General features: G+C 44.5%; 46 protein-coding genes (1 of these 46 running past the window's edge). 24 read left to right on the forward strand and 22 right to left on the reverse strand.

What is annotated here, in order from left to right:
• Positions 1–993 precede the first annotated feature (993 nt).
• Both rarD and G3R49_RS16980 read right to left on the reverse strand, forming a co-directional pair.
• The gene (rarD, locus tag G3R49_RS16975; protein WP_167870454.1) at positions 994–1,890 is read right to left on the reverse strand and encodes an EamA family transporter RarD; all 897 of its coding nucleotides are present in this window, start codon (positions 1,888–1,890) and stop codon (positions 994–996) included.
• A 339-nt stretch (positions 1,891–2,229) separates the two neighbouring features.
• Complete coding sequence (locus tag G3R49_RS16980; protein WP_130600148.1) at positions 2,230–2,694, reverse strand: thioesterase family protein; 465 nt, start codon at positions 2,692–2,694, stop codon at positions 2,230–2,232.
• A gap of 175 nt (positions 2,695–2,869) precedes the next feature.
• Here G3R49_RS16980 and recQ point away from each other — a divergent pair, with 175 nt between their 5' ends.
• From recQ to leuD, 5 genes are all read left to right on the forward strand, one after another.
• Positions 2,870–4,669 carry a DNA helicase RecQ gene (gene recQ, locus G3R49_RS16985; protein WP_348633940.1) on the forward strand — a complete coding sequence of 600 codons (1,800 nt, stop codon included), beginning with the start codon at positions 2,870–2,872 and terminating at the stop codon, positions 4,667–4,669.
• Positions 4,670–5,573: 904 nt separating this feature from the next.
• Positions 5,574–7,142, forward strand: a complete 1,569-nt coding sequence (gene leuA, locus G3R49_RS16990) for a 2-isopropylmalate synthase (RefSeq protein ID WP_167870455.1) — start codon at positions 5,574–5,576, stop codon at positions 7,140–7,142.
• Positions 7,139–8,233: a 3-isopropylmalate dehydrogenase gene (leuB, locus tag G3R49_RS16995; protein ID WP_167870456.1), complete on the forward strand. Its 1,095-nt coding sequence runs from the start codon at positions 7,139–7,141 to the stop codon at positions 8,231–8,233. The genes leuA and leuB overlap by 4 nt, the downstream gene beginning before the upstream one ends.
• Positions 8,233–9,636 carry a 3-isopropylmalate dehydratase large subunit gene (gene leuC / locus G3R49_RS17000; protein ID WP_167870457.1) on the forward strand — a complete coding sequence of 468 codons (1,404 nt, stop codon included), beginning with the start codon at positions 8,233–8,235 and terminating at the stop codon, positions 9,634–9,636. Before leuB ends, leuC begins: the two co-directional genes overlap by 1 nt.
• Before the next feature lie 32 nt (positions 9,637–9,668).
• Positions 9,669–10,274 carry a 3-isopropylmalate dehydratase small subunit gene (gene leuD, locus G3R49_RS17005; protein WP_167870458.1) on the forward strand — a complete coding sequence of 202 codons (606 nt, stop codon included), beginning with the start codon at positions 9,669–9,671 and terminating at the stop codon, positions 10,272–10,274.
• Between the two features lie 634 nt (positions 10,275–10,908).
• Here leuD and mutT read toward each other — a convergent pair.
• From mutT to nadC, 10 genes are all read right to left on the reverse strand, one after another.
• Positions 10,909–11,316, reverse strand: coding sequence for an 8-oxo-dGTP diphosphatase MutT (mutT, locus tag G3R49_RS17010; protein WP_167870459.1), 408 nt, complete (start codon positions 11,314–11,316; stop codon positions 10,909–10,911).
• Between the two features lie 6 nt (positions 11,317–11,322).
• On the reverse strand, positions 11,323–11,550 hold the full coding sequence (gene yacG / locus G3R49_RS17015) for a DNA gyrase inhibitor YacG (RefSeq protein WP_167870460.1): 228 nt from the start codon (positions 11,548–11,550) through the stop codon (positions 11,323–11,325).
• Positions 11,551–11,591: 41 nt separating this feature from the next.
• Positions 11,592–12,326: a cell division protein ZapD gene (zapD, locus tag G3R49_RS17020; RefSeq protein ID WP_167870461.1), complete on the reverse strand. Its 735-nt coding sequence runs from the start codon at positions 12,324–12,326 to the stop codon at positions 11,592–11,594.
• A gap of 42 nt (positions 12,327–12,368) precedes the next feature.
• The gene (gene coaE, locus G3R49_RS17025) at positions 12,369–12,980 is read right to left on the reverse strand and encodes a dephospho-CoA kinase (RefSeq protein ID WP_167870462.1); all 612 of its coding nucleotides are present in this window, start codon (positions 12,978–12,980) and stop codon (positions 12,369–12,371) included.
• A gap of 19 nt (positions 12,981–12,999) precedes the next feature.
• The gene (locus tag G3R49_RS17030; protein WP_167870463.1) at positions 13,000–13,941 is read right to left on the reverse strand and encodes an A24 family peptidase; all 942 of its coding nucleotides are present in this window, start codon (positions 13,939–13,941) and stop codon (positions 13,000–13,002) included.
• A 46-nt stretch (positions 13,942–13,987) separates the two neighbouring features.
• The gene (locus G3R49_RS17035) at positions 13,988–15,241 is read right to left on the reverse strand and encodes a type II secretion system F family protein (protein WP_130600170.1); all 1,254 of its coding nucleotides are present in this window, start codon (positions 15,239–15,241) and stop codon (positions 13,988–13,990) included.
• A gap of 67 nt (positions 15,242–15,308) precedes the next feature.
• On the reverse strand, positions 15,309–17,018 hold the full coding sequence (pilB, locus tag G3R49_RS17040; protein ID WP_130600172.1) for a type IV-A pilus assembly ATPase PilB: 1,710 nt from the start codon (positions 17,016–17,018) through the stop codon (positions 15,309–15,311).
• A 109-nt stretch (positions 17,019–17,127) separates the two neighbouring features.
• Positions 17,128–19,095, reverse strand: a complete 1,968-nt coding sequence (locus G3R49_RS17045) for a sulfatase-like hydrolase/transferase (protein WP_167870464.1) — start codon at positions 19,093–19,095, stop codon at positions 17,128–17,130.
• Between the two features lie 69 nt (positions 19,096–19,164).
• Complete coding sequence (locus G3R49_RS17050) at positions 19,165–19,602, reverse strand: pilin (protein WP_130600176.1); 438 nt, start codon at positions 19,600–19,602, stop codon at positions 19,165–19,167.
• A 1,049-nt stretch (positions 19,603–20,651) separates the two neighbouring features.
• Positions 20,652–21,530: a carboxylating nicotinate-nucleotide diphosphorylase gene (gene nadC, locus G3R49_RS17055; protein ID WP_167870465.1), complete on the reverse strand. Its 879-nt coding sequence runs from the start codon at positions 21,528–21,530 to the stop codon at positions 20,652–20,654.
• A 285-nt stretch (positions 21,531–21,815) separates the two neighbouring features.
• Between nadC and ampD the strand changes: the two genes are divergently transcribed.
• The 8 genes from ampD to G3R49_RS17095 all read left to right on the forward strand — a co-directional run bounded on the left by ampD (position 21,816) and on the right by G3R49_RS17095 (position 38,161).
• On the forward strand, positions 21,816–22,382 hold the full coding sequence (gene ampD, locus G3R49_RS17060; protein WP_167870466.1) for a 1,6-anhydro-N-acetylmuramyl-L-alanine amidase AmpD: 567 nt from the start codon (positions 21,816–21,818) through the stop codon (positions 22,380–22,382).
• A 153-nt stretch (positions 22,383–22,535) separates the two neighbouring features.
• Entirely contained in the window at positions 22,536–23,387 is an 852-nt protein-coding gene (gene ampE, locus G3R49_RS17065) for a beta-lactamase regulator AmpE (RefSeq protein WP_130600182.1), read from the forward strand.
• A gap of 309 nt (positions 23,388–23,696) precedes the next feature.
• On the forward strand, positions 23,697–24,449 hold the full coding sequence (pdhR, locus tag G3R49_RS17070; RefSeq protein WP_130600184.1) for a pyruvate dehydrogenase complex transcriptional repressor PdhR: 753 nt from the start codon (positions 23,697–23,699) through the stop codon (positions 24,447–24,449).
• 242 nt (positions 24,450–24,691) lie between these two features.
• Positions 24,692–27,358: a pyruvate dehydrogenase (acetyl-transferring), homodimeric type gene (gene aceE, locus G3R49_RS17075; protein ID WP_130600186.1), complete on the forward strand. Its 2,667-nt coding sequence runs from the start codon at positions 24,692–24,694 to the stop codon at positions 27,356–27,358.
• Between the two features lie 12 nt (positions 27,359–27,370).
• Complete coding sequence (gene aceF, locus G3R49_RS17080) at positions 27,371–29,332, forward strand: dihydrolipoyllysine-residue acetyltransferase (protein ID WP_167870467.1); 1,962 nt, start codon at positions 27,371–27,373, stop codon at positions 29,330–29,332.
• Positions 29,333–29,547: 215 nt separating this feature from the next.
• Positions 29,548–30,978: a dihydrolipoyl dehydrogenase gene (gene lpdA / locus G3R49_RS17085; RefSeq protein WP_130600190.1), complete on the forward strand. Its 1,431-nt coding sequence runs from the start codon at positions 29,548–29,550 to the stop codon at positions 30,976–30,978.
• A 388-nt stretch (positions 30,979–31,366) separates the two neighbouring features.
• Positions 31,367–35,755 (forward strand): EAL domain-containing protein, encoded by a 4,389-nt coding sequence (locus G3R49_RS17090; RefSeq protein ID WP_167870468.1) that lies wholly within the window; start codon positions 31,367–31,369, stop codon positions 35,753–35,755.
• A gap of 108 nt (positions 35,756–35,863) precedes the next feature.
• The gene (locus G3R49_RS17095) at positions 35,864–38,161 is read left to right on the forward strand and encodes a patatin-like phospholipase family protein (protein WP_167870469.1); all 2,298 of its coding nucleotides are present in this window, start codon (positions 35,864–35,866) and stop codon (positions 38,159–38,161) included.
• Positions 38,162–38,261: 100 nt separating this feature from the next.
• Here the strand turns inward: G3R49_RS17095 and hxpB are convergent, their stop codons facing one another.
• Positions 38,262–38,927 (reverse strand): hexitol phosphatase HxpB, encoded by a 666-nt coding sequence (hxpB, locus tag G3R49_RS17100; protein WP_167870470.1) that lies wholly within the window; start codon positions 38,925–38,927, stop codon positions 38,262–38,264.
• Positions 38,928–39,601: 674 nt separating this feature from the next.
• On the opposite strand from hxpB, the gene acnB reads away from it, so the two are divergent.
• The 3 genes from acnB (at position 39,602) to G3R49_RS17115 (ending at position 44,125) form a co-directional block, all read left to right on the forward strand.
• A complete protein-coding gene (gene acnB, locus G3R49_RS17105; protein WP_167870471.1) occupies positions 39,602–42,199 on the forward strand; it encodes a bifunctional aconitate hydratase 2/2-methylisocitrate dehydratase in 2,598 nt (865 codons plus the stop codon).
• 141 nt (positions 42,200–42,340) lie between these two features.
• Positions 42,341–43,219 (forward strand): LysR family transcriptional regulator, encoded by an 879-nt coding sequence (locus tag G3R49_RS17110; protein ID WP_167870472.1) that lies wholly within the window; start codon positions 42,341–42,343, stop codon positions 43,217–43,219.
• Positions 43,220–43,450: 231 nt separating this feature from the next.
• Complete coding sequence (locus tag G3R49_RS17115) at positions 43,451–44,125, forward strand: cation transporter (RefSeq protein ID WP_167870473.1); 675 nt, start codon at positions 43,451–43,453, stop codon at positions 44,123–44,125.
• Between the two features lie 249 nt (positions 44,126–44,374).
• On the opposite strand, the gene G3R49_RS17120 is transcribed toward G3R49_RS17115, so the two are convergent.
• Positions 44,375–44,956, reverse strand: a complete 582-nt coding sequence (locus G3R49_RS17120; protein ID WP_167870474.1) for a hypothetical protein — start codon at positions 44,954–44,956, stop codon at positions 44,375–44,377.
• Between the two features lie 67 nt (positions 44,957–45,023).
• Positions 45,024–45,530 (reverse strand): murein L,D-transpeptidase family protein, encoded by a 507-nt coding sequence (locus tag G3R49_RS17125; RefSeq protein WP_167870475.1) that lies wholly within the window; start codon positions 45,528–45,530, stop codon positions 45,024–45,026.
• Positions 45,531–45,878: 348 nt separating this feature from the next.
• Here G3R49_RS17125 and G3R49_RS17130 point away from each other — a divergent pair, with 348 nt between their 5' ends.
• The 5 genes from G3R49_RS17130 to G3R49_RS17150 all read left to right on the forward strand — a co-directional run bounded on the left by G3R49_RS17130 (position 45,879) and on the right by G3R49_RS17150 (position 48,802).
• Positions 45,879–46,205, forward strand: a complete 327-nt coding sequence (locus G3R49_RS17130; RefSeq protein WP_130600206.1) for a metalloregulator ArsR/SmtB family transcription factor — start codon at positions 45,879–45,881, stop codon at positions 46,203–46,205.
• Between the two features lie 41 nt (positions 46,206–46,246).
• Positions 46,247–46,486: a thioredoxin family protein gene (locus tag G3R49_RS17135; RefSeq protein ID WP_130600208.1), complete on the forward strand. Its 240-nt coding sequence runs from the start codon at positions 46,247–46,249 to the stop codon at positions 46,484–46,486.
• A gap of 112 nt (positions 46,487–46,598) precedes the next feature.
• A complete protein-coding gene (locus G3R49_RS17140; RefSeq protein WP_167870476.1) occupies positions 46,599–47,126 on the forward strand; it encodes a nitrophenyl compound nitroreductase subunit ArsF family protein in 528 nt (175 codons plus the stop codon).
• Positions 47,119–47,814: an aromatic aminobenezylarsenical efflux permease ArsG family transporter gene (locus G3R49_RS17145; protein ID WP_167870477.1), complete on the forward strand. Its 696-nt coding sequence runs from the start codon at positions 47,119–47,121 to the stop codon at positions 47,812–47,814. The genes G3R49_RS17140 and G3R49_RS17145 overlap by 8 nt, the downstream gene beginning before the upstream one ends.
• Before the next feature lie 4 nt (positions 47,815–47,818).
• Positions 47,819–48,802, forward strand: a complete 984-nt coding sequence (locus G3R49_RS17150; RefSeq protein WP_167870478.1) for a permease — start codon at positions 47,819–47,821, stop codon at positions 48,800–48,802.
• A gap of 153 nt (positions 48,803–48,955) precedes the next feature.
• On the opposite strand, the gene G3R49_RS17155 is transcribed toward G3R49_RS17150, so the two are convergent.
• The 7 genes from G3R49_RS17155 to G3R49_RS17185 all read right to left on the reverse strand — a co-directional run bounded on the left by G3R49_RS17155 (position 48,956) and on the right by G3R49_RS17185 (position 53,776).
• Positions 48,956–49,348 carry a hypothetical protein gene (locus tag G3R49_RS17155; RefSeq protein WP_167870479.1) on the reverse strand — a complete coding sequence of 131 codons (393 nt, stop codon included), beginning with the start codon at positions 49,346–49,348 and terminating at the stop codon, positions 48,956–48,958.
• Positions 49,349–49,642: 294 nt separating this feature from the next.
• Positions 49,643–51,496, reverse strand: coding sequence for a multiheme c-type cytochrome (locus G3R49_RS17160; RefSeq protein ID WP_167870480.1), 1,854 nt, complete (start codon positions 51,494–51,496; stop codon positions 49,643–49,645).
• Positions 51,497–51,761: 265 nt separating this feature from the next.
• On the reverse strand, positions 51,762–52,058 hold the full coding sequence (locus G3R49_RS17165; RefSeq protein ID WP_130600220.1) for a S24/S26 family peptidase: 297 nt from the start codon (positions 52,056–52,058) through the stop codon (positions 51,762–51,764).
• A gap of 4 nt (positions 52,059–52,062) precedes the next feature.
• The gene (gene sodN / locus G3R49_RS17170; protein WP_167870481.1) at positions 52,063–52,566 is read right to left on the reverse strand and encodes a superoxide dismutase, Ni; all 504 of its coding nucleotides are present in this window, start codon (positions 52,564–52,566) and stop codon (positions 52,063–52,065) included.
• A gap of 13 nt (positions 52,567–52,579) precedes the next feature.
• The gene (locus G3R49_RS17175; protein WP_167870482.1) at positions 52,580–52,768 is read right to left on the reverse strand and encodes a DUF6732 family protein; all 189 of its coding nucleotides are present in this window, start codon (positions 52,766–52,768) and stop codon (positions 52,580–52,582) included.
• Between the two features lie 16 nt (positions 52,769–52,784).
• Complete coding sequence (locus G3R49_RS17180) at positions 52,785–53,258, reverse strand: hypothetical protein (protein ID WP_167870483.1); 474 nt, start codon at positions 53,256–53,258, stop codon at positions 52,785–52,787.
• Positions 53,259–53,332: 74 nt separating this feature from the next.
• Positions 53,333–53,776: a pseudoazurin gene (locus tag G3R49_RS17185; protein WP_167870484.1), complete on the reverse strand. Its 444-nt coding sequence runs from the start codon at positions 53,774–53,776 to the stop codon at positions 53,333–53,335.
• A 347-nt stretch (positions 53,777–54,123) separates the two neighbouring features.
• Here G3R49_RS17185 and G3R49_RS17190 point away from each other — a divergent pair, with 347 nt between their 5' ends.
• From G3R49_RS17190 to G3R49_RS17200, 3 genes are all read left to right on the forward strand, one after another.
• Positions 54,124–56,472, forward strand: coding sequence for a TonB-dependent receptor (locus tag G3R49_RS17190; RefSeq protein WP_167870485.1), 2,349 nt, complete (start codon positions 54,124–54,126; stop codon positions 56,470–56,472).
• Positions 56,473–56,576: 104 nt separating this feature from the next.
• On the forward strand, positions 56,577–57,266 hold the full coding sequence (locus G3R49_RS17195) for a response regulator transcription factor (RefSeq protein WP_167870486.1): 690 nt from the start codon (positions 56,577–56,579) through the stop codon (positions 57,264–57,266).
• Positions 57,263–57,671: the beginning of a sensor histidine kinase gene (locus G3R49_RS17200; protein WP_167870487.1), read on the forward strand. The gene runs 947 nt beyond the window's last position; only the first 409 of its 1,356 coding nucleotides appear in the window; it begins with the start codon at positions 57,263–57,265; its stop codon lies beyond the right edge, outside the window. Before G3R49_RS17195 ends, G3R49_RS17200 begins: the two co-directional genes overlap by 4 nt.

Genomic DNA, 57,671 nt, shown 5'->3' on the forward strand with positions numbered 1-57,671 from the left:
AGCAGTGAAACGCAATCGCGCCGATGGTAGTGTGGGGTTTCCCCATGTGAGAGTAGGTCATTTCCAGACGCTTATTAAAGTGAAGAAGCCACCTATTTTAGGTGGCTTTTTTGCGTTTGGGGCAATGTAAACTCTGCAGTCTTCCTCATATGAATGTCATTGAGGTTAGGTGACTTATTCACTTAATGTAGGCATGAATGCCTACCTCGACGACACCCGAGGCTAAGCCTGGCTCCCAGCTACGAGCAAGCTCTTCGCGTAAAACTTAGCCTAAATACTGCGTATTTAAAGCAGCTAACTTTTACCCCCATGTGTTCCCTTCGGGAATGCGTGTAGGTCATTTCCAGACGCCTAATATGCGAAATAGCCCCAGCACTAAGTGTTGGGGCTTTTTTGTATGTTCAGATTTTGAAAGATTACTCGAACACGGGAAACAAACAGGGCATGCGCAGATGTGATAGGTCGATGATTGTATCCTGCATAATCGACACTTCTGCCATCCTTGGCGGCCGTAGGGCGAAGTGAGTGCGTTTATGAAGCAGTGCTTAATGCGCTTATGTAGCGCGGATAGCTTGTTCGAAGCTGGCCATTTCAAGAACCCTAATACCAATTACTATTAAAGACTTCCCAACTTAGAACAGTCCCTAAGGCGCAACTTTCAGACTTTATTCCGACACACAATGTATGTGTACTTTACACTAGGACATTGCTCAACAATATTTGTTAGCTATCCAAGGCGAGAACAGCTCTATGGCTTCTGCAATGGGGGCTGTAGAGGTAATTGTAGTATCTAAATCAACACAGGGAGTCCTAGCATGTTGTAGCTGACACGCTTGTTACTATAGAGAATAACAGTGAATATCAAGCTTAGAGTCGCTGCGAATCAGGGGGTTAGCTGTCAGCTAGATGCTGTGGTTAAAGCAAAGTAAAACAATCTGGTTTACTTGGCTTTAATGAAAGATGCTCTACTGAGTATTAGAGCTACACTGACACTTATTTGATACGCTTCTTACTGCGTTGATGAAGTAGCATATCGAGCACAAAAATAGCGAGCGCAGACCAGATAAAACCAAAGGTAGTGGCTTTTTCCATATCAAATGGTTCGTTGTACAGGCTTACAGCCATGATGAACATAATACTTGGACCTATGTATTGGAAAAAACCTAGTGTCGAAAGTGGTATGCGTATCGCGGCGCCAGCAAAGCAGAGTAAAGGCACAGTGGTGAAAATGCCTGCAGCTAACAACAGTAAGTTCATGTTAGTTGAGTTAGTGAATACGCTGATCTCACTTGGCTCTACCGCAAACATTAGGTAACCCAAAGCTGCTGGAAGCAAAATTGCGGTTTCTACTAACAAACCCGTTTTGGCATCAATATTTACTTTTTTACGTAACAGTCCGTAGCATCCAAAGGTGCCTGCTAGCGCTAGTGAAATTAACGGAATCGAGCCAAATGAGATGAGCTGGATGACGACACCAGAGCCTGCTAGAGCAACCGCTGCCCATTGTAGTTTACGCAGGCGCTCTGACAGGAACAACATTCCTAATACAACATTCACTAACGGATTGATGAAATACCCCAGGCTGGCGTCGAGCATTTGATCAGTATTCACGGCCCAAATAAATATCAACCAGTTGGTGGCGATAAGCACTGAGGTTATCAGTAGTATCCATAGCTGCTTTGGTTGTTTAAGTACATTTCTGAGATTACCGAACCCACCAATAAAGCTCATTAGCCCGAGCAGAAATACAAATGACCAAAGTACCCTGTGGATTAGGATTTCGGTAGCTGAGATCTCATGTAGTAACTTAAAATAAAGCGGTGTTACTCCCCAAAGGGTGTAAGCACATATGGCAAGGATGACTCCTTTTCGATAATCAAGATGAGGCATGAGAACTACTTAAATTTACTAGGCTAGAAAACAGGCATGGATTGTAGGTCTCACCCAGTCATAGCACAAGTATTACTTAACCTGAACCTGGAAAAATCAACCGATTACTGACGGCTATTTTCGCCTATTTCTGCGTTGAAGCCACTTGCAATAGGCTAGCTATTGACGCGTGGCTTCGCCTTGAATTAGTCAAAACTATCTCGCCAGAAATACTAATTTGGTGATTCATTCGATTATATAGTTATCGACAATTTCTTATTCCACGCTCAGGTTAAATACTAAGTTTCATACATCAGTTGATGTATAAAATTTTGGTCTCGAAATCGAGGCTCACTGACGTTAACCAACCATATAGGTGCCAGTGCCAAATGCGATATGGGTTCCTTGTTCATTATGAAGCTCCATGCGGCATACCGACACGCGATTACCTGCACGAATGACGCTACCCGTACCAGTAAATATCTGACCTCGACCAGGGCGTAAATAGTCTACTCGCAAATCAATCGTACCTAACGTTGTTAGCCGCTGTTGTAGCTCTTCTACCGACCAGTCGTCTCGTGATGCAACCAAGCCTGCAAATGCGGTCAGTCCGCCTACTACATCGAGCACAGTAGCAGTCACGCCGCCGTGGAGTATGCTGTGATGAATATTGCCTATTAGCTCTTGCTTCATGATGATTTCGACTTCAACACCGCTAATATCGTAGTGCTTGATATTAAGTCCAAGGTGATTATGAAAAGGGATATGTTGGTCAAAAATTTCAGCGACTTGTTGTAGGGCGATGTTTTGTACACTGGTTGTCATTCTTCTGTCCTTGATATGAGTCGACACTACAAAGCTAGCGCGAGTTTTGGCAATGTTCAAACACTTGTTTAAATAATTTGCCGAGACAATCGGATTAGTGTGAATTAAAATACGGCTGTTTTTGAGTCATCTTGATTAAGGTTTACCTATCTCTTCTGTAAATTCTGCTACTGCAATAACTGCCGACCCTTTAGCTGAAACACTACAAAATGTGTTTGGTTATCGGGATTTTCGTCGTGGTCAGAGAGATGTGATAGAACAGGCTTTGAGTGGCCATGACACCTTAGTGATCATGCCTACAGGTGGTGGTAAGAGTATGTGTTACCAGCTGCCAGCCTTGTTAATGCCAGGCGTCACCATTGTGGTATCGCCACTTATTTCATTGATGAAAGATCAGGTTGATAGCCTAACTCAGTCAGGCGTCGCAGCTGCTTATATCAATTCATCGCAGTCACGCGAGGAGGCCATGCAGGTATTGCGCGGGTTACATAACGGTGAGATTAAACTGCTTTATATCTCACCTGAGCGCTTGTTGAGTTATGACTTTATGGAGCGTTTGTCTAACCTCAATATATCCATGTTTGCTGTGGATGAAGCCCATTGTATTAGTCAGTGGGGGCATGACTTTAGACCTGAATACGCCGCACTTGGTCAGCTAAAACAGCGCTACCCTCATATTCCTATGATGGCGTTGACCGCTACTGCCGACCAAGCTACCCGTGATAGCATTTGCCAGCGACTGACTATTAACCCTCACGTAGTATTATCTAGCTTTGACAGGCCAAATATTCGCTACACCGTTGCTGAGAAACTCAACGCGGCTAACCAGCTGCGCCAGTTTTTAAAGGCGCAAAATGGTAGCAGTGGCATTGTGTATTGCTCCAGCCGTCGTCGTGTTGATGAGGTCGCTGAGCGCTTGCGTCTGCAAGGGTTTAAAGCTGAGGCATACCATGCTGGTTTAACTCAAGAAGTGCGCGCAGATGTACAAGACAGGTTTATTAAAGATCAGATTGAAATCGTGGTCGCCACAGTGGCCTTTGGTATGGGGATCAATAAGTCGAATGTGCGCTTTGTGGTGCACTATGACATTCCAAAAAGCATTGAAGCTTATTATCAAGAAACGGGGCGCGCCGGACGTGATGGTTTGGATGCCGAAGCTTATATGCTGTTTGACCCAGCCGATATTGGCCGCGTCAGACATCTTATTGAGCAATCTGAGCCAGGGCCACAGCAGCAAGTCGAGTTTCACAAGCTTAATAGCATGGCTGCATTTGCTGAGGCACAAACATGCAGAAGGCAGGTATTGCTGCATTATTTTGACGAGAGTGCTTCAGAGCCTTGTGGTAACTGCGATATTTGTCTGGACCCACCTAAACAATATGATGGCACTCAGGATGCGCAAAAAGTACTGTCTTGTATCTATCGTCTGAATCAGCAGTTTGGCATTCACTATACGATTGACGTGCTGCGCGGCTCTAAAGCGGCTAATGTGCTCGATCGCGGCCATGACAAGCTAACCACCTGGGGAATAGGTAAAGATAAATCTACTGAGCACTGGATTAGCGTGACTCGCCAGCTTATTCATTTAGGTCATGCCAGTCAGGATATTACCCGAAGCTCATCGCTGAAGCTTAATCCATCCGCACGTGCTGTACTCAAAGGTGAGTTAGCGCTAATGCTTGCCGAGCCGCGCATTCAATTAACGCCGGTGGTGGAAAAACGCCGCTCGCGTGCTCCGCAACAATATGACCGTAAGTTGTTTGCTCGCTTGAAATTACTGCGCCGTGAGATTGCAGAAGAAAATGACATCCCACCTTATCTGGTCTTTAATGATGCTACCCTTGCTGAAATGGCTGCTATGGTACCAACTTCTGAGGCTGAAATGCTCGCGGTAAACGGTGTCGGTGCAGTTAAGTTAGAGCGCTTTGGTGGTGACTTCCTTGATGAGATAGGTGACTACTTAGCGCAAGGCTGATTTAATCATCTATTTTGAGATTTCAGATCCTAAATAACTTTAACTAATTGTTTTGTAAAACAAGCCTAACGAATGTGCCCTGTTGCTTAATGGCGACAGTATGAGTCATTGAGCATCATCTATGTGCTAAAGGTAAATGAACTTTGTTGGCGCAAAACGCTGTGAGATCATCCCTGATGGCTCCACTTTTGCGTCCATGCTAAAGAGGCTTGCTTACCCAAAGCTCATTTACCCCTGGCTGTTGCTTGCTGCGTATATATCCAGCAATTCAATATTCGCTACTCCACAATAAGCTTACCTGTTTAATCTCGCTCTGTGGCACTCTGCCAGCGCAGTTCTCCATAAAACCTAATGGATTTGTTTTGAGTAAACTATGGTTTTTATGCGCTATTGAATTGGAGAGCTGAGCCACTCGATTTAGTCAGTTATCGGTACTAAAAGGTGACAAATCCTTACAAGTGCATCTCGCAATAAAATCTCGCCAATTGTCATATTTTGAGATTAAATTGCGATTGCTTGGGGTTGGGGTAACAAAAATTTAATGCGATCAAAATAAAGTCGTCAATTTCCTCAAGTTGACCAATAAGCGGTTGACAGCGACCCCCATTGCGCGATAAATATTAGTCAACAACAAGCAGATTTTAGAATACTTATTTAAGTTTTATGAATAAACAGCCGTTGCGATTAGAACTGATTATGCTCTCTAGCAACCTCATTCTCTTAACTAGAGAGAGTGCGGAGTCCTGTGTGCAACTAGGTAAATAAGTATTGGCACATAGATAAACCCCGCACAGTAGTAGCGGGGTTTTTTATTTGCCCAGTGCGACTAATTTTTGTGACTAGTTTAGAGGTTACAAAACGTAACCGATAGCGTGATAGATGCGATGTTATTTGGAGAATAGGTATGTCTGATAGAGTGATCATTTTTGACACGACACTTCGCGATGGTGAGCAAGCGCTTGCTGCCAGTTTAACGGTGAAAGAAAAACTCCAAATTGCCCTAGCACTTGAGCGTTTAGGAGTTGATGTGATGGAAGTGGGCTTTCCTGTTTCATCGCCTGGCGACTTTGAATCAGTGCAAACCATTGCTAAGACGATTAAAAATAGTCGCGTTTGTGCGTTATCTCGCGCCTTACAAAAAGATATTGATGCTGCGGCGCAGGCGTTGTCGGTCGCAGAGCAGTTTCGTATTCACACCTTTATTTCTACCTCAACCATTCATGTTGAAAGCAAACTAAAGCGTTCATTTGATGATGTGCTAGATATGGCGGTTGGCGCAGTGCAATATGCGCGGCAGTTTACCGATGACGTTGAGTTTTCTTGTGAAGATGCTGGGCGCACGCCTATCGATAATCTATGTCGCATGGTTGAGCATGCAATTAAAGCCGGTGCGAGCACGATTAATATTCCTGACACCGTTGGCTATACAGTGCCAAGTGAGTTCGGTGGCATCATTCAAACCTTGTTTAATCGCGTGCCAAATATCGATCAAGCGGTGATCTCTGTGCATTGCCATGACGATTTAGGTTTGTCTGTTGCTAACTCGATTGCAGCGGTCGAGCAAGGGGCGCGGCAGATTGAATGTACTATCAATGGTATCGGTGAGCGCGCGGGTAACTGCTCATTAGAAGAAATCGCGATGATCTTAGCGACGCGTAAAGGCTTGATGAATATTGAAAGTAACATCAATGCGAAAGAGATCCATCGCACCTCTTCACTAGTTAGTCAGCTTTGTAATATGCCGATTCAGGCTAATAAAGCCATCGTTGGCAGCAATGCGTTTTCTCACTCATCAGGTATTCACCAAGATGGCATGCTAAAAGCGAAAAATACCTATGAGATCATGACGCCAGAAAGTATCGGATTAAACCGCAATAACTTAAATATGACCTCGCGTTCTGGCAGACATGTGATTAAGCATCGCATGGAAGAGATGGGCTACAAAGCGTCGGATTATGATTTGGACTCGCTTTATGAGCAGTTTTTAAAGCTTGCTGATAAGAAAGGTCAGGTATTTGATTATGACCTAGAGGCTTTGGTATTCATTGAGTCACAGTCGCAAGACGATGACCAATATCAGCTGCAGCATCTTATGGTTCACTCTGACTCGACCGAAGGTATAGCTACCGCGACAGCTAAGGTGATGGTTGGTGATCAGGTGCTAACTGAGGCTGCGACAGGAAATGGCCCAGTTGATGCAGCTTACAATGCCATTGAGCGGACGACTAAGCGCGATATCGACATCACTAGCTATCAGTTAGGCGCTAAAGGCGAAGGGCAAAATGCACTGGGTCAGGTAGATATTACTGCAAGTTATAAAGGTCAGCGTTTTCATGGTGTCGGCTTGGCAACTGACGTAGTAGAGGCATCTGCACAAGCACTGATTAATGTCATGAATCTAACCTATCGAGCTGACAAGGTTGCAGACTATAAACAACAGAAATCAAAACAAAAGGAGTTAGGTGGCGTATGAGTTATCAAATAGCTGTTTTAGCCGGTGACGGTATTGGTCCAGAAGTGATGGCCGAGGCCAGAAAAGTACTGACTGAAGTTGAACGCCGCTTTGATTTAAATATTGAGTATAGCGAGTATGACGTTGGCGGTATCGCTATTGATAATCATGGTAGCCCTTTACCTGAGGCGACATTAAAAGGTTGTGAGGCTGCTGATGCAATTTTATTTGGTAGCGTCGGTGGCCCAAAGTGGGAGCATTTGCCGCCAAATGAGCAACCAGAACGTGGCGCGCTATTACCGCTTCGTGGTCACTTTGATTTGTTCTGCAATTTGCGCCCAGCAAAGTTGCACACTGGACTTGAGCACATGTCACCACTTCGCAGTGATATCTCTTCCCGTGGTTTTGATGTGCTTTGTGTGCGTGAGCTAACAGGCGGTATTTACTTTGGCAAACCGAAAGGTCGTCAGGGTGAGGGCGAAAACGAAGAAGCGTTCGATACTATGCGTTATAGCCGCCGCGAGATTGAGCGTATCGCTAGAATCGCATTTACCGCAGCCCAAGGGAGAAACAAAAAAGTTACCTCGGTTGATAAGGCGAATGTGCTGGCTTGCTCGGTATTATGGCGTGAAGTGGTTGAGCTAGTCGCTAAAGACTTCCCCGATGTTGAGCTAGAGCATATCTATATCGATAACGCCACTATGCAGCTACTGCGCCGCCCAAATGAGTTCGATGTGATGCTGTGTTCGAACCTGTTTGGTGACATCATTTCTGATGAAATAGCTATGTTAACTGGCTCGATGGGGCTGTTGTCATCAGCAAGTTTAAATAGCTCAGGCTTTGGCATGTACGAGCCAGCAGGCGGCAGTGCACCAGATATTGCAGGTAAGGGCATTGCTAACCCAGTGGCGCAGATATTGTCGGCAGCTTTGCTACTGCGCCATAGTTTGAAGTTAGATCAAGCGGCTGATGCCATTGAGCGCGCGGTAAGTAAAGCCTTAGCCAATGGTTACTTAACTGGCGAGTTGTTAGATGAGTCAGAGCGCGGCAATGCTAAAACAACTGCGCAAATGGGTGACTATATTGCTCAGGCTGTTAGGGAGGGCGCGTAATGGCCGCAAGAACTTTATATGAAAAAGTGTGGGACGCTCATGTGGTAGCCGAGCCTGAGGGTGAAGCACCAATTATCTATGTTGACCGTCATCTTGTACACGAAGTGACATCGCCACAGGCGTTTAGTGGCCTTAAAGTCGCGGGGCGTAAGTTAAGAGCGCCAGAAAAGACCTTCGCCACAATGGACCATAACACGTCGACCAAGAGTGCTAGCCTTGATGCATTAAGTCCTATGGCGCGCACTCAGGTGGAGACCTTAGCGCAAAACTGCAAAGACTTTGGTATTCGTCTATACGATATTCATCACCCTAACCAAGGCATAGTGCATGTGATGGGGCCTGAGCTGGGTATTACCTTGCCAGGTTCGGTTATTGTTTGTGGTGACTCTCATACCGCGACCCATGGCGCATTTGGCGCACTGGCATTTGGTATTGGCACCTCAGAAGTTGAGCATGTGCTGGCAACGCAAACCTTACGTCAGTTAAAAGCCAAAACCATGAAGATTGAAGTGCGCGGTAAAGTTGCAACAGGCATCACCGCTAAAGATATTGTGCTAGCGATTATCGGTCGCCTTGGTATGGATGGCGGCACAGGGCATGTGGTTGAGTTTTGCGGTGAGGCCATTCGCGATCTTTCAATGGAAGGACGAATGACCTTATGCAATATGGCGATTGAAATGGGCGCAAAGGCAGGTATGGTTGCACCGGATCAAACTACCTTTGATTATCTTGAAGGTCGTGAATTTGCACCTAAAGGTCAGGACTGGGACCAAGCGGTTGCTGCCTGGAGGGCGATGGCGAGCGATGAAGGCGCTGAATACGACAGTGAAGTTGTGTTAGAAGCTAAAGATATTGCGCCGCAGCTAACTTGGGGGACAAATCCTGGTCAGGTAGTGGCGATTGACTCAAGCGTGCCAAACCCTGCAGATGAAGCTAACTCCACCGTTAAGGCCAGCATGGAAAAAGCTCTGCAGTACATTGGTTTAACTCCGGGCACGAATATGACAGATATTGCCATCAACAAGGTGTTTATTGGCTCATGTACTAATTCGCGTATTGAAGATTTACGTGCAGCTGCAAGCCATGCCAAAGGTCGACAAGTGGCCGAAGGTGTCACTGCGATTGTGGTGCCGGGCTCTGGGCAGGTAAAACTACAGGCTGAAGCTGAAGGTTTAGACAAAATCTTTGTTGAAGCAGGCTTTGAGTGGCGCTTGCCGGGTTGTTCTATGTGTCTTGCAATGAATGATGACAGGTTGGAAGCGGGCGATCGCTGCGCATCGACCAGTAATCGTAACTTTGAAGGTCGTCAGGGGCGTGGCAGTCGCACTCATTTGGTAAGCCCAGCTATGGCAGCCGCAGCCGCTGTAGCAGGCCACTTTGTTGATATTCGTAAGCCGTACTAATCGCAACTATTGCAACTAATAAGGAGTCTTGAATGCAAGCATTTACCAGCCACACGGGACTAGCGGTTGCGATTGATAGTGCCAATATCGATACCGACCAGATTATCCCTAAACAGTTTTTATCTAAGGTGACCCGCGACGGTTTTGGCGTGCACCTGTTTCACGACTGGCGTTATTTAGATGATGCTGGCGACAAACCTAACCCTGAGTTTGCACTCAACAAGCCACGCTATAAAAACGCATCGATTTTAATTGCTCAGGAAAATTTTGGTTGTGGCTCAAGCCGAGAGCACGCTCCTTGGGCGTTGGCAGACTTTGGTTTAAGAGTGGTCATTGCACCTACATTTGCCGATATTTTTTACGGTAACTCCATCAACAACGGCTTGTTGCCTGTAAAGCTTGATGCAGCTCAAGTTCAGCAGTTGATTGATGAGGTAGAGGCAAAAGAGGGCGCAGAGATCACCGTGGATTTAGAAGCACTTGAGGTCACATCGCCAACTGGCGCCAAATTTAGCTTTAGTATTGCCGAGTCGGCTAGGCATAAGTTGCTGAATGGTCTAGATGCGATTGGATTAACCTTGTCGTTTGAGCAACCAATTGCAGATTATGAAACCGAGATACCGAGTTGGTATCGTTAGTGGTTTAGGTTGTTGTCCTTGTAAAGCAGATTCCCGCTCAAAAGCGTTGCGGGAACGACTGAGATAAGCGCTGTGGGAACGACTGAAATAAACATCGTGGGAATGACGGCGTTGGAATGCCGAGAGTATGGCCTACAAACCGTCACCCTCGAAAAGCTTTTAATCGAGGGTCTTTGTGAGTGGTAAATGTGAATAGGTTCCCGCTAAAAAGCATTGCGGGAACGACAGAAATAAGCATTGCGGGAATGACGGCGTTGAAGCGTCACGGGAGTGACTGAAATAAACATCGTTGGAATGACGGCTTTGGAATGTCTAGAGTATGGCCTACTAACTGTCATTCTCGCTTTTATCACCGTTACCCTCGCTTGACCCTACCAACTGTCACCCTCGAAAAGCTTTTAATCGAGGGTCTTTGCTGGTGGTAAATGTGAATAGGTTCCCGCTTAAAAGCGCTGCGGGAACGACAAAGTTGAAGCGTTGTGGGAACGACTAAAATAAACATCGCGGGAATGACGGCGTTGGAATATTGAGAGTATGACCAACCGTCATTCTCGCTTTTACCACGGTTATCCTCGCTTAACCCTACCAACCGTCACCCTCGATAAGCTTTTAATCGAGGGCCTCATGTCGAACTCTAGAGTGGCTTAGGAAACTCAGCCAACAACTTATCTAAAATTGGCTTATTGGCTTCAGGGAACTGGTAGTTCTTCAGTTCGTTGATATCAACCCAGGCTATTTGCTGTTGCTCAAGCCCCTTTGCTTCACCTGAGAAGTTAGTGACTAGATGAATATCAAGTAGCACATGCTTATCTGGGTAATCATGGCTTATCTCCATAAATGGCGTTGAGTCTGCAACCTTTAGGTTCACTTCTTCCGCTAGTTCACGAATTAGCGCCTGTGTGACTGTTTCATCTTGTTCGACTTTACCGCCGGGAAACTCCCACTTGCCACCTTGATGTAAGTGACCGTGGCGCAATGCCAGTAAAATTTGGTTGTTTGGATTAACAATTACGCCAACCGCAACATGCACTCGTTTTAGCATCTAGAATTAATCCTTTTTGAAAAAATCGCCTTCATCAAAGCCTGCTTCATCGAGATCGATGTTGGCAAACATTTCTGGGTCAATAGGTGTTTTTACTGGAATGGCGTGCTTCTCGTCGGCCCAATCTCCAAGGTCAATCATTTTACAGCGCTCAGAGCAAAATGGTTTGAATTTAGATTGTGGTTCCCACACGACAGGTGTCTTACAAATAGGGCAATTTACAGTTGTTGGCATGAAATCGTCTTGCAATAAAGTTTGGCTAAATTTTAAAGGCTTTATTCGCAAGCTGCCAGTGAGAATGTGATTTGTTTGTCGGTATGTTTCTGGCGGTCGAAATCCACGAAGTGAATGGCGTAACGATTGCGACTACCACTTATTGTAGGGTAACAAGCTTGATCGGCATTGATTCGGACTCTAATGAGCGATAATGCTTTATCCGCGTTCGCTTGGTAAAAGCCTGCATTGGCAGAGGCGTTGATGAACTCAGAAGAGTCGCGAATGAGTTTTAGAATAAGTGTGATGGCTTTGAGTAGTGGCTGAAATTCTTCGGTCCAATTAATGATATCTTGCTGGCGTTGTTGCCAGGGTAAGCTTAACCAGTAATGTAGCTGTGGTAAGTCGAAACTACAGCAAGCGCCAGGCATACTAAATCTGTGTTTTAGGGCCGAGATGAATTTATCTTGTTTAAGCTTTGCACCTAAGCGGCCGCTAGAATACAGCTGTGCTTTGGCTTGAGTGAGCTCTTTAATAAGTGCGCAGACTTGCTCGGTATCGACATGTGGAAATGCTTGCCATTTATCTAACAGCAACACCTGCTTATCAATATCTTTTAATACGTCTGAAGAAAAGTCGCAGCGCTCAGTTAAGTCTGCGAGAGAGAAGATCGGCTCAAAACAATGATGTTGGTGATCTGACTCAGTAACTTGTTTTATGTGCGCCGCTAAATGCTCTAAACGCAGATAGCTGCGCGTTTTTTCATTTAAGGGTTGCTCATAAATCAAATTGGTCATGATTAGCTAATCTTATTATTGTTTAGTCATTACAGCTCGTGGTTATTGTTGTCGCTTTGCTTGAGCTAAAAAGTACTGGTGAAGATTGTCCACCTGTTGATTAAGTGAGGCGATGTCGCCTTGATTATCAATAATATGCTCAGCTTTAGTTAAGCGCTGTTCGCGACTCATTTGGCTATCGATGATTTTCTGAATAGCCTTTTGAGACGTGTTGTCTCTAGTCGCTGAACGTTTTCTCTGCAATGCGGGTGAAATATCAACAACTAAAGTGGTATTGACTAAGCTATCTAACCCATTCTCAAATAGCAAGGGCACAACCAAAATAACATAGTCACTTTGTGCACTATGTACTTGCTCTAACATGGTTTTTCTAATTAGTGGGTGCAGTAATTTGTTGAGCCAAAGGCGCTCACTTTCGTTATTAAACACTCTGTCACGCAGTGCTTGACGGTTGAGTTCACCGTTTTGGTTTAGTACTTCAGCACCAAAGTGCTGCGCTATTGCATTTAATCCCGGAGTATTCGGCTCAACGACTTCCCGCGCAACAATATCTGCATCAACCAATTCAATGCCTTTGGCGGCAAATAAATTGGCAACGGTTGTTTTACCGCTGCCAATGCCACCAGTTAGACCGACTATGTATGTGGAAGACATAATTCTCAATTATTTTTGGCTAGACAAATGAGCCTAGGTACCAATTGATAATATCGTGACCCCAAATTAACGCTATCCAACCAGCAATTGCGATATAAGGTCCAAATGGAATTGGCTTACCTGAATGCAGCTTCTTGGTGGCAATCATTGCTATACCAATCACCGCACCTACTAATGAAGATAGCAGGATAATCAAAGGTAGCATTTGCCAGCCGAGCCAGGCACCAAATACTGCCATCAATTTGAAATCGCCGTAGCCCATGCCTTCTTTACCTGTTAACAGCTTGAAGCCCCAGAATACACTCCATAAACTTAGGTAACCGGCGGCAGCACCAATCACCGCATCCTCTAGGCTGACGAACACCCCTTGATAGTTAATGATTAGGCCTAGCCATAATAGCGGCAGAGTAATTTGATCTGGCAGCAGCATTTCGTCCAAATCGATGCCTGTTAGTGCGATTAAAGCAAAGGTGAGTAGTGTTGCTAGAGCAAATTGTGTCGTTGGGCCTAAATAATATGCCAGCGTGGCAACCAAAGCACCGGTGATAAACTCAAAAATTGGGTAACGTGGTGAAATGCTGGTTTGGCAATTTGCGCACTTGCCTTTAAGTAGTAACCAACCAAAGATAGGCAAATTGTGCCATGGTTTTATTTTGGCTTTGCACTCAGGGCAAGCAGATGTAGGAACAATTAGATTGTACTTTTCTGGGTATTCATCAATTGGCTTTTCAAGCTTGCCTTTACCAACTTGTTTAACGATATCTGGATGATATTCATCTAGATAGAAGTTGCACTCGCTTTGCCATTCACGCTTCATCATAACTGGCAGACGGTGAATCACCACATTTAAAAAACTGCCGATAGTGGCAGCGAAAATAAAGCTAATAACCACAAAAAGCCAGGGAGTCTGGCTCATTGTGGATACAAAACTAGAAGTAAAAGAAGATAAAAATTCGGTCATCTTGTTATTGTTCTCTTATGGTTGACCTTGTTGTGAGAGCGAAGGTTTAAACCACATTACCCATTTGGAAGATTGGCAGGTACATGCCGACGATCAAACCGCCGACTAGCGTACCAATTACTACCATCATAATTGGCTCGATCAGGCTTGAAAGGCCATCCACCGCGTCATCTACCTGCATTTCATAAATATTGGCGATTTTGTTGAGCATGTCGTCTAATCCACCAGACTCTTCACCAATCATTACCATTTGAATTAGCATATCAGGGAATAAACGCGTGGTTCGCATAGCTACATTCATTTGCATACCGGCCATCACTTCGGTACGCACTTTGTTCAGTGCATTTCGGTAGACAGCATTGCCGGATGCGCCCGCCGCAGATTCTAAGCCATCAATTAGTGGAACACCTGCTGCGAAGGTGGTTGCTAGCGTTCGGGCAAAGCGAGCCATAGCGGCTTTATGTAAAATGTCGCCAACAGCAGGTATTTTTAATATGTAGGTATCAACTTGATCTCGGAATACCTGAGAATTTCTATGGCTTCGCCTAAACAAAAATATTGCAGCTGCAATCCCAATGACAAAGAAGTACCAAGACCCTTGCAGCCAACGTGAGATATTAATGATCATTTGGGTGAAAGCGGGTAACTCCGCACCAAAGCCGTTAAAAATATCCTCAAATTGTGGCACTACAAATAAAAGCAGTAATGTTGTAACAGCGACTGCCACAACAACAACCGCTGCAGGGTAAAACATAGCTTTCTTAATTTTTGATTTTAGGGCTTCAGCTTTCTCTTTATAGATCGCTATTCGATCAAAGACTGCATCCAAAGAACCTGAATGCTCACCTGCTGCAACTAAGTCGACATAAAGGTCGTCAAAATACTGCCTGTGAGGCTTAAGAGAGTCAGAAAGAGGAATACCTGCTTGCACATCAGAAAGAATAGTCGCTAAGAGCTCTCGCATTTTAGCTTTTTCGTGCCCTTTGCCTAATAGTTCGATTGTTGTTACCAAGGGAACACCAGCGGCAAGCATAGTTGCAATTTGACGAGTGATCATTGCAATGTCCATTGCAGAGATCTTTTTCTCAGTCTTAAATAATGGGGCAGCCTTTTTACGCACTCCTTTTGGAGAAATCCCCTGTGCTTTTAAAACACTGCGGATTTCTGCAATAGAACTTCCGCGTAATTCGCCAGATGTACGTTGACCGTCCTTGTTGGTACCTTTCCACTCAAAGGTAAAAACTTTCGGCTGGTGTTTTACATTGCTGCCTGCTTTTTTGTTGGCTCTTGCAGTAGCCATTGGCATGTCCTTATGTATTATTCGTTTAAAAACTAGAGCTTAATGCTAAGCTTAGATAGTTTTTTGGTTAATTGAAACTAGTTACGCGGTTAATCTCAGCAATACTGGTCACGCCTTGAACGACCTTTAGCAGCCCTGATTGACGTAAGTCATTCATGCCTTGTTCTTTTGCTTGATTAGCTATTTGCAGTGAATTACCGCCTTCCATAATAGTTCGGGCGATTTCATCACTCATTTTCATTACCTCATAGACACCTACACGGCCTTTGTAACCTCCAGAACAGAATTCACAACCAACAGGCTTGTATACGGTGAACCCTGTTGCGATATCTTGTTCAGTAAAACCAAGCTTTACTAGCTCTGCTTGAGGCACGTCTTCAGGCTCTTTACACTCAGGGCATAAACGCCTTGCAAGACGCTGTGCAATAATTAGGTTGACTGAGCTGGCAATGTTGTAGCCAGGTACGCCCATGTTAACCAAACGGGTTAAGGTCTCTGCTGCTGAGTTTGTATGGAGAGTTGATAAAACCAAGTGACCGGTTTGTGCCGCTTTAATGGCTATCTCAGCGGTTTCTAAGTCACGGATCTCACCGACCATTACCACGTCTGGATCTTGACGTAAGAACGAGCGAAGAGCTGAAGCGAAGGTTAAACCTGCTTTCAAGTTAATATGAACTTGGTTAACACCTTCTAAGTTAATCTCAACCGGATCTTCAGCAGTTGAAATATTACGCTCTTCCGTATTAAGGATATTAAGGCCAGTATAAAGGGATACAGTTTTACCGGAGCCAGTTGGGCCGGTCACTAATATCATGCCTTGGGGTTTGGCTAGCATTTCTTCATAAAGCAGGCGCTGCTCATCTTCATAACCGAGTTTTTCGATACCAAGCTGAGCGGAAGATGAATCCAGAATACGCATTACAATCTTCTCGCCCCAGATTGTAGGTAGAGTACTGACACGAAAATCAATTGATTTAGTACGTGACAGCTTCATCTTAATGCGGCCATCTTGAGGCACGCGGCGCTCAGCAATATCCAGCTTTGACATCACCTTTAATCGTGCTGAGATTCGACCTGCCAGGTTTACAGGTGGTTCTGAAACCTCGTGTAAAATCCCATCGATGCGAAAACGAATGCGGTAGCGTTTTTCATATGGCTCGAAGTGCAAGTCAGAAGCGCCTTTACGGATGGCGTCGGTTAGAATCTTGTTGATGTAAATAACAATTGGGGCATCGTCACTGCTGTCGCCTTCGGGCTCATCATTACGTTCGGTTTCTGCCACCTCCATCCCAGCAAGGGCTTCCTCGTCGACTCCAGAGAGATCTAGGCTAGATAGATCATCTTCAAGCACTTTTTCTACTGCTTGGGACAGTTTGTCATCTTCAACTAGAATTGCTTCAGCGTGAAGACCCAAGCTAAATTGAAAGTCTTCTAATGCGGAAATATTGGTTGGATCTGAGCTTGCGATGTATAAGCGATTTCCCCTTTTGAACAATGGAAGACACTTATGCTTATCGATTAGCTTTTTGTTGAGTAAGTCTTCAGGGATGTTTTTAACATCATACTCGCTTAAGTCTAGTAATGGAGTACCATACTCTTCGTAACAAAGCTCAGCAATTTCTCTAGCAGACAGCTTCTTTGTCGCAACTAAAGTCGAGACAAGAGTACGTTTTGTTTTTCTTGACTCTGATATTGCGCTTGAAAGCGTTTCTTCAGTCAAAAGCCCTTTTCTCAGGAAAAGATTTGATAAGCCTAAGTTTATAGCTGTTGATGGCATGAGTGGTTTCCAACTAGAAAACGTAATTGTGTCCTAAAGTACCAAATAAATTAGCACGTTGCATCTGTAGAGCTTGCCAGATAGCGAGTCTATAGAATTAGACGAAGTATTAGTTCCATTTGTCATAGATTCGCTCAAGAAATATTTCTGGTTCCTGGCAGCTTTCGAATAGCCCTGACGATACATCTGTTTCATAAAAGTCACACAGGGCGAAAAATAGAGTCCTAATTTTAACTTTGTCTTTAACAGTACTTGCAGGTTGCCAATAGTTAGTCTCAAGATCGACAAAGATAAGTTCGTCTTCCATATCTGGGAATGCTGCGAGTTGATAATTCCCCTTAATTATCGACCTTTGTTTAGCTGCGATGCTTGAGTCAAATATTTCCGGCTTTATGATAACCTTTCCGCTTTCATCGACAGTATAGAAGTTCAACCCCTTTGCTAGTGTTTGAATAACTTCTAGTTTTCCGGCTGATAAAACCAATGGATTTAGAGAGCTTTCTAAAAATATGGCTCGGTTCTCAGATACTTGGTGGAAAGGTATTCCATCAAAAGTATGATCTACTTTGATTTCTAGAATATTTGCCAGGGAGGGAATAATATCAACGAGAGAGTATGTGCTTTTTGGATTTATAGCTGGTATGACAACACCATTTGAAAAAGACCTCACAGCAGCAACAACTTTAAACTGGCTATGACTTAGTACATTTGTGCCATGTCCCAAAGAGTTGGTTTCAAACGTAGCAGAGCTTATTCGCCCTTGGGGACCATCGTCTTTCCCTCCAAAACTTTCTCCATGATCAGAGAGAAGTACGACAACGGAGTTTTGTAAAATACCCCTATCAGCAAGGCCATTCAGTAGTTGAGCGAATTGCTCATCAGACTGTTTGAGCATTGTAAGGTACAAGTATTCTTCTGCTCTATCTTTGATAAACTCATGGTCTTCTAAATATGTCAGCTTAGCACTTTTGAAAGGCCAATGAGGCAGAGTCAGGTGTGTTGCAAGAAATATAGGCTTTTCACTATTTACAGAGTCTATGGTACCAAGTAGTTGCTCGATAAAGGCGTAGGGTTGGTAAGTCCACCACGCTGATCTGTTGTTATAGATATAAGGGAAAAAAGACCTTATTGAAGTTTGATTTAAAAACAGTGAAAACAATGGAATGTTGTTTAGCCCGGATACAATAAATTCTGCTGCATCAGCAGGTGGACCAACAATTATATCAAAACCAAAAGATTCATCGATATTGTTAAATCTGCGCTCGTCCTGCGCCCATATGTTTTGATAGCCAATTGATGATAGTTGCTGTGGAAACGCCAAGCTACGATCCACTTTGGACATTTCCGTTAGATTAAATCGTGCGTTGTGGGTAATGGGATACGTTCCCGTAAGGGTTGAAGTCCACGAGACAAATGTTCTTCCTGCGGGTGTGTAGGTGTTTGGAATATATGTAGCTTCAGATAAGAATTGATCAATATTGGGAGTAACAGAAGCTCTGCCCGCGTGTTCACCCAAATAGTCAGGTCTTAGGGAGTCAATACCAATCAAAATAATATTTGGTTGGTCACTGTTATGGGCCATCGGTTTAATCGTTATGAGTAATGGTCCAAAAAGCAATGCTAAGGAAGCAAGTGTAAGGATGCTATATCGATTTTTTTTTACGCACCCCAACAAGATTATCGCAACAATGCTCAATGAAGAAATCAGTGGAATAAAATGACTGCTAAAGTGCTCATGACTTGTGGGCGAAAACGGATATAACAGACTATTTATGCTAATAATGGCTACAAAGATTAATGTCCAGGCAAGTGCAACGTGAATAAACTTTGATTGAATACTAGACAACGAGATCACGTTCTCCATAGCTTTAGCCAAAAAAGCGATATAGAAAACAATTGCCACAGCGATAAAAGTTGCGGTTAGTAATGTTGTGACAAAAGGGACGCTAGTTATTGCCGAGTTTATCATTGGTGCTAACTCAGTAAACGCATCACTTAGCTGGTGGTTAATTTGGGTTTTAGTGAAGAGGATTAAGGCGGTAGTGAGTAAAAAACTAATAGCGATATGAATGCGCATTTAATAGTCCAACAATAAAAAAATAGCATGCGTTAGCATGCTATTTTATAAAACTAAGCTAGTTAAGTATTAACGGCAGTTAGATGGTTTATATTTGTCGTCAAGAGAACCACCAGTACATGCCCATGTAACGTTACCTGAAGAGGTAAAAGTTGGAGCCAGAATAAGAGTTGCGTCATCTGTTACTTTGGCGTTGTATGTTACTGTAATGCCACCGCCTGTACCAACGGCTACAGACTTAACTGAGTTACCAGTAATTGAAGATGCTGCTGCTAGCCCAGCAAGAGCATTGGTTGTTGGTGCAGAGCCTTGTGAAGAGTAATATTCAGTCACTGCAGCTTTTGCTCCTGCAGCAAGACTAAGACCTTCAGAAACATGACCACGTTTAGTGAAGTCTTGATACGCAGGCAGTGCGATTGCAGCAAGAATACCGATGATCGCAACTACGATCATTAATTCAATAAGAGTAAAACCCTTAGCGTTTTTAACTTGGTTGATACCTTTCATTTTCTCTCTCCGTCAAAAATTACCGCGACTATCCAATCCTTGTTACGAGTAGTGATCGGCTTCAATGCCAATGTCGACAGTATAAATTATTGTTAGCGATGACATTCTACAACGAAGTAGGTGCACCATAACAACTTAAAATATCAGCCTGAATCACCCCAAAGTTAGGTATAGGTTAGGTTTGGGGGTTCAAACCTTTACACTCGATTGCAGTTATTGTATCGGCATGTTGGCACCATACTGAAACAAAAAGCTATCAACCTAGTATGACTTTTCGGCTGAGCACCGCAGGAACTAGAGTATTTACACTGAGTTAGAGGGTAATTGTTACAATTTCTTGAACTTTTACTTGATCCAATTCAATTGCCATATTTCCGTAATCCTAGCAATTCTTGGCCGAAAGGCCATCTCGCCTGCTTAAAAGTTAGTATAAAGTTAACCCAAATGGAATAGCCAATCCCAGAAAAATGGCAAATAAAGCCAAAAAATTCTTAGTGTTATCGTTTTCGATCTATTTCGATCTAACATTTTGTTGACATTCTTTTGTTGGTAGTAATTTTTTTGACAAATTGATTGCCAAAGAAAAAAATTGACACCTGTTTAGTCGGCTAAAGTGTTACAAACCCCTTGCTCCGTAGCACTTTAGAGCGACGTATAGTTTGCCTGTTACGAGCAAAACTAGAGTTAAGTGTTACATTTGTACTCTGGCAAGCTAGTTACAACAGGTGTGGCTAGTGTCGCAACTGGCATTAAATAAGGTGTTTCTCTGCTTCATTGTTTTGGCCAGATTTGCTATTGAAATGAGCAGAAATAATTTTGTCTAACTGCTGTTTTTTTGAACTGTAATTAGGGCCGCAAAGAGTTGGTCAAGCTTGATTCGGAAATTTTGATTAAGTAATAGGTATCTTGGTTGGCTTGAAAATTGGCGCACTACTTTTGGTTTAAAGGGGAACGATACTTCCACCGTCACCCTCGAGATCTTTTATCGAGGGTCTTTTTTGGTTGATTCGAGAGGTTCCCGCTCAGAAGCGTTGCGGGAACGAGTGAAATCAAGCTTTCACCCTTAACGACAAATCCAGTGCTTTAACATGCTTGGTTAGTGCGCCGACCGAAATATAGTCGACTCCAGTTTTGGCAAAGTCTGCGATGGTATCGAGGGTAACGTTGCCCGAGACTTCCAGTTTGGTGTTTTGACCTTTCTCTTTATATTGATGGTTGAGCTCTACCGCCTGGGTCATCATGGTAACGTCAAAGTTGTCCAGCATAATGATGTCAGAACCGCCATCAAGAGCTTGAGTTAGTTCTTCGAGTGACTCAACTTCAACTTCTACTGGTTTATCTTGATGAAGCTTGCGCGCGGCTTCAATGGCATTGGCGATACCACCGCAAGCCATAATGTGATTCTCTTTAATTAAGAATGCATCGAATAAGCCGATGCGGTGGTTTTTGCCACCACCACAGGTAACCGCGTATTTTTGTGCGGTGCGCAGACCAGGAATGGTTTTACGAGTGTCCAGCAATTGGGTGTGAGTGCCTGCGAGTTGGTCGACATAGATTTTAGTTAAACTCGCTACACCAGATAGAGTTTGGATAAAGTTCATTGCAGTGCGCTCACCAGTCAAGATCGCGCGCGCAGGGCCTGATAGCTCACATAGCACCTGATTGGGTACTACCAGATCGCCGTCATCAACATGCCAGTGCAGCGCCACTTCACCACCTAATTGATTGAATACTTGCTCTGCCCAGGCTTTGCCGCAGAAAACCCCTTCTTCACGAGTGATTAAGTGGCTTTCGACATATTTATCAGCCGGAATTAATTGTGCGGTAATGTCCGCCGCTAATAAACATTCAACACTTTGTTGTTCGGTATAACCGAGATCTTCATATAATGCGGTTTTTACGGCGTGGCGAATATCATTTTCTAGCATAATGCCGGATCCTTGCTTACTGATAAGTCATGCTTTGCGCGATAGATCACACGCGGGTTTATCTTAAGTAAACCGCCTGATCTAGCGCCTAAAATTATGGCATTAGATTAACATAGTTGCTAAGGTCGAACCTATAGAAAGACTTGGGATTTTTGCTTTGATTTATCGCATTTAGTTGCTACACAAGTTGAAGCATTAGTTTCTACATGAGTTAGTGCATTAATTCCCAGCATCACTGTGAGTGACGAATAGAGTAGCCATCGTAAGTAACTATTGTAAGTAACTATGACATCCAAACTAACTTCAGCAGTTTTCAACCAGGGCTGGCATTGCAATGCTTTGCAGTGTTTATCTCCCCATTTTAATCAGCGCCCTAAAGCTGAAGTGAGCTTACTGGTTATTCACAATATCAGCTTACCAGCAGGGTGCTTTGGTCTGCCTTATATTGATGATCTGTTTAAAGGTTGCATTGATGTGAGTGCAGATCCTTCGTTTAAAGATCTTCAAGGGCTGACAGTTTCTGCTCACTTCCTCATTCGCCGCGATGGTAGCTTGACCCAATATGTGAGTTGTGACGACAGAGCCTGGCATGCTGGTGTGTCGAACTTTCATGGGCGTGAAAACTGCAATGACTTTGCTATTGGTATTGAGCTTGAGGGGACAGATGATGTTGCCTACACCGATGAGCAATATCAGCAGTTGGTGAGTTTAACTCAGCAGATCCAGCTGCAGTATCCTATGATTTCATTGGACAGAATTGTTGGTCACTGTGATATCGCACCAGGGCGTAAAACTGACCCTGGTAATAGCTTTGACTGGCAGCGATATAGGCAAGATTTGACGAATAGCTAAAACTGACTTTTCGAGTTAAATCGCTATATTTGTCATTTGGTTAACGTATGATTGATACTCAAGTTAGGTTGGCTTTTACTTAGAGTTATTCCGAGTTTAAGCTTGAATTTCTCATCACGACAACTACCTTTACCTTGAAAACGCCGAGGGTGTATGGCTCTATTTTCTTTTTTAGTCGCAATGTTTGTCGAACGATTAAAGTTTTTACCTGCTTTTTTGCAGTTCGATGAGCTAATGCGCCAATATCAGCAGAGCTTCTGGCGCGTCGACTCCTTAACACATACTCACATTGCCCTGATTGCAATTGCGATCCCTGCCGTTTGCGTATTTGCCATTCGTTATTTATTAGATGGTCTGTTCTTCGATGTATTTAGCCTAGCATTTTCGGTATTCATCGCAGTAATTTGCTTAAGCCACCAATCTATTCGTCATATCTTTAAAAAGTACATTCAAGCGGCATGTCGTGGTGACGTGCAAGCCTGCTTTATTTATGCGGGCAAACTCGATTGTCACGAGTGCTTAAAGGCTGTTAACGAGAATGAGCTGGGTAAGCGAGTGGGTGAAACCGTGGCCTGGATTAACTATCGTTACTATGGTGCCGTCGCGCTATATTTTGTGGTGTTTGGCCCTGTGGGCGCAGTGCTTTACTGTAGTGTGCGCTACTACCATGATTTGCTTGCCATGCATAAAGTTGAAAATACTTGGGTTGAGTTACTACTGCTAGCACTTGATTGGTTGCCGTCACGTATTTTTAGTTTTGGCTATGTGCTTAGCGGTCAATTTTCGCAAGGGTTTGGCGCTTGGCGACGAACAGCGCTGACACTGCACGCTAATGCGAAAGATGTGGTCAGTAAAACGGCCATGGCGGCAGAAGAGTTACCTGAGCAATCAGATGCGCCCGTTTGTGTAAGGTCTACGTTAGCGCTATTAGCATTGAGTAAAAGAAATTTATTACTGTTAGTGACAATGCTCTCAGTGTTGACTATTTTTGGTGTGGTAAGTTAGCAATTTAAGCCGTTGAGTTTACCCAACTGCTGACTTACCTAATTTATTTTTAGCTAATTTAAATTGTTGTTTTAATAAAATATCCTAAACAATTGGCTTAACCATTTAACACCCGTTGTCAAATGGTCTGACCCCCTCACTTAGATTTTACGTTATGCTTTTTGCAGCGCGCGTTTAAAACTCTGAGTTAACGATCATCTAACCCTGCATTAACTAGACATGTCACGTATGATTTGATAAAGTGCGCTCTATCATAAAAATTGGTAAGACCAATTGACAATCCTAAATATGAACGGAGCGGCATAGTTAATGGCTTATAGTAAGATTAGTCAGCCAAAAATTTCTGATGTGATCATGGAGCAACTCGAGCGCATGATCCTTGAAGGCAGTTTACAGCCGGGTCAGAAATTACCTCCTGAGCGTGAACTTGCTGTGCAATTTGAAGTGTCGCGCCCGTCATTACGTGAAGCAATTCAAAAGCTTGAAGCAAAAGGTTTGCTGATGCGCCGTCAAGGCGGTGGCACCTATGTGAAAGAGCAGCTTTGGCAGAGCCTTGCCGACCCTATCGTCGAATTGATGCATGAAGATTCAGAAAGTCAGTATGACTTACTGGAGTTTCGTCATGCCACAGAAGGCATGATGGCTTATTTTGCCGCGCTTCGTGGTACTGATGCAGATATGAAAAACATTAAACAATGCATTAACGAAGTAGAGCAGGCTGTAGGTATTGAGAACCAGGCCGATGCCATTGTGCGTTTTTACCGTGCCGTAGCTGAAGCATCACACAACGTGGCTATGCTGCACCTAGTATTAAGCTTAACGCCAGTGCTACACAAGAACGTGGCGCAAAACTTAGAATTGCTTAACCGCCGCGAAGACGCATCAAAAATGGCTAATGAGCATCGCCGCGATTTATTGGCTGCGATTGTGCGACGCGACCCTGAAGCGGCACGTGAAGCCTCAAACGAACACTTAAGTTACATCGAAGAAGTCATGCTGTCGGTACGTGAAGAAGACAGCCGACTTCAACGAAGCCTACGCCGCTTAAAAGGCAGCGTTTAATCAAATACAAGACTTTACTAGGGTTCACTCCCCTAGTAATACCAATCGGGATAAATAAGTGACCTGAAATTACGCAGGAAAAATCGCTTAGAACAGGGCGGGAATTGCAGCTAGCTAGTTGCTCTACCTACAAGATTCCTAACGAAGTTATAAGCGCTTTTAACCAGTAAAAATGATCACATACTTGTGCTGATTGGTATATCAATTAATCATAACAATCATATAGTAGGAAGGACTGCGAGATGTCTGAAGATATGCTAAAAGATTTGGACCCATCAGAAACTCAGGAATGGGTTGATGCTCTGCAAGCTGTATTAGAGCAAGAAGGGCCTGAAAGAGCGCACTTTTTATTAGAGAAGTTAATCGATAAAGCCCGTCGCAATGGTACTCACTTACCTTACGACGCCACGACCGCTTATCTGAACACGATCCCTGCGGGCCAAGAACCGAACATGCCTGGCAACCAAGAAATGGAGCGTCGTATTCGCGCTATCATTCGTTGGAACGCGCTGGCTATGGTACTTCGTGGTTCTAAGAAAGACCTAGAGCTTGGTGGCCATATCTCAAGCTTCTCTTCAAGTGCCACTATTTATGATGTGTGTTTCAACCACTTCTTCCGCGCACCAAATGAAAAAGACGGTGGCGATTTAGTTTACTTCCAGGGTCATATTGCTCCGGGTATCTATGCGCGCTCGTTCCTTGAAGGCCGCTTAACTGAAGACCAACTAGCTAACTTCCGCCAAGAAGTTGATGGCCAAGGTCTATCTTCGTACCCGCATCCTAAGTTAATGCCTGACTACTGGCAGTTCCCAACGGTTTCTATGGGCCTTGGTCCTATCCAAGCTATTTACCAAGCGCGTTACTTAAAATACTTAACTGACCGCGGCTTAAAAGACTGCTCGGAGCAAACGGTATACTGTTTCCTCGGTGACGGTGAGTGTGACGAGCCTGAATCTCTAGGTGCGATTGGCCTAGCTGCCCGTGAAGGTCTAGACAACCTAGTATTTATTATTAACTGTAACCTGCAGCGTCTTGACGGTCCGGTACGTGGTAACGGTAAGATTATTCAAGAGCTTGAAGGTGAATTCCGCGGCGCTGGCTGGGAAGTGGTTAAAGTGATTTGGGGTCGCTACTGGGATGCGTTACTTGCACGTGACACCAGCGGCAAACTGCTACAGCTAATGGAAGAAACCGTAGACGGTGAATACCAAAACTGTAAAGCAAAAGGCGGCGCTTATACGCGTGAGCACTTCTTTGGTAAGTACCCAGAAACTGCTGAAATGGTTGCTAACATGTCAGATGATGACATTTGGCGTCTAAACCGTGGTGGTCATGACCCTGTTAAAATTTACGCGGCATTAGATCATGCTAAGAAGACTAAAGGTCGCCCAACAGTAATCCTGGCTAAAACCGTTAAGGGTTATGGTCTAGGTTCTGCTGGTGAAGGTAAGAACATTGCCCATAACGTCAAGAAGATGGATGTCGACTCTATCCGTTACTTCCGCGATCGTTTCAATATCCCTATTCCAGATGACAAGTTAGAAGATATTCCTTTCTATCACCCAGGTCCTGATTCAGAAGAAGTGAAGTACCTAAAAGAGCGCCGTGAAGCCCTGAAAGGTTACTTGCCACAGCGTCGCGAAAACTTCACTGAAGAGCTAGAAGTACCGTCATTGAAGATTTTTGATGCCGTGCTTAAAGGTTCAAATGGCCGTGAAATCTCTTCAACTATGGCGTTTGTACGTGTACTTACCGCGCTGCTTAAAGATAAGAAGATCGGTAAGCGTATTGTGCCAATTATTCCTGATGAAGCGCGTACTTTCGGTATGGAAGGTCTATTCCGTCAGGTTGGTATTTACGCTCACGAAGGTCAAAAGTACGAGCCACAAGACTCAGACCAAGTTGCTTACTACCGTGAAGACAAGTCAGGTCAGGTTCTGCAAGAAGGTATTAACGAGTTAGGTGCAATGTCATCTTGGGTATCTGCTGCAACTAGCTACTCAGTGAACGACATGCCAACCATTCCGTTCTACATCTACTACTCAATGTTTGGTTTCCAACGTATTGGTGACATGGCATGGGCAGCAGGTGATATGCGTGCACGTGGTTTCCTTGTTGGTGGTACCTCAGGTCGTACAACACTTAACGGTGAAGGTCTGCAGCACCAAGATGGTCACAGCCATATTCTTGCAAACACTATTCCTAACTGTGTGTCTTATGACCCAACTTACGGTTATGAGATTGCAGTAATCGTTCAAGATGGTATCGAGCGCATGTACGGCGACAAGCAAGAAGACGTGTTCTACTACCTAACTACAATGAACGAGAACTATGTTCAGCCTGAAATGCCAAAAGGCGCAGAAGAAGGCATTGTTAAAGGTATCTACAAGCTTGAATCGGTAGCAGGTAGCGGTAAAGGTAAAGTACAACTTATGGGTTGTGGCACCATCCTTGAAGAAGTCCGTAAAGCTGCGCAAGCACTAGCGAAAGACTTTGGCGTATCTGCTGACGTATTTAGCGTGACTAGCTTCAACGAGCTAACACGTGATGGCCAAGCTGCCGAGCGTTGGAACCTGTTGCACCCAACTGAAACGCCGAAGAAAGCGTACATCAGTGAAGTACTTGCGTCAGACTCACCAGCGATTGTAGCAACTGACTACATGAAGGTTTACGGCGAGCAGTTACGTGCATACGTGCCAACTGACTACAAGGTACTCGGTACAGACGGTTTTGGTCGCTCAGACAGCCGTGCAAACCTACGTCACCATTTTGAAGTTGATGCTAAGTTCATCGTACTTGCAGCGCTTAAGTCGCTGGTAGAGCGTGATGAAATGCCAGTTGATGTGCTAACTAAAGCCATCAACGAATACGGCATTGACGTAGACAAAGCTAACCCACAGTTCGCGTAAGAGGAATTCAAAATGGCTGATTTAAAAGAGATTTTGGTTCCTAATGTCGACGCTGATGCCGTTCAGGTTATTGAAGTCTGTGTTGAAGTGGGTGAGGTGGTAGAAAAAGAAACCTCAATCATTACCGTCGAAACTGACAAAGCGACCATGGATATTCCGGCGCCGTTTGCAGGCAAAATCGCTGAGTTAAAAGTGGCTGTTGGCGACAGTGTTTCTGAAGGTACACTAATTGCCCTTCTTTCTGCTGAAGGTGCAAGTGAAGAGGCTGCAAGTGAACAAGCGCCTGCACCAGCTGCTGAGCCTGCACAAGCAAGCGCACCTGCAGTTGAACAATCTGCGCCGGTTGCCGCTCCTGCAGCTTCATCACAAGTGGTAGAGGTTAAAGTGCCAGATATTGGTGGTGATACTGACGTACCTGTGATTGAAGTATTAGTGAGCGAAGGCGAAACCATTGAAGCTGAAGCTGGCCTAATTACCCTTGAAACTGACAAAGCGACCATGGATGTACCTGCGCCGCAAGCCGGTGTGGTTAAGTCAATTAGCATCAAGACAGGTGATACTGTTTCTGAAGGCACGCTAGTACTGACGCTAGAAGTTGCCAGTGAAGCAAGCGCTCCTGTTGAAGCTCCAGCAGAGACTCCAGCACCAGCAGCTCCTGCAGCAGCACAAGTTGTGGAAGTGAAAGTACCAGACATTGGTGGCGACACTGACGTACCTGTGATCGAAGTATTGGTAAGTGAAGGCGAAACCATTGAAGCAGAAGCGGGCCTAATTACCCTTGAAACTGATAAAGCAACCATGGATGTGCCATCACCAAAAGCGGGTGTGGTTAAGTCTGTGAGTGTAAAAGTAGGTGACACTGTTTCTGAAGGCACACTCGTGCTTATGCTAGAAGTTGCTGGCGAAGCTCCGGCTGCGCCAAAAGTTGAAGCACCAGTTGCTGCAGCTCCTGCTAGTCAAGCGCAGCAGGTTGCACCTGCGCCAGCGAGTCGTGCTACTCCGCCTGTACCGCATCACCCAAGTGCTGCAGCGCCATCAGCAACCGGAGTTGTACATGCATCACCAGCGGTTCGCCGTTTAGCGCGTGAGTTTGGCGTTGATTTAACTAAGGTGACAGGTACTGGTCGTAAAAAGCGTATTTTGAAAGAAGACGTTCAAGCTTACGTTAAGTATGAACTGTCACGTCCTAAAGCAAGCGCGGCAACCTCAGTTGCTGGCGGTGCTGGTGGTCTAAATGTGATTGACGCACCTAAGGTCGACTTTAGCAAGTTTGGTGAAGTGGAAGAAAAACCACTAAGCCGTATCCAGAAGATCTCCGGTCCTAACTTGCACCGTAACTGGGTAACCATCCCGCATGTGACCCAGTTCGACGAAGCTGACATCACTGAGCTTGAAGCTTTCCGTAAAGAGCAAAACACCCTAGCGGCGAAGCAAAAAGCGGATTACAAGATCACCCCACTGGTGTTCATGATGAAAGCGGTAGCCAAAACACTGCAGCAATTCCCTGTGTTTAACTCAAGCTTGAGCCATGACGGTGAATCACTGATCCAGAAGAAGTACTTCCACATTGGCGTGGCGGTAGATACACCAAATGGATTAGTGGTACCTGTGGTACGTGATGTTGACAAAAAAGGCATCATTGAGCTGTCACGCGAGCTAATGGAGATTTCTGTTAAGGCTCGTGAAGGCAAGCTAAAAGCTGCAGATATGCAGGGTAGCTGCTTTACTATTTCAAGTTTAGGTGGCATTGGCGGTACAGCGTTTACCCCAATTGTTAACTACCCTGATGTAGCAATTCTAGGTGTGTCTAAGTCAGAGATGAAGCCGAAATGGAACGGTAGTGAGTTTGAGCCTAAGCTTATGCTACCACTGTCATTATCGTACGATCACCGCGTGATCGATGGTGCGATGGCAGCACGCTTTAGCGTGACATTATCAGCGATTCTTTCTGATATTCGCACCCTAATACTTTAAGCCGAACAGGCCGCTCTTATTGAGTGGCCTTTTTTATGCTGTGAGATTGTGATCAAGGTCAAACAAAGGTTAAAATGCGCCATCCCAATTTTTGAAATGTGCGATAAATAAAATTGGATGTGAAACAGACGTTTCTGGCTAGCGTTAGCGACCTTTAGGGCACGATCCCTCTCCACGAACCGTCTCCCTAAAGGAATGAAAAATTAGAGGAAGTCATGAGTAAAGAAATTAGCACTCAAGTTGTCGTACTAGGCGCAGGCCCAGCGGGTTACTCTGCTGCTTTCCGTGCTGCGGATTTAGGTTTAGATACTGTAATCATCGAGCGCTTTGACACGCTTGGTGGTGTTTGTCTAAACGTGGGTTGTATTCCTTCAAAAGCATTACTGCACGTAGCTAAAGTGATTGAAGAAGCAAAAACAGTTGCTGCTCACGGTGTCACTTTTGGTGAGCCACAAATCGATTTAGATAAGCTACGTAGCTACAAAGAAAAAGTTATCGGTCAACTTACTGGCGGTTTAGGCGGTATGTCTAAAATGCGTAAAGTTGACGTAGTAAACGGTTTTGGTAAGTTCACTGGCCCTAACTCAATTGCAGTTGAAGGCAAAGACGGCACCACTATCGTGAACTTTGAACACGCAATCATTGCGGCAGGTTCTCGCCCAATTCAACTACCATTTATCCCACATGAAGACCCACGTATTTGGGACTCAACTGATGCCTTAGAACTAAAAGAAGTACCAGGCAAGTTGCTAGTAATGGGTGGCGGTATCATTGGTTTAGAAATGGGTACTGTGTACTCATCTCTAGGTAGCGAGATCGACGTAGTTGAAATGTTCGACCAAGTGATTCCTGCGGCTGACAAAGACGTTGTGCGTATCTTCACCAAAAAGATTAAGAAGAAGTTCAATCTAATGCTTGAAACCAAGGTTACCGCGGTTGAAGCAAAAGATGACGGCATTTACGTGACGATGGAAGGCAAGAAAGCACCTGCAGAGCCTGTACGTTACGATGCAGTATTAGTTGCCATTGGTCGTACGCCAAATGGTAAGTCGCTTGATGCTGAAAAAGCCGGTATCAAGGTTGACGAGCGCGGCTTTATCAATGTTGATAAGCAAATGCGTACTAACGTGAACAACATCTTCGCGATTGGTGACATTGTTGGTCAACCAATGCTAGCGCACAAAGGTGTGCATGAAGGTCATGTAGCGGCTGAAGTTATCTCAGGTCTTAAGCACTTCTTTGACCCGAAAGTGATCCCTTCAATCGCCTACACAGACCCAGAAGTCGCTTGGGTTGGTCTAACAGAGAAAGAAGCAAAAGAGCAAGGTATTGCTTATGAAACAGCAACTTTCCCATGGGCTGCAAGTGGCCGCGCGATTGCATCTGATGCAAGCGACGGTATGACTAAGTTAATCTTCGACAAAGAAACTCACCGCGTTATTGGTGGTGCAATTGTTGGTGTTAACGGTGGTGAGCTACTGGGTGAAATCGGCCTAGCAATCGAAATGGGTTGTGATGCTGAAGACCTAGCGCTAACTATTCACGCTCACCCAACACTGCATGAGTCAGTGGGTCTAGCTGCTGAAGTTTACGAAGGTTCAATTACTGATTTACCTAACCCAAAAGCGGTTAAAAAGAAGAAGTAATCGACTAGCTCGAGCGTTAAGATAACAAACGTAAACAAATGTATGAAGCACCCTTTTATGGGTGCTTTTTTTTGGTCTAAACTCTGCAATGGATGTTATATTGGAGTGCGACTAGTTACCCTTATGTTATTGTTGAGGTTCGGCATTTTTGTCACTAAAACGCTATGACATCATGGAGTGTGAGTAACCTAAGTTGGGAATAAAAACGTTTTCTAACAGTGGCTGTTAGAAGCAAAGCGTTGTAATGAAGCCTTGCGATGAAAATCATTTCAATGCATCGACCCCAGTTAAGGTTACTTAGTAGAAATGGACATCTAAAGCGTATTGAATTCGGTCACGTTTGGAGTGTGTTATTAACTATTTCTTCCGACTTGTCAGCATATCTATATTGTTAGCCTATGCCGTTAGCACCGCTTGTTTTGCCTCACCAACGCAGCGCGTATTTGATGCGCGTGACGGCCTGACCACAGCCTCAATTCATGACATTGCCTTTGATCATTATGGCTTTACCTGGCTAGCAACCGAGCAGGGCTTATACCGTGCCAGCAGTTCTATGGTGCGACGTATCGATAAAGTCGGTTTCGAGACCATACTTGAAGATGAAACCCTATTCCAAGTTGAGCCTCTTAGCGATAATCTGCTGTTTCTTAATGGATTTAAAGCTAGCTATTTGTATCAGATCAATGAGAACCAATTCACCAAAATCAAGGTTAAGGGTGAGGAGGGAAGCTCGTCCATCCTACGTATAGAGCAAGCTCATGCCGTTAAGCATGACCGGTTCATCGCGCTCACTCAATCAGGAAGAGTGTTTTGGCTTGATACCGACAACAGTCAGTTTCAAGTGGATAAGCGCTTTGTATTGCCTAAACAAGACAAGTGGAAGGACTTTCTTGCACTAGACAGTGGCGAGTTTATTTTCGCGGCTAAGCATTTACTGCATAAAGTTGATGTCGATGGCAACAGCGTACAGCTTGATTTTTCAGCACAAGAGTACGGTGAAATTAATGCTTTGCTATATGAGCAAGGTAAAGTTTGGGTGTTATCAAGCAAGGGCTTATTTCATATCAGTTTTGCCCAGCAGCGGGTGACACAAATACCTGATATGAATTATCACCTGGTTACAGCGGTGGTTGATGAAGAGGGTGTGTTCTGGCTGGGTGGCTACGATGGGCTGATAAAGTGGGATCCTGAATCTAAGCTCATCATTAACTACCAACAAGAGATTAAGTCATCTGCGCGCATTGATTATATCTTCGATTTGGTACTCGATGACAACGGCTTAATTTGGTTGGGTGGCTCAGGTGGGCGTTTGGCTGTTATGAGCCCGCCGTCGCAGTTTATCAAGCAAACTTATACCAGTTTTCCGCCGTTTGATATTCAGTCTGAAGTGATTTGGTCGGTTTACAGTGAAGGCGATAAGGTGTGGCTCGGCGCCGACGGTGGCGTGAATGTGATTGATATGAATGTAAAAGGCTCGACATTTATTGAGCTTGAAGGCTTTATTGCATCAGACAGCATATATCACATTACCGCTCTAACCGATGACACTCTTATCGTTACGTCTACCAACGGTATTCACGCTATTAATAAAACCACCAATCAAAGCCAAAGGTTTGCAGATTACGCCAGTGTTAATACTTCGCTTGCAGGAAGCATCGTTATCTCCTCATTTATCGACCCTGCTGTTGCTGGCCGTGTCTGGTTTCCGGGTAGCGCCGGTTTGTTTTATTGGGAGCCTGGTGCCACAGAATTAACTCAGGTACACATTGACCATGGCCACGAAGCAGGTGAGTTATGGTTTAGCAGTATCATACGCGACTCACAGCAAAGGCTATGGGTGAGTGGTAGTCACTTTGGCTATTTTGATGACAAGCTCAATTTTCACTCTAAAGAGCCGCAAATTGTTTTTGAAGATAGGGAGATACAGGTTAGCCAAATTATCGAGGTGGAGCCTAATGTGTTGTGGCTGACATCGAACCAAAATGGCCTATTTCAACTTAACGCAGTTACTGATGAGTTAATCAAGCTCGACCGTTTATGGCAGGTGAACTGCAGCGTGATTTACTTTATTGAGCAAACTAAAGAAGAGGTTTTCATTGGCTGTGAAGACTCAATTCTTAAGGTAAATCGAGAAACCGGGCTAGTAGAGGGTTACCCTCAGCGTGATGGCTTTATTTCTGATGAGTTTAATGAGGCCGCAACCTTTTATCGTGATGATTTAGGCCTGTTTGTCGGCACGCCAAATGGCGCCATGCTCATTGACCCTGACTTGCTGGAAAATCGCATCGTTGATGACAAGATTTTGCTTGAGTCAGTCGTGGTGTATTACGACGAAAAAACTAGCGTAAGTCTGGTGCCTAAGCCAGATATTGTTGTTGACCCTGGTGCCAGTTTAATTAGTTTTCAAATTGCTTCGTTTGATTACCTCAACCCTAAACCTTTGACCTTGCAGTATCGTTTAAATCGCTCAGGTGAGCGCAAAGGTAACTATTTCTTGCTTGACGGTAAGTCGCAAATCAATATTTCAGGCCTTAAAGCGGGTGATTACACCTTAGAGCTGAAGTACATGCGCAACGGTTTGTGGACGACAAAGCCGTTTGTGTACCCGTTCCATGTCAAGCAATTCTGGTGGCAGTCGAATCAGTTCAAAGGCCTGATAATCCTGCTTGCTTTGGTGTCCATGGTTGCGATTATCATTTTTCGCCAAAATCAAATTAGTCGTTTCAAAAGCATTAACCATGCGCTAACTGAAAGTGACGACCGTTTGCGTCAGGCACTGAAAGGCAGTGAGTCAGACTTATGGGAATGGCGCGATACCACTAAGAAGATTTATTTGGAAAATCGCGGTGGCATATTAGGTAGTCAGCAGCGTTTATCTGGGCATTTAAGTGACATTCCTATTCACCCAGACGACTTAAATCGTGCTACCAAAGCCTGGAACGCGCTACTTAAATCCAACAAAGAAATGATTGACGTAGAATACCGCTATCGCCGTGAAGACGACCAGTGGCGTTGGTTGCGTGTGCGTGGCCGTGCGGTATCGATAAACCCTGTGAATAATCGTCTTGAGCGAGCTGCGGGTATTTTTACCGATGTGACTCAGCAAAAGGAATTGGAAAGTGAAATAACCTTGTTGGCTGAAGCCTTCGAGAATACCTCAGAAGGTATGCTGATTTTAGATGACCAGAAAAGCGTTAAGGTCAGTAATGCCGCTGCGAATGTCATTTTGTCGGCCAGCTCTGAAGAACTAGTGGGTAGGGCGTTCTCTGACCTTGTAGTGAGTAGCCGGGTGCCACTCAATATAGATAAACTATTCGGTAGCGAAAATTACTGGAGCGGTGAGCGTGAATTTAAACGTTTTGATGGCGACAACTGCCCAGTGTGGCTCAACATTTCTAAAATGCTCAATAAACAGGGCGCGCCGCAACATTACGTCGTGGTGTTCTCTGACATTACTGAACGAAAGCAAAATGAGTCTAATCTTAAGCGTTTAGCAAATAATGACATCCTCACAGGGCTGGCTAATCGGGCTATGTTCTCCCGCCAGCTAAAGAATATTACCAGTCAGCCTAATAGCGATGAAAAGCTCGCGTTGATGTTCCTTGACCTTGATCGCTTCAAGCATGTTAATGACTCCTACGGCCACAGCATGGGTGATGCCTTGTTAGTTGAAGCAGCCAAGCGATTACAGTCGTGCTTAACTGAACAACATATTCTGTGCCGCTTTGGTGGAGATGAGTTTGTGATTTTGCTGCGCGACGTTGAAGGCGTAGATCAAATTAACCATATTGCAGAGCAGTTACTGCACCAGATTGAAACACCATTTAACCTACTTGGGCGTGAGTTCTTTATCTCTACCAGTATTGGTATCAGCATTTGGCCCGATGATAGCGTCGATGCTGAAACCCTGATCAAAAATGCCGACCTTGCCATGTATCACGCCAAAGAAGAGGGCAGAGGTTTATTTAGGTATTACTCGGCAGAGCGCAATGCAGAAGCACTGTATCACTTACGCCTTGAGGCTGACCTTCGCAAAGCGATTGAGCAAAATGAGTTTGAACTGCATTATCAACCGCAAATTAATATACTGCACGATGATCAGTTTGTGGGTATGGAGGCGCTGATCCGCTGGAAGCATCCGCAAGATGGTTATGTGCGCCCAGATATCTTTATTGCTGTGGCCGAGTCCTGTGGTTTGGTGGTCGACATAGATCGCTGGGTGTTAAAACAAGCCTGTATTGATGGCGCTCGTTGGCAGCAAAAACTGTCTGAGCCGTTTAGGCTGTCGGTCAATATCTCTGCCGTGCATTTTAGGCAGCCAGACTTTATTAGTACCCTCGCTGAGATTTTGGCTGAAACAGGAATGGAGTCAGAAAGCCTCGCGCTGGAGATCACCGAAGGCGTGTTGATGAAAGAGCTACAGGTGGCGAATGAAAATTTAAGTCAATTGAAGAAAATGGGTATTGAGGTTGCCATTGACGACTTTGGCACAGGCTATTCGTCATTGGCGTATTTAAGTAATTTTGAGGTGAACACCTTAAAAATTGACCGTTCATTCCTGATCAATATTGCCAATAACAAAAACGATCAGGCGATTGTGAGCAGTATTACTGAGCTTGCACGTAACCTGCATTTAGATGTGGTTGCAGAAGGCGTTGAAACCTTAGAGCAACTAGAGCAAGTATTTGCACGGGGTTGTTACATTATTCAAGGTTACTATTTTGCCAAACCCATGCCGCGCCAAGAGCTCGATGCGTACCTTAAACTCGATAGCTAGTTTGTCATAGATAAGAGCAAAAAAGCGCCAATAAAAACGCCGATAAACATCTCATTATTGGCGTTTTTTGTTAGAATGACGCTAATATTATGTGCATTGGAAGCCCGTATGACATTCGCTCGTCCATTCATTTGTTGCCTAATTATTCTAGGCTTGGGGATTGCCTCCTCGTTTTCTACCTTTGCGGAGACCCGTTCGGCTCATCAGCAAAACTCAGCAGACATCAAGCTAAAACCAGTCATTGATGAGCCACTAAGTCGGCCTACCGTTGGCCTTGTGTTAAGTGGTGGTGGTGCAAAAGGTGCGGCGCACGTGGGTGTATTAAAAGTGCTAGAGGCTAACCGTATCCCGGTTGACTATGTCGCAGGTACCAGTATTGGTGCTTATGTTGGTGGTATGTATGCTTTGGGTTATGACTCAATTGAGATTGAGAAAATCATGCTCAACAGCAGTTGGGCAGACGGCTACTCAGATACTATCCCTCGTGAAGATCTTACCTATCGCGATAAGCAATTGCGTGACCGCTATAACATCCCGCTGAACGTCGGTTTTAACAACGGCGAACTCACCATGCCCGGCGGCTTATTACGTGGGCAAACCATGTCGTTGTTATTGCGCCAATCCACCGACTTAGTTGAGCAGTACGGTGATTTTGATGCGCTATCTATTCCTTATCGCGCTGTCGCCACCGATTTAGCCACCAGTGAAGCGGTCGTATTGAGTAAGGGTAGCATTGTTGAGGCGATGCAAGCATCGGCAACTGTGCCGGGTGCGCTACAGCCAAGCGAGATTGACGACCGACTGCTGGTGGATGGCGGTATTGCTAATAACATCCCGATTGATGTAGCTAAAGCCATGGGTGCGGATATTGTTATTGCCGTTGATATTGGCTCGCCGCTAGCAAACAAAGACAAACTTAACAGCGCCATTAGCGTGCTCGAGCAGCTGTCGACTATTTTGACTCAAGCAAGTACCGCAAAGCAAAAAGCCCTGCTGACAGATGAAGACATCTTGATCCGCCCAGCAATTGATGACATGAGCACCACCGATTTTTCTGTTATGCCCAAAGCGCTGCAAGTGGGTATCGAAGCGGCCAATGAGCAGTTAGCTTCGCTACAAGGATTGTCGTTAGATGAAGAAGAGTATCAACAACACCTTGCACGAAAAGCTGCCCGCCGTAACTTGTGGAGTGACCCATTATCAAGACCTTTAGTCGATGTAGTATTCGATAACAACTCTAAAGTGAGCGGCAGTTTGCTCAGGGAGAAGCTAGGTCTACCTATTGGCGAAGTAGTAACTAAGGAAGAGTTAGATGCAGCGCTAAAACGGGTATATTCGCTTAATAAGTTTGAGCGCGTTGATGCCGAATTTACCGATGTAGCCGACGGGCGAGTATTAACGGTTACCACCAAAGCTAAATCGTGGGGACCGAACTACTTCCAAGCTGGCTTTAATTGGGAGGATGACTTTAATCATCAGTCTGCCATGAGCCTAAGTCTGGCTTATACCATGACGGACTTAACCTATTATGGTGGCGAATGGCGTAACGAGTTAGAGCTTGGTTATCGCTCTATGATTGCCAGTGAGTTCTACCAACCACTAGACAATGATCAGCGTTTTTATAGTCTGGCGCGCTTCCAGTACGACATGAAAACCTGGAGCTTATACGATAATAATCAAAAGATTGAAGATCTCGATAACAATGTCGGCCAATTTAATATTGGTTTAGGGTTGAACTTCTCCAATAAAGGCTTAATGGAAATTGGCAGTGTGTATGAAAAGGGGCGCATTGAGGCCGACCGCCTTTTTACCGAAGTGCTTAAGTATGAATCCTGGGGTGGCTATGTGATGCTGGCCTATGACACACTCGATTCGATTAGCTTTCCAACTCAAGGAAATCGTTTTACCTTCGTAACCCGTGTGCGTGATGAGAGCTATACATCTAATTTGTTTCCGGTAGAGGATGGCGTCAACTGGCAGTATGAGGCTGACTGGAAGGGCGCATTTAACATCGGTAATCATGTGGTAGTAGGTAAAGCTGCTTTCTCAACTGTCGATACTGACAATTTATTTACTGCTCACCCAACTGAGCTTGGTGGCTTCTTAAATTTATCTGGTTATCACAAGCAGGCGCTCACTGGTGCGCATAAAGTCTTTGGTGCATTAATTTACCAATATGATCTAGCAGGTGACTTGCTTATTACCAATGTGCCTTTATACCTAGGTACCAGTATTGAGGCCGGTAACGTTTGGCAAGAGCGATCGAGTGTCGATATTGAAGATTTGATCTTCGGTGGCAGTGTATATTTAGGAACAGATACCGATTGGGGCCCCGCTGCACTTGGCTTCGGTTTCACCGATACAGGTGAAAGGTCAGTTTACTTGTTTGTCGGTAAGAACTTCTAAAACGCCAATACTGCAAATATAAAAGGGCATCAGATTGATGCCCTTTTTTATGTTATCGCTCAGCGAGCTTTTTGATTTAGCAAGGTTAGTTTTTCTTGCGTTATTCGTCTCTACTATTTTTACCCAAGGTCGCAGCAATGCTGGTGGCGTCGGCCAGTTGGTGATGGGCGATGACCCATCTTGGGTCGTTAGCAAAACGCGGCTCTGGAATAATTACGGTTTGCATTCTGGCTGAAGTGGCGGCAATTAACCCGTTAAATGAGTCTTCAATGGCGACACAAGCTTCTGGCTTAATGCCTAAAGCGTTAGCGCAGTTTAGGTAAACCTCTGGGTGGGGTTTACCAAGGGCTAAATGCTCGGCTGATTCTATGGCATCGAATGCATCGGTTAGCTCAAGTTTACTTAACACGGCATCAATAATGTAGTTGGGTGAAGAGGTGGCAAGACCGACTTTTAAGCCATGCTCTCGGCCCCACTTTATTGCATCAACAATCCCTGGCAGCGCTTTGCCATCTGACTCAATAAACTCAACCACCTTACTGGCAATATCTCTGGCAGTTTTGGCGTTGTTGTAATTTGGCCAGGGTTTACGCTGAAACCAATAGTCCACCACTTGATCAATTCGAAAGCCAATGGTCTGCTCCACATCTGTGGCTGACAAATTAAGTCCTAGTTGATTAAACACAACTAATTCGGCAGCTTGCCATGCAGGTTCAGAGTCAATAATGACGCCATCCATATCGAATATGATCGCTTGAATATTCATGGTTTTCCTATATTTATTCACTGTTGCCAGGGCCTGTTGATCTTTGCTGATTAGAATTTGTTCGAATTAAAAGCACTTTAATCGCGGCGTGAGCGATGACGTCTAGTCACCTACACAAATTCGCTCACAACAAAGAGTAAAGTGCTTTTAAACGAACCTTTCAGGCAGCGCTTGTTGTCATTTCTACTGTGTTAACGACTTATCATGTGGAACAACCACACATCAAAGCCGTTGCCTTGTATAAATTTCCAACAAGCTGCTGCAAAAATAATCTTAAAAGGTCAGCAGGCCCTAATGTAGACCTTGGTCGGATAGGTTCTATGTTAGAGCAAAATAATGATCATTTTTTAAAAATAATATGATGTTTATTCATCCATGTTGGCCAGGATGAATTTAAATCTGAATAACCATTTAGGCTTTTGTTTTTAAATGGTTTTTAATGTGTTTTAAACTATCGTCTAATTTTTGCAGAGCCTTGGCAATGTTAATTTACCGCTCCGATGTAAAAAACATGCTGAAATCACGTATCTCGGGAGTGTGATCTGATTCATACTTTTGTAAAGCTGTAGTATACTGTGGCTCGGATTTCAAGCCCGAACCTGTGGAATTGTCGGTGCGACATTGAAGACGCACTGGGTTTCGCCGTAAGGCGCAAAACAAAGAGGAATGTTGCCGTGCTAGAAGCATATCGTAAACACGTCGAAGAACGTGCTGCAGAAGGGGTAGTCCCTAAGCCACTCGATGCCCAACAAGTGGCTGATTTAGTAGAGTTAGTTAAGAATCCACCTGCTGGTGAAGAAGCAGAGATCCTTAATCTGTTAGAAAATCGTATTCCCCCAGGTGTTGACGAAGCCGCTTACGTAAAAGCAGCATTCCTTGATGCCGTTGCCAAAGGTGAGGTGAGTTCACCAATTCTTTCTGCAGACCGTGCAGTTGAATTACTTGGCACTATGCAAGGTGGTTACAACATTGAGCCACTTATTGCCCAACTAGATAATGATGCACTTGCCCCACTTGCTGTTAAAGCACTATCAAACACTCTTCTGATGTTTGATGCATACCACGATGTGGTTGAAAAAATGCAAGCGGGTAACGATTTTGCTAAGCAAATCGTAACTTCATGGGCAGAAGCTGAGTGGTTCCTAAACCGTCCTAAACTAGCTGAAAAAATCACCTTAACCGTATTCAAGGTTACCGGTGAAACTAACACCGATGATTTATCTCCTGCACCAGATGCATGGTCGCGCCCAGATATCCCACTGCACGCATTGGCTATGCTAAAAAATGCCCGTGACGGTATCGTGCCAGATGAAGCAGGCGTTGTTGGTCCAATTAAAGAAATTGAATCACTGAAAGAAAAAGGTCACCCACTGGTTTACGTCGGTGACGTAGTGGGTACAGGTTCTTCGCGTAAATCAGCAACTAACTCAGTGCTTTGGTTCATGGGTGATGATATCCCTAATGTACCTAACAAGCGCGCGGGTGGTTTCTGTTTAGGTGGCAAAATCGCGCCTATCTTCTTCAACACCATGGAAGATGCTGGTGCACTGCCAATCGAGCTAGACGTAAGCAAAATGAACATGGGTGATGTAATCGACATCTACCCATACGAAGGTGTGGTTAAGTCAAACAGCACTGGCGAAGTTATCTCTACGTTTGAGCTAAAAACTGACGTGCTACTTGATGAAGTACGTGCTGGTGGCCGTATCCCACTAATCATTGGTCGTGGTTTAACAGACCGTGCACGCGAGACCTTAGGTCTTGGTGTTTCTGAAGTATTTATCCGCCCAGGTGACGTTGCTGATACTGGCAAAGGTTACACGCTTGCACAGAAGATGGTGGGTAAAGCATGTGGCGTAACAGGTATTCGCCCTGGTCAATACTGTGAGCCTAAGATGACCTCTGTTGGCTCGCAAGATACCACAGGCCCAATGACACGTGACGAGTTAAAAGACTTAGCATGTCTAGGCTTTAGTGCTGATTTAACCATGCAGTCATTCTGTCACACAGCGGCTTACCCTAAGCCTGTTGACGTGAATACTCACCAAACATTACCTGACTTCATCATGAACCGTGGCGGTGTATCACTTCGCCCAGGTGATGGTGTAATTCACTCTTGGTTAAACCGTATGCTTCTACCTGATACCGTAGGTACGGGTGGTGACTCGCATACTCGTTTCCCATTAGGTATCTCATTCCCGGCTGGTTCTGGTCTAGTTGCTTTCGCAGCGGCGACAGGTGTAATGCCACTGGATATGCCTGAGTCAATCCTTGTTCGCTTCAAAGGTGAAATGCAGCCAGGTATCACACTACGTGACCTAGTACATGCAATCCCGCACAAAGCGATTGAGTTAGGTCTGCTAACGGTTGAGAAGAAAGGTAAGATCAACGCATTCTCTGGTCGTGTACTAGAGATTGAAGGTCTAGAGCACCTGAAAGTTGAGCAAGCATTCGAGCTTTCTGATGCATCAGCTGAGCGTAGTGCTGCAGGTTGTACTATCAAGCTAGATAAAGAGCCAATCATCGAATACCTAAACTCTAACATCGTGATGTTGAAGTGGATGATCAGCGAAGGTTATGGCGACCGCCGTACTATTGAGCGTCGTATTAAAGCGATGCAAGAGTGGATTGCTAACCCAGAGTTAATGGAAGCTGACAGCGACGCTGAGTACGCAGAAGTGATTGAAATTGATTTGAACGAAATCAAAGAACCAATCCTATGTGCACCAAACGATCCGGATGATGCAGTACTGCTTTCATCTGTAGTTGATACTAAGATTGACGAAGTATTCGTTGGTTCTTGTATGACTAACATCGGTCACTTCCGTGCAACAGGTAAGATGCTAGACAAGTTTGCTAAGACACTGCCTACGCGTCTATGGATTGCGCCGCCAACTAAGATGGATAAAGACCAGCTAACTGAAGAAGGTTACTACGCAATCTTCGGCCGTGTCGGTGCGCGTATTGAGATCCCAGGTTGTTCACTATGTATGGGTAACCAGGCACGTGTTGCAGAGAACTCAACCGTAGTTTCTACGTCTACACGTAACTTCCCGAACCGTCTAGGTACAGGTGCTAACGTATACCTAGCATCGGCTGAACTAGCCGCAGTTGCTGCTCTGCTAGGTCGCCTACCATCACCAGCAGAGTATCAAGAGTACGCCAAAGAGTTAGATGCGACAGCAGCTGACACGTACCGTTACCTGAACTTTGATGAGATTAAGTCGTACACAGACAAAGCAGATAATGTGATTTTCCAATCAGCGGTGTAATCACCAAAGATAATGGTTAACACACCAACTAAAAGGCCAGCTAAATAGCTGGCTTTTTTTATGTGGAATCGTTTTGAAACTTGGGTATCCATCATTCGTCATGCTATGATTTTTTCTTGTTCTGACCATGAAATTTCAACGATGAATCTCTCTCAAATTGAAGCATTTTGCGCGGTTGTCGATACAGGCTCAGTTTCAGCTGCGGCAAGAAAACTTGAATGTAACCGAACCAAGTTGAGTATGGCTATCAAAGCATTAGAGAAAGATTTAGGCACAGCCTTATTTGTGCGAGCCGGTAACAATGTGGTGGTGTCTGAAGCGGGTAAAGCTATCTACAAAGATTGTGAGTACCTACTGATCACGTCAGGGCGTATTCGACAGATTTGTTCTCAGGTTAATGGTGAGTTTGCTAGCGAAATATGGATTGCTCATGATGATTCCCTTCCCGATGAGCTCTGGCAAGAACTAACACTCAAGCTAGATAAAACTTATCCTGCAACCTCATTTAATGTGGTTCTTGCATCTTCAGGAGATCTCGCAGACTTAGTTGAGCGTGGGCAGGTTGATTATGCATTTGGCGTTGATTTTGAAGCTATTGATGAGCCAAGCATGACTTATCAGCCTCTTGGAAAGATCAGAATGATGTCGGTATGTAGCAGTGATCATCAATTAGCGAAATTCCCACGTGTTTCTGATCAAATGCTTCGAGAGCAAATGCAAGTATTGCTTACTTATCTTAATGAGAAAGATAACCCCGAGTTACAGCCATTCTCACTTAAATATATTGGTTATTCGTCCTTCGAATTTATGCTGAAAACCATTTCTGGTGGAAGGGCTTGGGGGGTGCTACCTGAGCCACTTATCCGTCAACTGCTCCGAGAGCAATCTTTATATGTAATCAAACATACTTATGGTTTGACACAAAGTGATTATTGCATGTTTACGGTAGCGGGTATGCCGAAGCACCCTGCAATGGTATGGCTTGCTGATGAGCTAAGTGACTATATTTTTTCATTTTGAGCTTTCAAGATACCTAATCCCCGACAATATCTCACTTCCAATTATATCTACCGTCAGTCAGCGTCAAGAATATTGACACTTAGTTTGCTGTGTAAATTTTTGATATTTAGATCTTTTTTACTTTTTGTCGTTGTAGGTTAATCGCACGACCTTATGTATGGATTGCTGCTTTTGTAAGGGACTGGATAATTATCAACCAGTCCCAACGGCTTTCTCACATAAGGTTTATGTATGTCTTACTCATCAAATACAAGTGAATTCAGGTTACTTTCTGTTTCTGCAGTAGTTTCTTCCGGTTTTGCCGTTGGAGGTGTTGTATTTGGCATTATCGTTGGGTCTACCGTTATCATGTTTGATGGTGCTTATTCCTTAGTAGGCTTACTGTTAACTTTATTGTCACTAGCCGCAGCAAGCCAATTGAAAAAGCCAAGTAGTCAGCTTGCTAAGCATGGCCGTACAAAAGTTGAAGCAGTGGTTATTGTTATAAAAGCTTCAGTTTTATTGGGGCTGCTGTTGATATCTTTGTACTCTGCAGTGAGTGCAATGCTGGCAGGAGGAAGGCCGGTAAACGCTTCCGTGGCAGTTATATTCGGGGTGCTTAACCTAGTTGGTTGTTGCCTTGCCTGGTTATATTTATCTAGGCAGCATAAATCAAAAGGCTCAAAGCTCATTGGTGTTGAAATTGTGCAGTGGAAAATGGATGCCATTATCAGTTTTGGGGTATTAGTGGGGTTTACTCTGGCCTGGTCAATATCGTTAACACCTTGGGCTGAACTAAGCGTTTATGCTGATCCTCTGATGATGATTGTTATTTCAGTTAGTTTTATGAAGGTACCTGCTCTTATGTTATCAAATGCTTACGCTACACTTATTGCAAAAAAGGCAAAGCAATTAGAGGCTGTATGATTTACTTAAATTCCTTTTGAGTCGAACAGACGCAAAGTTGATAAGATGACTTTCAATTCGCAGGAACTGTTTTGCAAAGCACTTTCTTTAATCGAAATAAAATGCCAGCGAAAGCTGGCATTTTTTATGGGTGGTTGGTTGTATCGCCGCAATATCTACACCTAAGGCCCGCAGCAAGTTCATCCTTGAATGCTCAACGGTGGCAACCATGCCACTAATGGCCTAATGTGTAGATAATGCCAATTAGCACTAACATTTTGTTGTTTTCAGCCCTCTAAGCTGCTGCCAAATCTGATGATCTTTCCCTTGTGGTGATGCCACAAAATACCAACGTGTTTCTTCCTTGTCGCGACACTCAAATTTATGCGCCTCAAATAGCACTCTTTGTGGCTTGTTCGTCACGAAAGGTTCAACCCAATCGATATGGCCATGATAGCGATTGTCTGACTCGTTAACGGAGAAGCTAATTTTGACTGAGTCGGTACTAGCCTGCTTTTGACCAGATACTGCCTGATATAAACCGAGATAATATCGATGTAGCTCATCATGCATGCGCGTTTGTTCAAGTGCTTGTGGCTTTATCGCCCAAACAAAGGCATAGCTGAAAAAATCTTGTTTAGTGGCGTCATACATTCCTGGTGCAAACACCAGCTCTTCAACACCTTCAAGCTCGATATTTGGTGCAAAATCGAGTGGGAATGGGATAACTTCAGTGCGCCAGCCGTTTGGTACACTTTGATAGGCAGTTAAGGTGTTTGCAGCTGCCGGTGTACCTGCTAGAGATGCAACGCAAACTAGCGCGCTAATGATTGTAGCTAATAGCTGTTTCATCGTTTTTCCTCGATTGTTGTTTTTGCTATTGTTGTTTGAGCATAGAGGGTGTTGCAACTAGAACAGCTTACCATTGAATTTGTACCTCAGTACCGACTGACACAAGCGCCATGAATTCATCCATTTCAGCGTTGGTAAGGGCAATACAGCCATCAGTCCAGTCGAACTGTTGCATAATTGGTGCAAGCCAGCCTAAATAGTTGCGTTGTCCATGAACCATGATAAATCCACCGGGCGAAACACCTAAAGCTTTTGCATGGGCCTTATCGCTAGCGTTGGGGTAACTGACGTGCATTGAGCGGTAAAACGCTGAGTCTTCTTTTTTGTAATCTAGAATGTAACTTCCTTCAGGTGTGCGTTGATCGCCTTCTTTCTGCTTGTGACCCTTTGGTTGCCCACCAAGCGAGATGCTGTACTCACGTATGATTTGATTGTTTGAGACTAGTTGCATAATCCGATCGGACTTATTGACCTTAACTAAATCAACCTCTTGTAAGTCTTTGCTTGTAGATGTGGCTTGGACTTGGGTTGCAAATACCAAGCAATATATCAACGCAGTAATAAATCGGCTCATCCCTATTACCCGATGCCAATAAAAGTTAAGTCAGTAGGATTCAATAAAAGTCATTATTTTTCAATCGATAAACAAGTTTATATGATGAAATTGGATTGAATTTTTAAGTTGAAACAATGCTTTCTAGTTTTTCAACACAATTAGGCAGCATGCTGACTTTAGCTGCAACATCTTGATGAAGGTAACTTTGTTTTTATCAACTCGTTTGATATTGAGATGAAAATCGATACTTGTTAACTAGATCAAAAAACCAGTTTCAAAATAACACTAGAATCCTATCTATCGCTCATTTGGCCATTTTGCCAAATGACAAAATGTTTATATCGACACTTATACAAAGGCAGTTTCATGAATCAACAGGAGCAACTACGACTCGACTCTCGGGCCGCGATTTTAAAAGCGCTCGCTCATCCAACGCGGTTGTGGCTGCTAGAAAAGTTACAACAACAAGAGCATTGTGTGTGCGATTTAACTGATGGTGCAGATGCCGATATTTCAACGGTTTCAAAACACCTTTCGGTGCTTAAGCATGCCGGAATTGTTAGTAGCCGCCGTGAGGGTAAGCAAGTTTATTACCGTTTAGAAACGCCATGTTTAATGAAACTGTTTTCTTGTGTCGAGACTGTTATTGAAAAAAATGCGACAAAACATGCAGAGCTGTTGTCTTGCAAATAGCCACTCGCGAAGTACTTATGAAGACTTATTGAGGCATTAAAATGAAAATTGAAATTCTAGGCAGTGGATGTAAAAAATGTAGCAACTTGGCTACTGAGGTTGAGAGTGTAGCCACTGAGTTAGGCGTCACGTTTGAGCTGACTAAAGTGACTGATATGGCAGTTATTTTAGGTTATGAAGTGATGTCGACACCCGCAATAGTTATTGATGGCAAAGTGGTATGTTCAGGTGTTATCCCTTCTGCTGACGAAATTAAAACGCTAATCAATCAAACGGGCTAACTCCTCCCTTTACGTTACACCATTAACGCACTTTTCCCATGAATTAATCGACCTCAAGCCTTTCACTCATAAAGGCTCAAGGGACAGCTTTGTCTTATAAAAGGTGATACTAATGAATTTATCTCATCGTATAACGGCTTGGATATTGCCGGTGATAGTCGTAGTTTGTACGGCTGTGCCTGTTGTCGTGGCTAATGCAGACACCTTGCTTCATCCAGCTCCAACTCAAACTCCTAAACTTTTATTACAAGAAGATCAGGTGCTGAATGTGTATTACTTTCATGGCAATGCACGTTGTTATTCTTGCAAACGAATCGAAGAGTTAACCAACAAATCAATTAATTCAGGTTATTCATCACAGCTTAAACAGCAAAAAGTGATACTGAATATTGTCAACTTAGAGCAGGAAGGTAACGATCATTATATTGATGATTTTCAATTAATAACTCGCTCAGTAGTGGTGGCCATTGAGCAGCAGGGAGGTGTGGTTGCATATAGCCGCCTTGATCGCGTTTGGGATCTTATTAGTCAGCCTGAACAGTTTACTCAGTATATTTATCAAGAAATTGATCAGCTATCTGTAACGACCAATAGCGCTAAAATCCAAGCTCACAACATAGAGAAATCTACCCATGGCTGAGTGGTTTATCGTGCTAAGTAGCGCGTTGTGGTTTGGTGTGCTCACTTCCATATCACCTTGTCCGCTTGCAAGTAATATTGCTGCGGTGTCATTTTTAAGTAAGCAAGTCGATACCCCTGCACAGTCGATTTCAATGGGGTTATTTTATTGCGTTGGCAGAATGCTTAGCTACATGTTATTGGCAGCACTATTACTATATACGGCAACTTCTGCTCCAAGGTTGTCTAGCTTTCTTCAAACTCAAATGAACGTGATACTCGGACCTATCTTAATCGTGGTTGGAGGGTGCCTTTTGGGTTGGATAACTCTGCCAACAAGCAATTGGTCTATATCTCATAGCCTTCAAAAATCGCTAGCTGGTCAAGGTAAGCTGGGGGCTTTATCACTAGGTAGCCTTTTTGCCTTGTCGTTTTGTCCTACATCTGCAGCTTTGTTTTTTGCTTCATTGCTGCCATTAATCATTGCACAGCAGTCTAGCTTACTTATTCCAAGTATTTACGGCTTTGGTACGGCAATCCCTGTGTTGATGGTTGCACTGTTACTGCAGTTTGGAAGTTTCAAAATTGCCAGTTTTTACCAGAAAGTGACTCAAGTTGAAAAACTGGCTCGCATGGCATCAGGAGGTGTATTCCTGCTCGCTGGCGGCTTCTATTGCTGGCTTTATATTGTTCCTATGTTGTTGAGGTAGAGCAATGTTTGTATGGTTTTCTATTTTTGCTGATTGGTTGGTTTATGAGGTTTTAGGGCTATCCAATCAGACGCAGTTTGGTACCGCACTGCACTTTTTTGTTGAAGACACGACTAAAATTTTTGCGCTATTGATTGTCATGATTTATGCGATCGGTTGGCTGCGCGCGTCATTGAATGTTGAGCGAGTGAGGGGATACCTCGCGGGAAAACCTAAATTTGTTGGTTATACCCTCGGCTCTGGTTTTGGGGCTATTACGCCATTTTGCTCTTGTTCAAGTATTCCAGTGTTTCTGGGGTTTACTTCGGCAGGGATACCGATAGGCATTACTATGGCTTTTTTACTCACGTCGCCACTGATCAACGAAGTCGCCATACTACTTCTTTTTAGTTTACTAGGATGGGAAGTTACGCTCATTTATGTGGCGACAGGTATGGCAATCGGTATGATTGGTGGAGCAGTGCTGGATCTATTAAGAGCGGAGCGTTGGTTGCAACCTTTAGCGACTAAGGCTTATGGGATGGGACAAAAGCAAGCCGTGCAGCAAGCTCATCTAACCGATGCACCAGCATTGACTTGGTTGCAACGTCACCAGTTTGCAAAGTCCGAAACCTCGGAAATATTTTCTCGGGTATGGAAGTGGGTCATAGTTGGTGTTGGTCTAGGAGCTGCTTTGCATGGCTTTGTTCCAGCGGGGTGGCTTGAGTCACACTTAGGGGAAGGGCAGTGGTGGTCAGTGCCTGTTGCCACGTTAATGGGGATCCCACTTTACGCCAATGCTACAGGAGTGATCCCCGTAATGGAGAGCTTATTGCTTCAAGGCGTCCCTCTTGGCACTACTATGGCATTCTGCATGAGCACGGTAGCGGCAAGCTTCCCTGAATTCATCATGTTAAAACAAGTGATGCAATGGAAGTTGCTTGCTTTGTTGTTTAGCTTACTGCTGCTGTCATTTACAGTATTAGGATGGGTACTTAATTTACTTTAGTACCGTCAGGCATAGTATTAGTGCGGTTTGTCTGCGGCAAGCGGATGTCAGAGACGAAATACGTCACAGACATCGTTTGTCGCTTTTCTGTTTGTCTTGCTTGGCTACAAATTGCCATTTGGTTTGCGGCTTATATTCTTTAGACCTTGATTTCTACGCACTGCAATGAAAGTGATTGCCATGCTGCCAACAGCTGCGTTGGTTATGTTTGGCGGGTGATATCACCCGATTAACTATGATGATATCTTTACGATTATGCTGCTCTGCTAATTCAACTACTGTGTACTTTTTAGGAGTTAGCGTTACTGTCTTGGCCACTTTGTTGTTAACCGGCTTCTTCTTAACTGGCTTCACTGTAACGACTTTCGTGGTGACAACCTTGGTTTGCGCTGGCGCGGCCTTAACCACTTTAACGGTTTTGACAGTCTTAACCGCTTTGGTATTTTCTGCCTGGTTTTGGCTAGCACAGGCGCTTAAGGTTATGGTGGCCAGCAGGCAGACTACAGTTTTTAGCGGGATTGAATAAAGTGTATTGGCATATTGCATAACGGCATCCTTGGCGGCTAAAAGCTAAACACATATATGAGTTTATGCGTTTCAAGGTCAAACAGTGTGCGGTTTAAGTAAAGTAGTGCAAAGGTGTGGGCAGTGAAGATTCCAGTGCAGTACCGGCCTTGTTGCTTGATAATATTTCTAAGTTAGCTGTAATAAACCAACAAAATTAACCTATTAAATAACAATAGTTTAAAGGTTTACTCTGACCCAATTTGGTCTTTTAGGGATGTAAAAGCACCGCCGGTTGGTGGTGCTTTTTTGGTTTCTAGCTAGTTCAACTAAAAGTTAGTTGGCTTTTTCTACCATGCGCTGAATGACTTTCATGTGGGTGATGTCATCTGGCGCTTTGCCGTTGGCATTGATTTCATCGCTGCCGTGGCAGGCTAGGCATGAGCCGACGCGGCGGATGTTGTCCATTTCTTGTTTGTTGAATGGGCGCGCGCCTTCATGTGAGGTAGATTGCAGTTGCTTGCCATTTTCATCTACAAACCGCTCTAGCTCAAATGCTGGAGCTTGTCCCTCTGGGAAGTTACGCTCAATGTCGTATACACCACTGCCAAGACCGAGTACTTTCGGGTTGGTATGGCACTCTTCACAGGTGCGTGAGCGCTTGCTCATGGTATGTGGCTGAATCGGGTTGTGAGACAATCCACTGGTGCCGTCTTTGGTAGTGTAAGTCTTGTTATTCACTAACGCCTTTTCACCGTCAATCTGAGTTAAGAATACCTGACAGCCTGGTACAAAGGTGGATACCTTGCCGCGGCTGTTAATGCCCAGTGCTGGCATTTCCCAGCGCACGTATGAGCGTGACTCACTCCAGCTGTAGGCTTTTTTATTCAGGTTAGATTTTTTACCTTTTGCAGACTCATCGTTACTTGAGCCATCTAACCAGTCGCCATTTGGTTTGCCAACATTTTGGGTTGCGTGACAACCGTAACATTGTGGTGCCCACGCTGCGTGGCAGGTAGAGCATTCAAGTTTTTCCATGTGGCCGGCAATTTTTACCATCGCGACCTTACCTTCTTTAGAAAGGTTTGGATTAGCAAATAGCTGAGGTACGTCTAGCTGCTTACCTTCATTCTTAGTGGTAAGAATGACTTTAGTGCCCGTTCGTTTGACATTGTTGAGCGGATTATCGCGAGCGGTTTTTAGCGTTGCATCAGCTTTGGTGCTGCCGTGGCAAGATTCACAGCGGATCTCGACTGCTAGGTGCTTTTTGGTATACAGGTAACCATTGCCATGCATTTCGTCTTTGGTGTGACAATCGATACAGCTCATGCCCGCATCAAAGTGCAAATCAGCTTCTAAGAAGTTGTAGTGTTTGCCGTGTAACTTGCCTTGTTTACCACCAGTTTCTGTATAAGGTGTGCCGTAGCCATCTGACTCCATCATACCTTTGTAGCTGACACCTGTGCGTCCACCGCGGTTGTGACAATGCTGACATTGATCAACCGTTACCTTAGTGGTCATCTTGTGTTTTCTTGGGCGATCTTTTTGGGTTTTATCGATTGCTTTATCGCCACCTTCATAGGTAGCCGCATTGCTGTATTCTACGTGACAAGCTGCGCAGCCAGAGGCGCGGTAGTCGCCATCACGCTGGTGGCCATCACTCCACAAATGGCAACGTAAACATTGGTTTCTGAGGTAGTCATCACCTGGTGAGTTAGTGTCAGATTCTGGTTTGTTGGGATCGTAGCTCGGTAATTGCTTCAGGCTTGCTACCGTGCCTTCTCGGCCGGTTTTCAGCGCTTTAACATCGTATGTGGCGTAGATGGAGTCGCGAGTTTGCGAGCCGAAGTTGTAGCGAGTGCCTGAGATCATCCCTGACATGGTCGCGTGGATTGAGGTCTTAGCTTTTTCTACTTCGTCGGCGTGGCATGAGCCACAGGTTTCATCAACAACTCGTAAGTCAGTCGGGTTGGCCCACATGTTTGTGTGCGCCTTTTTTTGATCTGTGGCTTTGCCATTACCGTTATGGCAATCCACACAGGTTAAGTCTGCCATCATGTCGACATCAGAGAATTGTTCAATCCCCTCATGACAGCTCATACATCCTTTATCGTCGTCCCAGGCGGCTTGGCTGGCAAAACAGCTGAATCCAAGCATTGCTGGAATGGCATATTTGAATATCTTTTTCATACTCATCACCCTTAATAGCCTTATATTTTTATGGCTATTTAATAATGCGCCTTTGATAGTGGATGTAGAGCAGTTATTAAGCAGATTGTGATCTCAGTGTTGAATAAAAGTTGCACAGATGGAAGGCTGAAAATTACTGTGATTTTACTCTCAGTTTATTGGTTTAATGCAGCCTGAACCTCTAATGTAAAAATGATAATTGTTATCAAAATTAGTGATTTAGTTATGCTAGGAGGGAGGGGAGGTAGCAATAGGCGTCAGTAGATTAGTTCGGCTTAAATATATAAACAATTTGGCCTAAAACTTGGGAGGGATTGACGTGACCTATTTGCTCCATAGTGACACTCGCATCGTTTTCACCGCGACACCAAAGTTGGCCGTCGGCATCAATGTCGACCAGGGTCTTCACTATGTAACCAAAGCGGCGATGTTTGATTAGCAGCTTTTGTTGCGGTTTCAATTTGGCTTTGTTGAACCAGGTGCGCACCAAAGCAAAGCTGCCAGGAGGGATTGCCGGCAGCATGCTCTGTCCGTCTACTCGCCAGATTCGAAAGCCAAACACAATGCTAGCCTTTTAGGTCTGGGTAGATAACTTGCTCTGCTGGTGGGTATGGACACGTTGCTGTGAAGGTGTTGACCCCTTTAGTTTGCCAAAAGATATCCGCGAAGCGATTAACCTTGTTAAGCAGTTCAACTGTTGCGGCGCGGTCGATATGTTGCTTGGCGAATGAAGTGGCAAGCATAATCTCGTGAGTTAGCTGGTGGATCTCAGGAAAAGCCTCAAGTTGAGGCTTTTTGAAGTAGTCGCCCCAGATGACGCGTACTTCTTCTTTAACCTTCTTGCCTTCGGTTTCTTTCTCGTTAACTAAGCGCGCGAAAGTGGCATGCTGCTTGGCGGTAAGTGTTTCTGCAGCAGTTAATTCATCAAGTAGGTCAACCATTCTTATCATGCTTAACACCGCAATTTGCGCGGCGCTGGGATCATAGATTTTACAAGGTATATCACAGTGCGCTGATGCGCGGTTAAATGGCTTTTTTGCATCCAATTTAGCCAGTAGGTTATACATCATGGTATTACTCCTATTACTGCTCGTTTGAATGATTGTTTTTGCGATTGCGTGACTTGCTGTAGAGCAGTGCAGCAGCAATGATAACTGGTGCTAACCAGAGCAAATGAACTAACCCAGCGTATGGGCTTGAATGATCATGCCCTGGGTGAGCGCTAGCCAAAGTGGGTAACAAGGATAAAACGATTAATACAAAAACTCTCACTGGTGACTCCTTTTCCTTAGTGAATAACGTGCTTAGTTTGCTCAACAATTGTTTTTAGCGATGGGTAAAGCGCGATACAGCCCTCGCATATCGGGTATTTGGTGGCAAATGCTTGAATTGCGGGGATGGTTATCGACATACCACGCATTAACGTCAAACGGATTTGCTCAGAAGAATCAAGAGTCTCAATCAGTTGACGTAAATGCTCGTGGGGAGCAAGCAAAAAACGCAGAGCGTCGTCCTGTCGACCCCAAGCTTCATACAGTGAGGACAAGTTATGGCAGGTACATATCCATGCCATCATGATGTCGCCATTACCTAGTTGTGCGTCAAACTGAGCGGCGAGTAGGTCAAATGCTTCACTATATTGCTGCTCAGCTTGTTGCCATTGCTGGTTTTGAAAATACTCATTGCCTTGTATCAGCAACAATTGCCATTGGTAATCGTGACTTGTGTCTTTGTGAAAGCATCCTGAACATGACTGCGTCATAAAGACTCCTTAACAGTAATTAGCTTAGATTGCAGTTGCGAACTAAGCTCTAAGTTACTCAACCTAAACTCGGATTATTGAGCTTGCTCAAGATATTGTGCGATGCGCTCTTTATTCATCATTACGCCTGGTTCAATGGTGGTCCATTGCTGCTTCACATCATCAATGTTGACCGCATTATCAACCTGAATGACGCCAAGCATGCCCATGACAAAGTGCGGCGTACACTTATACAAATAAACACCTTCATTGTTGAAAGTTACGCTAAATGGTTGTCCCATTGGCCCGTTAAACGCTTCAGCACCCTGTGGAATAACCATTGATTCCACATTGTGGGTTGGATCTGCAGGGGTAAATTTTACCGTGTCGCCTTTGGCAATCTTCAGGTAGCCAGGCTCCATAATCATGGTTTGCCCAGAAGCATCAGCGGTGAGTAGTTTAACTTCGTGTTCAGCGGCAAAAGCGTTAGTTGAAAGGGCTAGGGCAAGTGCACCAGCAGTAAATAATTTAGACAACATGTTTAATATCCGTATTAGTTAAAGCTGTAACGATAATCATTATCATTCTCAATGTAAAGTTGTTTTACTCTCAACTCCCTCTAACGCTTTTGGTTTGGTGCAGCATTAAGTGCAAAGACTACATCTGAGTGCCGAGCTTAAAGCTAGCGAAGCGGTGTTTAGGTTTACTTCTATTTTTAGCGTGTTTTCACAAAATTATTTCATCCAGGCTTATCTCTATTTACAGGTGTAATGATAATGATTAACATTTGCAATCGCTGCTATGGGTGTCCTAAGCAGTAATTATGAGCCTGTAGCTTTGATTGACTATGGGCTTTGATTAGGACCTTTTACCAAAAGTGACTCAAATGGAACTTAATAAAATTACAATTAGCCTGGCGCTAGCGATGGGATTTGTTGCCAATGCTGCGGTGGCAGATGATGAACAAGTAAATGAAAACATCGAAAAAATCGTAGTGACAGGGCAAAAGATTGATCGCTCGCTTAAAGAAACACCTAACAGTGTATCTGTGCTCACTGCACAAGAGATGAATAAGCTAAACGTGCAGAATATGGCTGACGTTTACAATATGGTGCCAAACCTTTCTGGTGACTTTAATCAGGGTTTTACCATTCGTGGCATTACGTACGATAACGTTTCAGGTGGTGGTAATTCATATTTAACCAGTGTGTATCTTGACGGCGCACCACTGCCGTTTCGTGTTGTGCGCAGTGGTACCACATCCGTTTGGGATTTATCACAGGTAGAGGTGTTCCGTGGTCCGCAATCGACCTTGCAAGGTCGCAATGCGTTAGCTGGCGCAATTATGATGCGCACTCAAGACCCAACTTATGAGTACAGTGCGAAAGCCAAAGTTGGTTTTGGTGAGCATGGTCAGCGTGAATATGCGTTTGCTGGTGGCGGCGCGATTGTCGAGGATATGTTGGCATTTCGCGTTGCTGTGGAAGATACAGCATACGATGGCGATATTGACAATATTACCCGTAATGAAGGCTCTAACTATGCCGATAGCCAGACCCTTCGCGCTAAATTGCTGTTTGAACCGACTGACAATGTCGATGCGCTGTTAACTGCAAGTCGCGCTAAATCTGAGTTTGGCCCTCAGTGGGTGCTGTTTGATTACGGTCAAGATCCGTTTCAGCGCACGGTTTGGAACAACTCGCACATTTTTGAGAAAAACGACACTGATATTTATAACCTAGAGATCAGCTGGGATATAAACGATGAATGGACGTTTGACTCCATCACTACCTACAGCGATTCTGAGTACCGTTACAACTGGGATGGCGATATGACCCCAGTTCAAGTTGTTGCTGATAGCCAATATGTACGCAACGACAAAACGCTAAGTCAGGAGCTGCGCTTTACTTACCAAACTAGCGACATTCAGCTGGTTTCTGGTGCATATTTCTCAAAACTAGATGTGGATGATAAAGCCGCTGGTGAGCGCTTTTTATCGTTCGCCGACCTTGGTCTACCGCCGCTTGAAGTATTACTAACTGCGCCAGCAGAGCTAGGTGGTTTTGGTTTGCCAGCAGAATATGCCGCGATGATTGTGCCTATGTACCCAGACATCGACCCGGTGATGTTAGGCCTTGATTCCAGCATGGAGCAAAAAGTTGAAACGATGGCGCTTTTCGCAGATTTGAAGTGGAAGCTAACCGATCAGTTTGATCTGCTTGCTGGCCTACGTTACGACCGTGAAGATCAACAAAATGCCTCGTACGCCAACTACTCAATTCTAAATAACATGCCTGATCCTGCCAGTGTACCAGCACCACTTGATCAAATCGTTGCTGGTATTAATGGCACGCTTAATGGTATGGCAGCCAGCGCCTCTGGAGTTGAACCTCAAGCGTCGGCAGACTTTAGTGCTTGGTTGCCAAAACTGGGTTTGAGTTACCACTTTAGTGACGATGTCACTACCAGCTTTATCTATCAGCGTGGTTATCGCTCTGGCGGTGTGGGCACCAATATTGCGCAGCAGCAAGTGTTTACTTATGACCCTGAATACACAGATAATTTCGAGCTATCTTATCGCTCAGTGTGGCAAGGTGGCGACTTAATGCTTAACGCCAACTTGTTCTACACCAAGTGGCAAGATCAGCAAATCGCCATTCAATTGTCACAAGCATCGTTTGATACGCAAACGGTTAATGCAGGTGAGTCGAATATCAAAGGCTTTGAAACTGAGCTGTTTTACTATCCAACCAAGCAGCTGTCGATTATTGCAGGTGTGGGCTTAGCTAAGACAGAGTTCGACAAATTCGATTACGTAGTACAAAGAACGGGTGAAGTTAAGGATCTTGCTGGTCGTTCATTCGCTGATTCACCAGAATGGACAGCCAATATTGCAGCCAACTATGACTTTGATAATGGTATCAAAGTGGGCGTTAATGCCAATTACAAGGGCGAGAGCTATGCCTACCTTGATCCGGAAACATCATTGGATGCAGACAAATACGCCATTGATAGCGATCCTAAAAACGATGCCCGCGTACTAGTCAACGCTAACGCTTCATACACCTGGGACGACACCTACACTATTCGCGCAGATGTGAAGAACCTGTTTGATGTGGAATACATTTCAAACTACTTCTCTGAAGCTGATGATTTAGGTAAAGGCACCAGCTATGGTCAGCACCAGATTGGTCGTTCGCGCCAATTTAGCGTGACCTTAAGCGCGGCGTTTTAAGCAGCAAATTATAGAGGTGCCATTCGTGGCACCTTTTTTATTTAAATAATAACAACTCCTGAGCTAACCCCGACCTACCGACCCATAACAAGAGAGTCACAGCTATGTTGGCCACTAATACAAGAGTACTTATTGTTGAAGACGATCAAGAATTAAACGAGCAACTATCACAACTGTTAACCAATCAAGGTTATCAAGTCGAGCAAAGTTATGACGGCGAAGCGGGACTTCTTAAGGCCGTTAGCAAAGAGTTTCAGCTAATTTTGCTCGATGTGATGCTGCCAGTCATGGATGGACTAAGCATGCTCAAAGTGCTGAGAAAATCCTGCCAAACCCCTGTGGTGATGGTTACCGCTAAAGATGCCGAGCAAGAACGCATTGCTGGCTTTTGCCAGGGCGCAGATGATTACGTTGCCAAGCCATTTAATACCACCGAACTATTGTTGCGTATTGAAGCCATTTTAAGGCGCAGTCAAACCAACCAAGAGTCTAATCGTGACGAGCTTTGCTTCGGTGAGCTCAAACTAAATAGCAAGGCTCATCAGGTGACAGTTGCTGGACAAGCGCTGGAATTTACCCCAACCCAATTTAAATTACTGTGGGAGCTGCTGGCTAATCAAGGTGAAGTGCTCAGTAAAGCTTATTTGTACCAACGAGTGCTTAACCGCAGTATTAGCGCCTATGACCGCAGTATTGATATGCATTTGAGCCGAGTACGGCGCAAACTTAACGAGGTTGACGGCCCTGGCGATCGCCTGCAAACCAGTCATGGTAAAGGATACTGTTTTATATGAGCCATTTAAGTCGGCAGCTGTTTTGGAAGCTATGCTTGGTGATTGCCACCGGTGTGGTGGCCTTGTTTTATCTCATAGATCAAATCACCTCAGAAACGGAAGAGGGTATGAGCCTATTGGCTCAGGCTGACCGCGATACCATTACACAATGGGGGCAACATGCCGAGCAATTATATCTTGCGGGCGATATTGAGCAGCTTGAACAGTGGCTTGCCAAGATAAAGCAGCAAGAGAACACCTATGTAAGTGTGGTGGACTTTGAGGTAGAGCATATTGCCGGTGATGCCACGAGAGCCACTTATTACGATGGTTACAACATGGGGCGCAGCGTGGATTGGAAAATCCATCTCTATTTTGCCGAAAACCCAACCATGGAAGTGCCGTTTAAAGACAAACAGGCCAGCT

The organism is Shewanella sp. WXL01 (assembly GCF_012263345.1).
GTDB lineage: Bacteria > Pseudomonadota > Gammaproteobacteria > Enterobacterales > Shewanellaceae > Shewanella > Shewanella maritima.

What these genes read in the sequence shown, in the direction of transcription:
- rarD (WP_167870454.1), bottom strand. Translation starts at nt 1,890, where the DNA reads ATGCCTCATCTTGATTATCGAAAAGGAGTCATCCTTGCCATATGTGCT.
- G3R49_RS16980 (WP_130600148.1), bottom strand. Translation starts at nt 2,694, where the DNA reads ATGACAACCAGTGTACAAAACATCGCCCTACAACAAGTCGCTGAAATT.
- leuA (WP_167870455.1), top strand. Translation starts at nt 5,574, where the DNA reads ATGTCTGATAGAGTGATCATTTTTGACACGACACTTCGCGATGGTGAG.
- leuB (WP_167870456.1), top strand. Translation starts at nt 7,139, where the DNA reads ATGAGTTATCAAATAGCTGTTTTAGCCGGTGACGGTATTGGTCCAGAA.
- leuC (WP_167870457.1), top strand. Translation starts at nt 8,233, where the DNA reads ATGGCCGCAAGAACTTTATATGAAAAAGTGTGGGACGCTCATGTGGTA.
- leuD (WP_167870458.1), top strand. Translation starts at nt 9,669, where the DNA reads ATGCAAGCATTTACCAGCCACACGGGACTAGCGGTTGCGATTGATAGT.
- mutT (WP_167870459.1), bottom strand. Translation starts at nt 11,316, where the DNA reads ATGCTAAAACGAGTGCATGTTGCGGTTGGCGTAATTGTTAATCCAAAC.
- yacG (WP_167870460.1), bottom strand. Translation starts at nt 11,550, where the DNA reads ATGCCAACAACTGTAAATTGCCCTATTTGTAAGACACCTGTCGTGTGG.
- zapD (WP_167870461.1), bottom strand. Translation starts at nt 12,326, where the DNA reads ATGACCAATTTGATTTATGAGCAACCCTTAAATGAAAAAACGCGCAGC.
- coaE (WP_167870462.1), bottom strand. Translation starts at nt 12,980, where the DNA reads ATGTCTTCCACATACATAGTCGGTCTAACTGGTGGCATTGGCAGCGGT.
- G3R49_RS17030 (WP_167870463.1), bottom strand. Translation starts at nt 13,941, where the DNA reads ATGACCGAATTTTTATCTTCTTTTACTTCTAGTTTTGTATCCACAATG.
- G3R49_RS17035 (WP_130600170.1), bottom strand. Translation starts at nt 15,241, where the DNA reads ATGGCTACTGCAAGAGCCAACAAAAAAGCAGGCAGCAATGTAAAACAC.
- pilB (WP_130600172.1), bottom strand. Translation starts at nt 17,018, where the DNA reads ATGCCATCAACAGCTATAAACTTAGGCTTATCAAATCTTTTCCTGAGA.
- G3R49_RS17045 (WP_167870464.1), bottom strand. Translation starts at nt 19,095, where the DNA reads ATGCGCATTCATATCGCTATTAGTTTTTTACTCACTACCGCCTTAATC.
- G3R49_RS17050 (WP_130600176.1), bottom strand. Translation starts at nt 19,602, where the DNA reads ATGAAAGGTATCAACCAAGTTAAAAACGCTAAGGGTTTTACTCTTATT.
- nadC (WP_167870465.1), bottom strand. Translation starts at nt 21,530, where the DNA reads ATGCTAGAAAATGATATTCGCCACGCCGTAAAAACCGCATTATATGAA.
- ampD (WP_167870466.1), top strand. Translation starts at nt 21,816, where the DNA reads ATGACATCCAAACTAACTTCAGCAGTTTTCAACCAGGGCTGGCATTGC.
- ampE (WP_130600182.1), top strand. Translation starts at nt 22,536, where the DNA reads ATGGCTCTATTTTCTTTTTTAGTCGCAATGTTTGTCGAACGATTAAAG.
- pdhR (WP_130600184.1), top strand. Translation starts at nt 23,697, where the DNA reads ATGGCTTATAGTAAGATTAGTCAGCCAAAAATTTCTGATGTGATCATG.
- aceE (WP_130600186.1), top strand. Translation starts at nt 24,692, where the DNA reads ATGTCTGAAGATATGCTAAAAGATTTGGACCCATCAGAAACTCAGGAA.
- aceF (WP_167870467.1), top strand. Translation starts at nt 27,371, where the DNA reads ATGGCTGATTTAAAAGAGATTTTGGTTCCTAATGTCGACGCTGATGCC.
- lpdA (WP_130600190.1), top strand. Translation starts at nt 29,548, where the DNA reads ATGAGTAAAGAAATTAGCACTCAAGTTGTCGTACTAGGCGCAGGCCCA.
- G3R49_RS17095 (WP_167870469.1), top strand. Translation starts at nt 35,864, where the DNA reads ATGACATTCGCTCGTCCATTCATTTGTTGCCTAATTATTCTAGGCTTG.
- hxpB (WP_167870470.1), bottom strand. Translation starts at nt 38,927, where the DNA reads ATGAATATTCAAGCGATCATATTCGATATGGATGGCGTCATTATTGAC.
- G3R49_RS17110 (WP_167870472.1), top strand. Translation starts at nt 42,341, where the DNA reads ATGAATCTCTCTCAAATTGAAGCATTTTGCGCGGTTGTCGATACAGGC.
- G3R49_RS17115 (WP_167870473.1), top strand. Translation starts at nt 43,451, where the DNA reads ATGTCTTACTCATCAAATACAAGTGAATTCAGGTTACTTTCTGTTTCT.
- G3R49_RS17120 (WP_167870474.1), bottom strand. Translation starts at nt 44,956, where the DNA reads ATGAAACAGCTATTAGCTACAATCATTAGCGCGCTAGTTTGCGTTGCA.
- G3R49_RS17125 (WP_167870475.1), bottom strand. Translation starts at nt 45,530, where the DNA reads ATGAGCCGATTTATTACTGCGTTGATATATTGCTTGGTATTTGCAACC.
- G3R49_RS17130 (WP_130600206.1), top strand. Translation starts at nt 45,879, where the DNA reads ATGAATCAACAGGAGCAACTACGACTCGACTCTCGGGCCGCGATTTTA.
- G3R49_RS17135 (WP_130600208.1), top strand. Translation starts at nt 46,247, where the DNA reads ATGAAAATTGAAATTCTAGGCAGTGGATGTAAAAAATGTAGCAACTTG.
- G3R49_RS17140 (WP_167870476.1), top strand. Translation starts at nt 46,599, where the DNA reads ATGAATTTATCTCATCGTATAACGGCTTGGATATTGCCGGTGATAGTC.
- G3R49_RS17145 (WP_167870477.1), top strand. Translation starts at nt 47,119, where the DNA reads ATGGCTGAGTGGTTTATCGTGCTAAGTAGCGCGTTGTGGTTTGGTGTG.
- G3R49_RS17150 (WP_167870478.1), top strand. Translation starts at nt 47,819, where the DNA reads ATGTTTGTATGGTTTTCTATTTTTGCTGATTGGTTGGTTTATGAGGTT.
- G3R49_RS17155 (WP_167870479.1), bottom strand. Translation starts at nt 49,348, where the DNA reads ATGCAATATGCCAATACACTTTATTCAATCCCGCTAAAAACTGTAGTC.
- G3R49_RS17160 (WP_167870480.1), bottom strand. Translation starts at nt 51,496, where the DNA reads ATGAAAAAGATATTCAAATATGCCATTCCAGCAATGCTTGGATTCAGC.
- sodN (WP_167870481.1), bottom strand. Translation starts at nt 52,566, where the DNA reads ATGATGTATAACCTACTGGCTAAATTGGATGCAAAAAAGCCATTTAAC.
- G3R49_RS17180 (WP_167870483.1), bottom strand. Translation starts at nt 53,258, where the DNA reads ATGACGCAGTCATGTTCAGGATGCTTTCACAAAGACACAAGTCACGAT.
- G3R49_RS17185 (WP_167870484.1), bottom strand. Translation starts at nt 53,776, where the DNA reads ATGTTGTCTAAATTATTTACTGCTGGTGCACTTGCCCTAGCCCTTTCA.
- G3R49_RS17190 (WP_167870485.1), top strand. Translation starts at nt 54,124, where the DNA reads ATGGAACTTAATAAAATTACAATTAGCCTGGCGCTAGCGATGGGATTT.
- G3R49_RS17195 (WP_167870486.1), top strand. Translation starts at nt 56,577, where the DNA reads ATGTTGGCCACTAATACAAGAGTACTTATTGTTGAAGACGATCAAGAA.